Below are 54,913 nucleotides of genomic sequence, written 5' to 3'. Positions count from 1 at the left end.
GCCAGCGTGATCAGTGCTGTGGCGGCCTCGGTGGCCAGCCCGCGTCCGGCGTGCGACGGCGCGAAGCACCACCCGACCTCGGCGACCGCCGGCGGGCTCTGGTCGTCGGCCCGGGTGCGGAGCCGGAGCATCAGGTCGCCGACCAGGTCGCCGTCCTGCACGACGCCGAGGGCGAGTGCCTCGTCGGGCTCGGAGGGCGCCATTCGGCTCGCCATGTTGGCGACCCGGGTCACCAGCGCGGCCTCGTCGGCGGGCGGGAACGGCAGGTAGCGGCACACCTCGGGATCGGTGTAGTAGCGCAGCCCGTCGATGTCGGCGGGCGTGATGTAGCGCAGCTCGAGCCGCTCGGTCTTGATCGGGACCGGCGGCGGGTCGAGACGGGGCGCGGACGACTCGGTCACCGGGTGATCACCACGGCGAGCCGGGTCTCGTCCCCCGTGGCGGAGTGCCACACCACGATGCCCTTGTCCGTCGTCCGCGGCGGCGACGGCAGGCTGATCGTGAAGGTCAGCCGGCGCCCTGGGCGGAGCAGCCCCGCCGACGGGCTCACCCGTACCGGGCTGTCGAAGCCCCGGAGGTGCGTCGTCAGCCAGAGCGGCCGGAGGCCGGTGTTGGTGATGGTCCGGCGTACGACGAGGCGGCCGGTCCGCATCAGTGCCTGGGGGAGGTCGAGGTCGCGCCGGCGACCGGTCAGCCAGCCGCGGTAGTGGCGGGTGTCGACGACGTACGCCATCGGTGGAACCCTGCTGATCCGCACCTGGCCGGTGCCGGACCGGAGGCCGGCGTGTCGGCTGATCGGCGTCGTCGAGGTCAGCAGGGCCGAGCGGACCTCGGCCGGCGTGGTGCCGGGCTGTCCGAGCAGGAGGGCGGCGACGCCGCTGACGTGGGCCGTCGCCGCCGACGTGCCGCTGACGACCTCCCACCCGCCGGTGGTGGCGGCGAGCACGCTCGTGCCGGGAGCGACGAGGTCGGGCTTGATCACCGACCAGGTGGGGTCGCCGCCGCTGCTGAACCGGGCGACCCGGGGCGGCGTCCGCTCGCGGCCGACCGTCACGAGCCGCACCTCGGGACGCCGGCGGTCCCGCGCCCACGCGCGCAGGGAGCGACCGTCGCGGGCAGCGATGTGCACCGTGGGTACGGCGTGGAGGTCGGCGTCGGTGGAGCCCGGGCCCCTGTTGGCCAGGACCATGCCGGCGCCGTCGGCGAGGCGGACGGTCATCGACTTCGCGACCCGCGGGACGGTGCCGCGCTCACACAGCACGACCGCGTCCCGGACCCGGCGGGCGTCGAGGCTGCCCGGAGCGCACACCCGGGCGTCGGCGCGCGGCACGCCCGCCGCGGCCGCGTCGGCGCCGAGGACCAGGCGGGCTGGCCCGACGGGCGCCGTTGCCGCCATCGCACCGTCCAGGCGCGGGCCGTCCCTGGTGACCACGGCGCCGACCCGCTGCGCGGACGTGCTGGCGCCGACCGTGACCACCCACGGGGCGGGGTGAGCGGCGTAAGCGTCGGAGCCGCTGTTGCCTGCGGCCGCGGTCACGACGGCACCGGCCTCGGTGGCGCCGAGGAGGGCGCGGTCTACGGTGTCGATCGTGCCGGAGGGCCCGCCGACCCCGAGGTTCAGGACGTCGACGCGGTCGGCAGCGGCGCGGTCGATCGCGGCCACCAGGTCCGCGGTCGCACACCCGTCGTCGTCCGGGTCGGGCGCCGACCAGCATGCCTTGTAGACCGCGATCCGGGCCCGCGGCGCGATGCCGGAGAACCGGCCGAGCCGGTGCTGGCCGGACCGCACGGCGACGTCGGCGGTGCCGGCGGCGATGGACGCCGACTCCGTGCCGTGGCCGTGGTCGTCGCGGGGGGAGAGCGACGAGGAGGACTGCAGCGCGTCGACGCCGAAGCCCTCGACGTAGAACTGCGCGCCGACGATCTTGGCGGAGCAGTCAGTGTCGTCCCAGGTGTCGTCGTCGGCGTCGGCACAGCTGCCGGCGTAGCGCCGGGGGACCGGCCCGAGGGCGGACACCTGGGAGAAGGCCGGGCTCGCCGGGTCGACGCCGGTGTCGACGAAGCCGATCACCACGCCGGCACCGCCCGCCGTACGACGGCGAGAAGCCGGCCCGTGCGCGGACTGGAGGTCCGGCGCCACGGACGCCTCGGACAGGCCGGCCAGCGGGCGGAGCGCGTTCTCCTCGACCAGCGCGACCCGGTCGTCGGCGGCCAGGGCGTCGTGCTGCTCCTCGGTGAGCTCGACGGCGAACCCGTTGAGCGCGGCGGTCCACTGGTAGACGGGGTCGCCGGCACCGATGTCGTCGAGCACGGCAGCCTGGACGTCGAGCATGCGGGCGGCCACCACGGGCTCCGGCGCCTGCCCCCGGTGGCCGGCGGTGCCCGGTCCGCGCAGCGTGACCAGGTGGAGGGTGGTCGCGTCATTGCCGTCGTCGCCGTGGACCGGGGCGGCGGCAAGGGTCGTGACGACGATCGCTGCGGCCAGAGCAGTGGGGAGGGCGCGGCCGCGCTGCAGACGTCGCCGACGTGCGTAGGCGCGCATCCGTCCCCTTCCTGTCCCGAGCCGGTACCTCAGTGCTCCCGGACCGTGCATTCTGTCCCAGCCGTACCAGGGGTAGGCAAGCCCTCAACCCCCAGGGTGTGGAAACCGACGCTCTCGGGAAAGCCGTTCGTGGTCCGTCGTACCCATGTCCTACGCTTTCTCGTCGCGCTCCGGATCGGCCGGAGCGCACTCGTAGAGAAGGGTCGAGACCGTGCCGACTGGCAAGGTGAAGTGGTACGACGCGGAGAAGGGCTTCGGCTTCCTCTCCCAGCCGGACGGGCCGGATGTCTACGTCCGCTCCGACGCGCTGCCCGACGGTGTCACGACCCTGAAGTCCGGGACGCGCGTGGAGTTCGGCATCGCCCAGGGCCGCCGTGGCGACCAGGCGCTGCAGGTGAAGGTGCTGGACGCGCCCGCGTCCGTCGCCCGCAACCAGTCGCAGGCGAAGCGGAAGAAGCCGGAGGAGATGGTCCCGATCGTCGAGGACCTGATTCGGCTCCTCGACGGCGTCGGCGAGGCCTACCGGCACGGCCGTCACCCGGACCGCCGCACGGCGCAGCCCGTCGCCAAGCTCCTGCGCGCCCTCGCCGACGAGCTGGAGGCCTGAGAGGCCTGATCGGTCTGACAGGTCCGGGGCGCCTCAGGCGTGGTGGCTGCCGGCTGTCGGAGGAGGCGGGGCGGCCACCGCGGCAGCCGGCTTCCGGGGCCGGTTGCCGAGCACATAGAGCGCCCAGGCGCCGAGGATGACCGCTGCGGCGCCGAGGCCGAGCTGCGGGATCCACGGCATCGCGATGCCGACGAACCCGCCGATCACCCAGGCGAGCTGCAGGGTGGTGTCGCCGCGTGCGAACGCGCTCGAGTGGGCGCGCGACGGCACCCCGGTCTGGATCGTGGAGTCGAGCGAGACCTTCGCGAGGTACTGCGTCAGCCCGGCCGTCAGCCCGAGGGTGACCAGCGCGATCAGGCTGTAGAAGGTGGCGGCGAGCGCCACGATCACGATGTCGGCGATGAGTGCGGCGACCACGGTGATCGCGGGGTTGATCTTCTTCGCCAGCGAGGCGAGCACGATGCCCAGCGTGTTCCCGAGGCCGGCGCCGCCGATGACGAGGCCGATGAGCAGCGTGGTCCGGTCCTCCCACCCGTCGATCGGCTCGGCGCGCAGCAGGAACGTCATGTACATCGTGAGGAAGCCCGACAGCCAGCGCGGCCCGCAGTTGACGCGCAGCGCGAAGGCCACCTTGGGCGGCATCCCGGTCCTGCGGCGACCGCCGGTCGTCGTCTCCTCGACCTCCTGCTCGCCCTCGGTCGCGTCGACCTTGCCCGGCAGCAGGATCGCGACGACCGTGCCGAGCACGAACACCAGGAAGGCGTAGCGCAGCGCCCAGTCGGCGCCGAAGTACGCCGCGGCGCCCGCCAGCGGCGCCGAGACGCTCGCGCCCACGACGCCGGCGAGGGAGACCCGGCCGTTCGCCTTCACCAGCGTGATCTCGGGCGGGAGCAGTCGCGGCACGGCGGCGGCGCGGGTCACGCCGTACGCCTTGGACGAGACGAGGACCCCCAACGCCGCCGGGTAGAGCCACACGGACTCGTCCGCCACCGCGTCGGCGAGGACCCAGCAGAGGAACCCGCGGATCGCGAACGTGGCGCCGATCGCCCAGCGGCGGCCGTGGCTGAACCGGTCGAGGAACGGGCCGATCAGCGGCGCGACGATCGCGAACGGGAGCATCGTGAGCCCGAGGAAGAGCGCGACCTGGCCCCGCGCCTCGCTGGTGGCGCCGGCGAAGAAGATCGTGCCGGCGAGGGCAATCGCGACCGCGGTGTCGCCGGCTGCGTTGCAGGTGTGCAGCTCGATCAGCCGGTTCAGGCCGGACCGGTCGGCCCCCTGCGCGCCGGCGGCCCGCCGGGCCTGCCGGAAGGTCGCGCGACCGAACCGGCCGGTGCCCCTGGCGAAGCCGCGCAGCCCGCGGGCGGTCGCCTTCGCGCCGGTGCCGACGCTCTGCCCGACCGTGCGGGTCGGCTCCGGGTCGGCTGGTGCCATCGCCGGCGGCGCCTCGCCGGACGGCGGCGGAGGAGGAGGGTACGACGCCCCGCCGCCCCCGCTCGGAGGCGGCGGAGGAGGCGGCTGCGACGTCACGGGCCTATCTTGCCTGCTCGGCAACCATCGTCAGCCCCGACGTGACGACACCGTGCCCGATGCGCGACACTGCACCCGTGAACACCATCGAGCGCAGGTCGACCGACGCCGTGACGGCTGCCGCCGTCGACGACGCTCGCGCCGCGCTGCTCGAGGACGTCGACGCTGCCGACGTCGGCGACTACCTCGGCCACCAGATCGAGGGCCAGCGCGTCGTCACCCACCTCTTCAGCTGCACCCGCCGTGGCTACGTCGGCTGGCAGTGGGCCGTCACCATGACCCGCGCCTCGCGCCAGAAGCGCGTCACCGTCGCCGAGGTCGTGCTGCTGCCCGGTCCGGACGCGATCGTCGCGCCCGCCTGGGTGCCCTACCGCGAGCGGATCGAGCCCGGCGACCTCTCGCCCGGGGACCTGCTGCCCATCGAGGACGACGACCCGCGCCTCGTGCCGACGTACTCCTTCGGTGACGACCCGCTCGACGCCGACGAGAAGGCCCAGGTCCGCCAGGTCGCGAAGGACCTCGGCCTCGGCCGGGTGCGCACGCTGTCGCCCGAGGGCCGCGACCTCGCCGCCGAGCGGTGGTACGCCGGGGACGGCGGCCCCGACTCCCCGCTGGCCAAGTCCGCGCCCGAGACCTGCACGACCTGCGGTTTCCTGGTCCGGCTCGCCGGTCCCCTGTCCGAGCTCTTCGGCGTCTGCGCCAACAAGGACGCCAACGACGACGGCCGGGTGGTCTCCTTCGACCACGGCTGCGGCGCCCACTCCGAGGTGCGGCTCAGCAAGCGGCACGCCCCGGTCCCCCCGGCGCCGCCGGTGGTCGACACGATGACGACGGACGACCTAGAACCCTTCTGAAGTCTTTGGCGCGAGCGTGTCGCAGATCGTGCGGCACGCTGCCGCGCTCAGGCCGCGCGCAGGATCCACACGGCGTAGAGGTCGTCCGCCGGGCGGAGGTCGTAGCCGCCGAACCGGTGGTCGACCCGCAGCCCGGCTGCCTCGACCTCCCCAGCGAACTGGTCAGGCGTGACGGACCGCGCGGTGTGCGGCCCGTCCTCCAGGTGGAAGCCGACCAGCGCCCGGCCGTCCGGTGCCAGCAGCTCGCGGAACCGGCGGAGCACGGCGACCTCGGTGCCCTCGGCGACGAAGGTGATCACGTTTCCGACGCAGACGACCAGGTCGAACTCGGTCGGACCGCCGGCCGCGGTGAGCACCTCCGGCGTCAGGCCGAGGATGTCGTGGGGGAGCACGGTCACGTCCGGGTAGGTGCGGCGCGACTGCGCCACCAGCCGCAGGTCCGGCTCGGCCGCGACGACGCGGTGGCCGCGGCCCTGCAGGTAGGCGGCGACCCGTCCCATCCCGGAGCCGGCGTCGAGGATCCGCGCCTGCCGCGGCACCAGCGCGTCGGCCAGGCGTGCCTCGCCGTCGATGTCCGCACCGGCCTCGACCAGCTCCGCGAACCGGCGACCGTAGCCGGTGTTCTTCTCGCCGCCGCGCTCCCAGCGCGAGAGAGGCGCGTCAGTCATCCGTTGCGGCGCGCTCGGTGCGGTAGCTGCGCCGGCGCTTGCAGTACTCCATGCCGAGGAGGCCGAGTCCGACGCCGGTCAGGCACATCCAGAGCAGCCAGGTGCGGCCGGTCTCCTCGAGTCGGCCGTAGAACGGGAGCAGCCCGAGGAACCCGAGCATGAACAGCGCCGTGCCGACCTGGACGGTCCGCACCCCGTCGACGTCGAGCGGCTCGACCGGCGCGATCAGGTAGGTGCGCTTGCCGATCTCGTGCTTCGTCGGCTGCTCGTCCCTGAGTTCCACGTGACCACGGTACCGCCGGCCGGTGGCTGCGCCTACGCCCCGGGAATACTTAGCAAGGGTAATGACTTATGCTCACGACATGCCCACCCCTGAGAAGGCAGTACGCACCGATGCCGGGCTCGCCAGCGAGCTGCGGCTCTCGGTGATGCGGCTGCGTCGCCGGCTCGCCGCCGAGCGGCATCCCGACAACCCGCTGAGCATGGGCCAGCTGGCCCTCCTGGGCGCGCTCTACCGCAACGGCGACCAGTCCGTCGGGGAGCTCGCGGCGCGCGAGCGGGTGCAGCCGCCGAGCATGACCCGCACGATCAACTGCCTGGCCGACGGCGGGTACGTCGAGCGGCGCTCGCACCCGTCCGACGGCCGTCAGGTCGTGGTCGCGCTGACCGACGAGGGGCGGGCAGTGCTGCTCGCCGACCGGGCGCGGCGCGACGAGTGGCTGTCTCGGCGGCTGGCCGGCCTCAGCGCGGAGGAGCGCGACGTGCTCCGCCGGGCGACGCCGATCCTCCAGCGCCTGGCCGAGGCCGACTGACCCGCCCACCACCGAGACCCGACGAGGAGGACCCCACGAGTCCCACGTTCCGATCCCTGTCCCACCAGAACTACCGCCGGTACTTCGTCGGCAGCATCGTGTCGAACGTCGGCACCTGGATGCAGCGCGTCGCGCAGGACTGGCTGGTGCTGACCATCCCGGGCAACGGCGGCGCCGCCCTCGGCATCACCACCGGGCTGCAGTTCCTGCCGATCCTGCTGCTGTCGCCGTACGCCGGCGTCATCGCCGACCGCTTCCCGAAGCGCCGGCTGCTCCAGGTCACCCAGGCCACGATGGCCCTCGCGTCACTGCTGCTCGGTGTCATCGCGGTCCTCGGCGTCGCCGAGACGTGGCACGTCTACGTCATCGCCTTCGCGTTCGGCATCGGCGCCGCGTTCGACGCGCCCGCGCGGCAGGCCTTCGTCTCCGAGATGGTCGGCCGCGACGACGTGACCAACGCGGTCGGTCTGAACTCCGCGGCGTTCAACACCGCCCGCATCGTCGGGCCGGCCCTGGCCGGCGTCCTCATCGGCCTCCTCGGCGGAGGCATGGAGGCGACCGGCTGGGTCATCCTCGTCAACGCGGTGTCCTACCTCGCGGTGATCTGGCAGCTCCAGCGGATGGACGTCGACGCCCTGCAGTCGCCGGCGCCGACGGCGCGACGGCCCGGCATGCTGCTCGAGGGCGTGCGGTACCTCCGCGGCCAGCCCAAGATGCTGATGATCCTGGTGCTGGTGTTCTTCGCCGGCACCTTCGGGATGAACTTCCAGATGACGTCGGCACTGATGGCGACCGAGGTCTACGGCAAGGGCGCCAGCGAGTTCGGCCTCCTCGGCTCCGCCCTCGCGGTCGGCTCCCTGACCGGCGCCCTGCTCGCGGCGGGGCGCTCCCGGGTCCGGCTGCGGCTGCTGGTCCTGGCGGCGACGGGCTTCGGCGTCGCGGAGATCGTGGCCGGCACGCTGCCGTCGTACCTCGCCTTCGCCTTGTTCTCCCCGCTCATCGGCTTCGCGACCATCACTCTGCTCAACTCCGCCAACGCAACCCTGCAGATCGAGTCCGACCCCGAGCTCCGCGGCCGGGTGATGGCGATCTACATGACGATCGTGATGGGCGGAACCCCGATCGGGGCGCCCGTGATCGGCTGGATCGGTGAGACGTACGGCGCCCGCTGGACGCTCATCGTCGGCGGAGCCCTGGTGCTCGTCGGCGTCGCGCTCGCCCTCCTGGTGCACCGGACCGCCGTGGTCGATCGCGACCGGCGGCCCGAAACCTCGCCGCTCGCGGTCCCTGCCGGGGGCGCCCGTCTCTGACATGCTGCCCTCATGAGCAGCACGGCGACCTCGGGCACCTCCGCAATCGACCGCTTCTTCCACATCTCCGAGCGCGGCTCGACGCTCGCTCGTGAGGTTCGCGGCGGCCTCGTCACCTTCCTGACGATGGCCTACATCATCGTGCTCAACCCGATCATCCTGCTCGGCGGCAGGGACATCGACGGCGCGCTGCTCGCCGGCGGCGACGGAGCGCAGATCGCAGCCGCCACTGCGCTGGTCGCCGGCGTGCTGACGATCCTGATGGGGGTCGTCGCCAACTTCCCGATGGCGCTGGCGACTGGCCTCGGCCTCAACGCGTTCGTGACCTACTCGGTCGCGAGCCAGATGACCTGGGCCGACGCGATGGGCCTGGTGGTGATCGAGGGCCTCATCATCCTCGCGCTGGTGCTCACCGGCTTCCGCAAGGCCGTCTTCAACGCCGTGCCGCCGCAGCTGAAGGTCGCGATCGCCGTCGGCATCGGCCTCTTCCTCACCATCATCGGGCTCGTCGACGCCGGCTTCGTGCGGAGCACTTCCATCGCGGTGCCGCCGATCCAGATCGGCATCGGCAACCAGCTGCAGGGCTGGCCGGTCGCCGTGTTCTGCTTCGGTCTCGCGCTGCTGGTCGCGCTGTACGCCCGCCGGGTGCCCGGCGCGATCCTCATCTCGATCCTGGTGACGACGGCGGTCGCGATCGTCGTCGAGGCCGTCGCCGACATCGGCCCGACGTTCGTCGATCCCCAGACGACCAACCCGACCGGGTGGAACCTCAACGTCCCCGCCCTCCCGGAGGAGGTCGTCGCGGTCCCGGACCTCGGGCTGCTCGGGGAGTTCAGCCTGCTCGGCTCGTGGGAGCACGCGGGCGTGGTCACGGTGTGCCTGCTGATCTTCACGCTGCTCATCTCGGACTTCTTCGACACGATGGGCACGATGACCGCCATCGGCGAGGAGGCCGGCCTCCTGGACGAGGACGGCGTGCCGCCCCACACCCAGCGCATCCTGCTGGTCGACTCGATCGGCGCGGCCGCGGGTGGCGCGGCTGGCGTCTCCTCCAACACGTCCTACATCGAGTCCGCCTCGGGCGTCGCCGAGGGCGCGCGCACCGGGCTGGCGAGCGTGGTCACCGGGCTGCTCTTCCTGGCGGCGACGTTCGTGGCGCCGGTCGTCACGGTGATCCCGAACGAGGCCGCCGTGCCCGCCCTGGTGCTGGTCGGGTTCCTGATGATGCAGCAGGTCAACGGGATCGACTGGGGGGACCTCGAGATCGCGCTCCCCGCCTTCCTGACGATCGTGCTGATGCCGTTCACGTACTCGATCTCGGTCGGCATCGGCGCCGGTTTCGTCAGCTACGCCTTCCTCAAGCTGGTGCGCGGGAAGGTCGCCGAGGTGCACCCGCTGCTGTGGGTCGTCGCGGGACTGTTCCTCGTGTACTTCGCGATCCACCCGCTGACCGACTGGCTCACCTGAGCCGCCTGTTGCGCAGTTTTGCGTCCGTATGGGGCGGCCGGTAACCTCGTTCCTTGTGTCTGGGTCACCCAGGCATGTCGCGCGCGCCCTCGGTCCTCGTTCTGGCGGGAGGCGCATCCCACGGCACACAGCTTCACCGCATCATCCCGTGCCCGACAAGGTGTCGGGCCGTGAAAGCAGACAGGAAAGGGAACCACCAGGTGCCCACCATCAACCAGTTGGTCCGCAAGGGCCGCCAGGACAAGGTGTCGAAGAACAAGACGCCTGCCCTGAAGGGTTCGCCCCAGCGACGCGGTGTGTGCACCCGCGTCTACACCACCACCCCCAAGAAGCCGAACTCCGCCCTCCGCAAGGTCGCTCGTGTGCGCCTGAGCAGTGGCGTCGAGGTCACCGCCTACATCCCGGGTGAGGGTCACAACCTGCAGGAGCACTCGATCGTGCTCGTCCGCGGTGGTCGTGTGAAGGACCTCCCCGGTGTTCGTTACAAGGTCATCCGGGGTGCGCTCGACACCCAGGCCGTGAAGAACCGTAAGCAGGCTCGCAGCCGCTACGGTGCCAAGAAGGAGAAGAGCTGACATGCCGCGCAAGGGCCCCGCGCCGAAGCGCCCGATCGACGTCGACCCGGTCTACGGTTCGCAGCTGGTGAGCCAGCTCGTGTCCAAGGTCCTCATCGACGGCAAGAAGCAGGTCGCGCAGCGCATCGTCTACTCCGCTCTCGAGGGCACCCGCGAGAAGACCGGCACCGACCCGGTCATCACGCTCAAGCGTGCGCTCGACAACGTGCGTCCCGCCATCGAGGTCAAGTCCCGCCGCGTCGGTGGTGCGACCTACCAGGTCCCGATCGAGGTCAAGGGCACGCGTGGCACCACGCTCGCGCTGCGCTGGCTCGTGGGCTACGCGCAGGAGCGCCGCGAGAAGACCATGAGCGAGCGCCTGATGAACGAGATCCTCGACGCCTCCAACGGCCTCGGTGCCGCTGTGAAGAAGCGCGAGGACACCCACAAGATGGCCGAGTCCAACAAGGCCTTCGCCCACTACCGCTGGTGACGTGGTCGGGACGGGCGCCCGCCCTGCGGAGCCCCGTCCCGGCACCACCTGCCCACTACTTCTAAGGAACGCTGACTCACAGTGGCAGTCGACATCACGACGGACCTGAACGTCGTCCGCAACATCGGCATCATGGCGCACATCGACGCCGGCAAGACCACCACCACCGAGCGCATCCTCTTCTACACCGGCATCACCTACAAGATCGGTGAGGTCCACGAGGGTGCCGCGACGATGGACTGGATGGAGCAGGAGCAGGAGCGCGGCATCACCATCACGTCCGCCGCGACGACCTGCTGGTGGAAGAACCACCAGATCAACATCATCGACACCCCCGGCCACGTGGACTTCACGGCCGAGGTGGAGCGCTCGCTGCGTGTGCTCGACGGTGCGGTCGCGGTGTTCGACGGTGTCGCCGGTGTGGAGCCGCAGACGATGACCGTGTGGCGGCAGGCCAACAAGTACTCCGTGCCCCGCATGTGCTTCGTCAACAAGCTCGACCGGACGGGCGCCGACTTCTTCCGCTGCGTCGACATGATGGTCGAGCGCCTCAACTCCACCACCCTGGTGCTGCAGCTGCCGATCGGTGCCGAGTCCGACTTCATCGGCGTCGTCGACCTGGTCGAGATGAAGGCCAAGGTCTGGCGCGGCGAGACCAAGATGGGCGAGGACTACGCCGTCGAGGACATCCCGGCCGACATGCAGGAGCTGGCCGAGGAGTACCGCGAGAAGCTCGTCGAGACCCTCGCCGAGGCCGACGACGACATCATGGAGACCTACCTCGACGACGGCGACGTCTTCGACGTACCCACCCTCAAGGCCGCGATCCGTCGCGCGACCCTGGCCGACAAGCTCAACCCGGTCCTGTGCGGCACCGCGTTCAAGAACAAGGGCGTCCAGCCCCTGCTCGACGCGGTCGTCGACTACCTGCCGTCGCCGCTCGACATCGAGGCGATCATCGGCCACAAGCCGGGCGACGAGGAGACCGCGATCGAGCGGAAGCCCTCGGACTCCGAGCCCTTCGCCGGTCTCGCCTACAAGATCGCGTCCGACCCGCACCTCGGCAAGCTGATCTACGTCCGGGTCTACTCCGGCAAGCTCGAGGCCGGCTCGACCGTGGTCAACTCGGTCAACGGCCGCAAGGAGCGGATCGGCAAGGTCTACCAGATGCACGCCAACAAGCGTGAGGAGATCGCGTCGGTCGGCGCCGGCCAGATCGTGGCTGTGATGGGTCTCAAGGACACCCGCACCGGCCACACCCTGAGCGACCCGAACAACCAGGTCGTGCTCGAGTCGATGACGTTCCCGGCCCCGGTGATCGAGGTCGCGATCGAGCCCAAGACCAAGAGCGACCAGGAGAAGCTCGGTACGGCGATCCAGCGCCTCTCCGAGGAGGACCCGACCTTCGTCGTCAAGACCGACGAGGAGACGGGCCAGACCATCATCGCCGGCATGGGCGAGCTCCACCTGGAGATCCTGGTCGACCGGATGAAGCGTGAGTTCAAGGTCGAGGCGACCGTCGGCAAGCCGCAGGTCGCCTACCGCGAGACCATCCGCGGCGAGGTCAAGAACCACTCCTACACCCACAAGAAGCAGACGGGTGGCTCGGGTCAGTTCGCGAAGGTCGTCATCTCACTGGAGCCGAACAAGGACCCCGAGACCGGTCTCGGCGCGGGCTACGAGTTCGCCAACAACGTGACCGGTGGCCGCGTGCCGAAGGAGTACATCCCCTCGGTCGACCACGGCGGCCAGGAGGCCATGGAGTTCGGCGTGCTCGCCGGCTACCCCATGGTCGACGTGAGGTTCACCCTGGAGGACGGCGCCTACCACGACGTCGACTCCTCGGAGCTTGCGTTCAAGATCGCTGGTCTGCAGGCGTTCAAGGAGGCTGCCCGCATGGCCAAGCCGGTCCTGCTGGAGCCGATGTTCGCCGTCGAGGTCACCACGCCCGAGAGCTTCCTCGGCACGGTGATCGGTGACATCAACAGCCGTCGCGGTCAGATCCGCGCGCAGGAGGAGCGTCACGGCGACATCGTCGTGAACGCCCTCGTGCCGCTGTCCGAGATGTTCGGGTACGTTGGCGACCTGAGGTCCAAGACCTCCGGCCAGGCTTCGTACTCGATGGAGTTCGACTCGTACGCCGAGGTTCCCACGAACATCGCCGACGAGATCATCAAGAAGGCGCGCGGCGAGTAATCGGCTGATTACGGACCCAGGCCTCGGCACCACCCCTTTAGTACGAGTCAAGTAACACACAAATCAGGAGGAGCCCCCAGTGGCTAAGGCGAAGTTCGAGCGGACCAAGCCGCACGTGAACATCGGCACGATCGGTCACATCGACCACGGGAAGACGACGCTGACCGCGGCGATCTCGAAGGTGCTGCACGACAAGTACCCCGACCTCAACGAGGCCTCGCCGTTCGACCAGATCGACAAGGCTCCCGAGGAGCGGCAGCGCGGCATCACGATCTCGATCGCGCACATCGAGTACCAGACCGAGGCGCGCCACTACGCGCACGTCGACTGCCCGGGTCACGCGGACTACATCAAGAACATGATCACCGGTGCCGCCCAGATGGACGGCGCGATCCTCGTGGTCGCCGCGACCGACGGTCCGATGCCGCAGACCCGTGAGCACGTGCTGCTCGCCCGCCAGGTCGGCGTCCCCGCCCTGGTGGTCGCGCTCAACAAGTGCGACATGGTCGACGACGAGGAGCTCATCGAGCTCGTCGAGATGGAGGTGCGCGAGCTCCTCTCCGAGTACGAGTTCCCGGGCGACGACGTGCCGGTCGTGCGCGTTGCTGCCTTCCCGGCGCTGAACGGCGACGAGAAGTGGGGCGAGTCGGTTGCCGAGCTCATGGCGGCCGTCGACGAGTACATCCCGACCCCGGCTCGTGAGACCGAGAAGCCGTTCCTCATGCCGGTCGAGGACGTCTTCACCATCACCGGTCGCGGCACCGTGATCACGGGCCGCATCGAGCGCGGCATCGTGAAGGTCAACGAGGAGGTCGAGATCATCGGCATCCGCGAGGGCTCGCAGAAGACCACCGTCACCGGTGTCGAGATGTTCCGCAAGCTCCTCGACGAGGGCCAGGCCGGTGAGAACGTCGGTCTGCTCCTCCGTGGCACCAAGCGCGAGGACGTCGAGCGCGGCATGGTCGTGATCAAGCCGGGCACGACCACCCCGCACACCAACTTCGAGGCGTCGGTCTACATCCTCTCGAAGGAGGAGGGCGGCCGTCACACGCCGTTCTTCAACAACTACCGTCCGCAGTTCTACTTCCGGACCACGGACGTGACCGGCGTCGTGACCCTGCCCGAGGGCACCGAGATGGTCATGCCGGGTGACAACACCGAGATGTCGGTCGAGCTCATCCAGCCCATCGCGATGGACGAGGGCCTGCGGTTCGCCATCCGTGAGGGTGGCCGCACCGTCGGTGCTGGTCGCGTCACCAAGATCACCAAGTGATCTCGACAGGTTCGATCCACCGGATCTGACCTGAGAGTCGCTCGACGGCCCCGGACCGCAAGGTCCGGGGCCGTCGTGTTTCCCCGACCGCACCGGATGGGAGGATCCACCCATGACCGAACAGCCGCCGGGCTCGGGCCAGCAGCCGCCGCAGAACCCCTACGACTCCTCGCCGTACCAGGCCTACGGGACGACCGGAGCCTCCGGGCTCCCGCACTGGGCGCCGGACCACCCGCAGGCGAGCACGGTGCTGATCCTCGGCATCCTCGGCATGGCCGTGTGCCAGGTCATCGCGCCGTTCGCCTGGGTGATGGGCTCGCGGGTGAAGAAGGAGATCGAGGCGCCCGGCAGCCAGTACGGCGGCCGCAGCCAGGTGCAGGTGGGCTACGTCCTCGGCATCGTGGGCTCCTGCCTCCTCGGGCTCTACGTCCTGGGCGCGCTGGCGTACGTCGCGATCATCGCGGTCGCCGTGAGCACCGGCGCGTGACCGACGAGCGGCCCGGACTGCCGCCCGCGCGGCCGCACCACAAGCTGACCGACGACGGTCGGCGGATGCGCGAGGTGCTCACCTACAGCCGTCGCGGCAGCCGGTTCACCCCGCAGCAGGCGGCGGCGTGGGAGGCCCACCACGAGCGGTGGGTGATCCCTGACGAGGCGGTCGACGCGCCGGACTTCTCGTTCGACGCGTGGTTCGGCCGCGGCCCCGAGGACCGCGACGGCCTCATCGTCGAGATCGGCTCGGGCGTCGGCGAGGCGACCGCCGTGCTCGCCGCGAGGCGGCCGTCGTACGACGTGCTGGCCTTCGAGGTCTGGAAGCCGGGCGTGGCCTCGACCCTCGCCCGGCTGGCCGAGGCCGGCGTGGACAACGTCCGCCTGTGCAGCGTCGACGCGGTCTGGTCCGTCGAGCACCTGCTGGCTCCCGGCAGCATCGCGGAGCTGTGGACGTTCTTCCCGGACCCGTGGCACAAGAAGAAGCACCACAAGCGACGTCTGGTGACGCCGTCGTTCGCGGCGCTGGTCGCGAGCCGGCTCCGGCCCGGCGGCGTGTGGCGGCTGGCGACCGACTGGGAGGGCTACGCCCAGCAGATGCTCGAGGTGCTGTCCGGCGAGCCGGCGCTCGAGGGTGGCGTGGTCGAGCGGTGGGAGGAACGACCGGTCACCAAGTTCGAGCGGAAGGGCGCGAGCGTCGGCCGGGCGATCACGGACCTGCGCTACCGGCGCCGGTGAGGATCTCGATCTCCTCGTCGACGTACGGGTCCTCCGCGCCGACCGCCTCGAGCTCGGCCTTCAGCGCACGCTGGAGGGCGAGCGCCTCCTCGTGGCGGTCGAGGTTCCGCAGCGCCCACGCCACCATCCACCGGGCGACCCGGGTGCGGGCGGGGTCGCCGATCCGTTCCCGCGCGGCGACGGCGTCCTCGAACGCGACGAGCGCGCGACCGAACTTGCCGGCGTCGGCGTAGATCATCCCGAGGTTGTTGAGCAGCGAGGCGTCCCAGTCGCGGGCCCGCGGGTCGTGGGACGCACTGGCGACGGCGATCGCGCGCTCGGTGATCGCGACCTGCTCGGACGGGTCGCTGACGAGCGCGACCATGTGCAGCGCGTCCACGTGGAGCTCGTCGAGCGCGGACGTGGTCGCCCGCTTGACCGCCCGCGCGAACAGCTTGCGCGCGGCCGCCGGCTCGCCGGCGGACCGGAGGAGGCGACCCCGCTCCAGCAGCACGCGGCAGGCGACCTCGGGGGAGTCGGTGTCCTCCAGCCGGTCGAGCACGAGGTGTCCCTCGGCGTACCTCCCCTGGAGGGCGAGTGCGCGTGCCGCCTGGGTGAGCCAGACCGCGCGCTCGTCGCCCTCCGCGGCTGCCGCGGCGTCGCGGAACCGTCGCTCGGAGGCCGCCGGGTCGTCGAAGTCCCACAGGTCGCTGGGATGCACCACCACAGTCTGTAGCGAGCCGCGGACGTGGCCGGAGAATTTACGGTCACAAGACGTTCACGATCTGGATAGGGCGTGTCGCCCCGGGGAGACGTCGCGGCGGCGTACTTTCACAACCACTGGCGGGTGGGGAAGCCCGCCATATCGGGAGGCCCGTTCGTGACCAACGACTGCATCACCTGCCGCGGGTGCCAGGGGGAACCCTGCCGCGGAGACCAGGTGGGTGGACGCCGGCACTCCGGCGGTCGGGCTGACGCGTTTGCTCGGGCAACAAGATCCCGGTCCATCTGCGAGGATTAGGGCCGGGCGGGAGTGCGCGCGCGGTCTGGTGAGGTGCGAAGTGCCCAACTCCAAGACCCGCGCCGTCAGTTCTGACGCCCCGAAGGCAAACCTGTCCGTCGCCCCCGTCGAGGGCCGCCGGACCTACGTCCTCGACACCAGCGTGCTGCTCGCCGACCCCGGCGCGCTGCGGCGCTTCGCCGAGCACGAGGTGGTCCTGCCGGTGGTGGTGATCACCGAGCTGGAGGGCAAGCGGCACCACCCCGAGCTGGGGTACTTCGCGCGCAGCGCGCTGCGCATGCTCGACGAGATGCGCATCAGCCACGGCCGCCTGGACACGCCGGTGCCCGTGGGGGACGAGGGTGGCAGCCTCCGGGTCGAGCTCAACCACACCGATGTCGCGTCGTTGCCGTCGGGCTTCCGGCCCACTGGCGGGAGCTGGGACAACGACTCCAGAATTCTCGCGGTGGCCCGCAACCTCGCCGACGAGGGCCACGACGTCACGCTGGTGTCCAAGGACCTGCCGCTGCGGATCAAGGCGTCCGCCGTCGGGCTCGTCGCCGAGGAGTACCGCGGCGAGGCCGTCAACGACTCCGACACCGGCTACTCCGGGCTTGCGGAGCTCGACGTGGCGGCCGAGGAGCTCGACGAGCTGTACGACGACGGCACCCTCGAGCTCGAGGCTGCGCGGGACCTGCCGTGCCACCAGGGCCTGGTGCTGCTGTCCGACCGCGGTACGGCGCTGGGCCGGGTCGGCCCCGACAAGCAGATCCACCTCGTGCGGGGCGACCGCGAGGCGTTCGGCATCCACGGCCGGTCCGCGGAGCAGCGGATCGCCCTGGAGATGCTGCTCGACCCCGATGTCGGCATCGTCTCCCTGGGTGGACGGGCGGGCACCGGCAAGTCCGCCCTGGCCCTGTGCGCCGGCCTCGAGGCGGTGATGGAGCGCCGCCAGCACAAGAAGGTCGTCGTGTTCCGGCCGCTGTTCGCCGTGGGCGGCCAGGAGCTCGGCTACCTCCCCGGCTCGGAGTCGGAGAAGATGTCGCCCTGGGCGCAGGCCGTGTTCGACACGCTCGGGGCGCTCACGTCCAGCGACGTGATCGAGGAGGTCCTCGACCGCGGCATGCTCGAGGTGCTCCCGCTGACCCACATCCGTGGCCGGTCGCTGCACGACTCGTTCGTCATCGTCGACGAGGCGCAGTCGCTGGAGCGCAACGTGCTGCTGACCGTGCTGTCGCGGATCGGCGCCAACTCGAAGGTCGTGCTCACCCACGACGTCGCCCAGCGCGACAACCTGAGGGTGGGCCGCCACGACGGCGTCGTCGCCGTCGTCGAGAAGCTCAAGGGCCACCCGCTCTTCGCCCACGTCACCCTCACCCGGTCCGAGCGCTCGCCGATCGCCGCGCTGGTGACCGAGATGCTGGAGAACGTCGTCGTCTGACTCAAGCGATCCTCGTAGCGTCATACGGCTCGCACCTCCGGCGGTGCGAGCCGTATGACGTTCCGGTTGACATCGATCGCGAATCAGGCGGCGCGCCGCCGTCCTTGTGCGAGCGCGTCGGAGATCTGCTGGAAGAACTCGTCGGGTTGGAGACGGAGCCCGAGCAGGGAAGTCGCAGGACGACGTCGCCGTCGAGCACGAGAGCGTTCTGTCGGAGCGCGTCTCCGATCACGTTCTCCGCCCAGGTGTGGTGGATCCCGTCGATCTCCACCACGACGCCGTGGTCCGGCCAGGAGAGGTCGAGGAAGTATCGGCCGCGCCGATCCCGGCGCAAGACCTGTCGGGCCGGAGGTGGCAGGCCGCGGCGCCGCAGCTCCCGGCCGACGTCGATCTCGCTGAGCGTCCGGGCGCCGCCGAGGAGATCGTTGACGACGGCATGGAGCAGGAGCCGCCGTTTGGCCCGAAGGATCCGGAGCAGCTCCTCGCCCAGCTGCGCGGGGGTGGCGAGGCCCTGCTGGACCACGATCGTGAGGACGTACGTCGCCTGCTTGTCGGTCCTCGCCCACAACGCCGCTCGGACGGCGGCGACGGGCGGCCTGGTCCGCGGGATGCCGGCCGGAGCAACGTCGTCGGCCCGCCACCGACGGGTCTGGCGGATGTTGTAGCGCGGGGTACGGCGGACCCGTGCGCCTCGAGGGACCGAGACCCGGATCTGGTCGTCGGTGAATCGCTCCAGCCCGGACGCGAGCAGTGCCGACGACCCGTCGAGCATCGCCCGGGGACCGCCGTGGAGGACCGCGGCCCACCGGTGCCCATCGACCGACAGGGGACCGCTGTGCAGTGCCACCACCTGTCCGGTGACCTTGCGCCAGCGTCGCGCCCGCAGATGACCGGTGATCTCCCAGCGAGCTATTCCAGCGTCGATGAGCTGGGCCCGGGACATCACCCCGCTCTGCCGACTGGCCTGTGCGAACACCCGTTGCCAACGCTCGTGGGCGAAGAGCGAGATCGGTCCGTTGTTGGGCATGGGGGGAGTCTCCGGATGATCGGCCACCGCGGGAGCCGCGCAGGCCGCGCCTGTGGAGGGTCCCCGTCACGACCGGCCTGTGGATGCTCGGCGGGTTGTGGGAGTGGCATCGTCTCGGCGCAACGTCTGGGGAAGTTGTGACGGGTGTGATGAACGAGGTGGGTTGTCTTCCACGACCTGTGCGGTTCGGTTTGCTCCTACCGGTGAAGTCAGGCAGTGTGTCCGGGGTTGCCATCGGCCGGGGACAATGATGTCGGCCGTTCTCGGGGGTGACTGAGACCTGTCGTCGACCACGGATTGCTGCTCTTGTCGAATCACGCGAAGCCTGCGCCCAAGCACCGCGGAACCCCCAAGCATGCACATCTGAAGGAAGCGCCGAAGCGGGCTGCCCGCAACACGGTGATCCTCTCGGGAGTCGCCCTCGCCGTCACCGGCATCACCATCGGTGGTGGCCTGCTCGGCCAGAGCGAGGCCAAGGACCCGGGCATCACCGCCGACCTCGACACCGCCCTCGGCGACCTCCAGGCCGGCGCGCCGGCGGCGGACACCGGTGAGCGCCTGCCGGTCGTCTCGCGCAACGACCGCCGCGGTGCCGCCGACCCGACCAAGGAGGCCGGCCTGGTCTCGACCGAGGCCGCCGCCGTCACCGAGTCCGAGCAGCTGTCGGAGTCCGACCCCCGTGACATCGCGCGGGCGCTGATGGGCGACTTCGGCTTCAGCCAGGACCAGTTCAGCTGCCTCGACTCGCTCTGGGTCCGCGAGTCCAACTGGAACGTCTTCGCCGACAACCCGACCTCGTCGGCCTACGGCATCCCGCAGGCCCTCCCCGGCGAGAAGATGGCCTCGGCCGGCAGCGACTGGGCGACCAACCCGGTCACCCAGATCAAGTGGGGCCTGGGCTACATCCGGGACCGCTACGGCAGCCCCTGCTCCGCCTGGGGCCACTCCGAGGCCGTCGGCTGGTACTGAGCCCGACGCCGCGGTCCCGCGTCATGGGGGGCAGGTGCGGCATGATGGCGACATCTCGGGCCTGCGCACCCGCGCGCCCCTTGGGCTAAGGAGCCTCGATGGACGTCATCTGGTTTGTCATCGTCACCCTCGTCGGCGGCACGATCATCGGCCTGCTCGGCAAGCTGGTCGCGCCGGGCGACCGCGACAGGATCCCGTTCTGGCTGACGGTCGTCTGCGGCATCATCGGCATGCTCGTCGGCAGCTACCTCTACTGGGTCCTCTTCGGCAGCAACAACCCCAGGTTCGACGGGCACAAGGCCACCCCGGACAACTCGACCAACGGCATCGACTGGATCCGCCACCTCTGGCAGGTCGCCGTCGCCGCGGTCGCAGTGATGGTCGCGGCGACTGTCACCGGTCGCAGCAGGCGGACCTGACGGCGTGAGCTCCGGCGTCACGGACTTCCGGGACGACCGCGTCGGTACGGCGCTGGCGGGCACCAACCCGACGGTGCTGCGGCGCATGCGAGCCGGCTTCGCCGTGATCGGCGACGTCCAGCACCTGCCGGGCTACTGCGTGCTCATCACCGACACCCCGGGCGCCGACCAGCTGATCGACCTCCCACCCGAGCGGCAGCTCCTCTTCCTCGAGGACATGGCGATCCTCGGCCGGACCGTGGCGGCGGTGTGCGCACGCCGCGACCCGCAGTTCCGGCGGGTCAACCTGGAGATCCAGGGCAACACCGACGCGTTCCTCCACGCCCACGTCACGCCGCGCTACGAGTGGGAGCCGCCGGAGATCGTCGGCTGGCCGCCGGCGCTGCACCACTGGACCAGGCTGATGGCCGACCCGAGCACGCGTCAGCTGGGGCCGGAGCACGACGAGCTCCGACAGGAGCTCGCCGAGGAGCTCGACCGCCAGCTCGGCCAGGCCCTGCTGCGCTGACCCGGCTGGTCAGGGATGGGTCATCCCGTCCACGTCGAGCGCCGCGTCGAGCTGGTCGAGGGTGAGGTCGCCGCGGTCGACGTACCCCATCGCCAGCACGGTCTCCCGGATGGTCGCGCCGTCGGCCAGCGCCTGCTTGGCGATCTTGGCCGCGGCCTCGTAGCCGAGGTAGCGGTTCAGCGGGGTGACGACCGACGGTGACGACTCGGCGTAGCGCCGCATCCGGTCGGCGTCGGGCGTGATGCCGTCGATGCAGCGTGTCGCCAGCGTGCGCGACGCGGCGGCGAGCAACCGGATCGACTCCAGGACGTTGCGGGCGAGGACGGGCATCGCCACGTTGAGCTCGAAGCTGCCGCTGGCGCCGGAGGCCGTCACCGCGGCGTCGTTGCCGATCACCTGCATGCAGACCATCAGTGTGGCCTCGGGCAGCACCGGGTTGACCTTGCCCGGCATGATCGACGACCCCGGCTGCAGGTCGGGGAGGTGGATCTCGGCGAGGCCCGTGGTCGGCCCCGAGCCCATCCAGCGCAGGTCGTTGCAGATCTTGGTCAGCCCGACCGCGAACGTCCGCAGGACACCGCTGAGCTCGACCAGGGAGTCACGGGTGCCCTGCGCCTCGAAGTGGTTGCGCGCCTCGGCGAACGGCTGGCCGGTCTGCTCCGCGAGCGCCTCGATCGCCGCCACTGCGAACCCAACCGGTGTGTTGATGCCGGTGCCGACGGCGGTCCCGCCGAGGGGGAGCTCCCGCACCCGGGGGAGCACGGCGTCGAGCCGCTCGACGGCGTACCGGACCGTGGCGGCGTAGCCGCCGAACTCCTGGCCCAGCGTCACCGGCGTCGCGTCCATCAGGTGCGTGCGCCCGGACTTCACGAGCTCGGCGAACTCCACGGCCTTGGCCTCGAGCGACCCCGCCAGGACGTCGAGCGCGGGCTGGAGGTCCTGGACGACGGCCAGCGTGGCGGCGACGTGGATCGCGGTCGGGAAGGTGTCGTTGCTCGACTGGCTGGCGTTGACGTGGTCGTTGGGATGGACGTCGACGCCGGCCGCGGCGCAGAGCGACGCGATCACCTCGTTGGCGTTCATGTTGGAGCTCGTGCCCGACCCGGTCTGGAAGACGTCGATCGGGAACTGGTCGTCGTGCCGCCCCGCGGCGACCTCGCGGGCAGCCGCGACGATCGCGTCGGCGGTCTCGCGCGGGAGCACGTCGAGGCGGCCGTTGGCGGTGGCCGCAGCCGCCTTCACCTCGCCGAGCGCGTGCACGAGGGCCGGCTCGATGGGGGTGCCGCTGATGGGGAAGTTCTCCACCGCCCGCTGGGTCTGCGCCTTCCAGAGGGCATCGCGGGGGACCCGGACCTCACCCATGGAGTCGTGCTCGATGCGGAACTCTGCGGAATCGCTCACGCCTCCGACGCTACCGGCATCCCCGTGACCTCGTCGGTCAGCCGGTCGAACCGCAGTCCGCCAGGCTGCACGACCAGCCGTCGGAGGTGCGGATCGTCAAGTCGGGGATGAATGCCTGGCCGGTCAGGTCGCTGATCCGGAACGAGCCGGTGTCCCTGTCGATGCGGGGGGACGGCGGCGGCTCGTAGTCCGCGGGGAGCGGCCGGGTCAGGTAGAAGATCGTGCGGCCGTCCACCACCCTTCGTGCCGTCGACCGCGCCGGACTCCTCGTCGGGGGTCGACCAGCTGATCTCGGCGGGCGTGCCGTCGACGTACCCGACGACGACGTAGCGACCGCCGCTGCCGAGCGGAGCGTTGATGAAGCCGGGTGTCGTGGCTGAGGAGGTACGCCGCGCGGCGCAGCCGGGGCCATGCTGCTGCGACGAACGTCTCGAACTCGTGGTCCCGCTGGCTCCGCCGCACGCCGTCGCCCTTCGATCGTCCGCTGTCTCACCCTTCCCTACGCAGCGGACCCGCTCGCGGTTGAGTCGGAAGGCCGGTCAGTTCTCGCTCGGACAGGGGGCGTCGCCGACTCCGTAGACGATGACCATGTCCTCGTCGATCTCCACCCTGCCGTACTCGCCGTGAGACTCGTTGCCCTTGTCCTGCCAGCCGATGTAGAACTCGAGGCCGGTCTCGGGCTCGAGCCCGGCGTCGTAGGACGTGTCGAGGAAGGGGCAGCTGGTCCCGTCGCGGTCGACCTCGACGTACTCACCGTCGCGTTCCGCCAGGAGCACCACCGAGGCGTCGGTGCCGTCACGCACGAGCTGGAGGCGGACCGTCTTCCCGGCCTCCTCCATGTCGAGCTGCGCCAGCACCTCCTCGTTGCGGGAGGGCGACGTGTTGTCCTCGGCCGTCGGCTCCGGGTCGTCGCTGTCGCGCAGGAACAGCAGGGCCAGCGCCGTCGCGGCGACGACGGCGAGCACGACGACGGCGCCGATGAGGAGCGGGTGCGTCCCGCGCCGACCCGCGGGCGCGGGAGGTGCCGCCGGTTCCGGGGGCTCGGTGCTCACCACCTGGGTCGGTCCCGAGACCGGCTGGGTCGGTCCGGGCTCTGCGACGGGTTCGGCGACAGGGCCGGTGGGCGCGGGCCGCGCCGGCGCGTCCAGGGAGTCCGGCACCGACGGGCGGGTCAGGACCATGGCGTCGGGGACCGCGCCGAGGGCGTGCGCGAGCACGGAGAGCGCCCAGCGGGCGCCGTCGGACTCGCTCGTGCCGCGGTCGCGCGCCAGCAGGTCTCCCTGCGCCGCGATGGAGGTCGCCGGGTCGGCGCCCAGGGCGAGCTGCTCGAGCAGGCGCTGGAGCGCGCCGGTCGCGATCGCGCCGACGAGCAGGCTCACCTCGCCCGTCGACGCGGAGCCCTCGGGGACGAAGTCGTCGAAGGCCGCGCGGAAGGTCGCCGGGTCCTCGAAGACGTGCGACCCGACCTCGGCGCGGAGCTCGGCCAGCTCCTCGTGCAGTGCCACGCCGGACAGCATGGCACCACCCGCTCAGCGGCGGGCGGAGTACAGGAAGTAGTCGCCCGCCCGGCCGTGACCGGGCACGGCGTACCGGTTCTCCTCGGCGTTGCCGAAGACCTCGCGCAGCGCAGCCTCGAGATCGGGGGCGGGCGACGCCGACCAGACGACGAGCATGCCGTCGTCGGCGAGCGCGGCGCGGGCGTCCGCCAGGCCGGACCCCGCGTAGAGCGCAGCGTTGGCGTCGTGGACGAGGTAGCCGGGCCCGTTGTCGACGTCCAGCAGCACCAGGTCGTACGACGACGCCGCGACCGACCGCAGCACGTCGGCGACGTCGTCGACCACCACCTCCACCCGGGGATCCGCGAGCATCGCCGGGCCGTGCGGCACGGTGCCGTTGCGCAGCCAGCCGACGAGGGCGGGCTCGATCTCGACCACCGTGCACCGGGTCACCCGGTCGTCGGCGAGCGCCGCAGCGAGGGTGAACCCCAGGCCCAGGCCGCCGACCAGCACGCGCAGCGGACGCGCCCCTGCGTGACGGAGCGCCTCCGTGGCCAGCGCGCGCTCGGAGGTGTGCTCGAGCGTGTCCATGACGAACACACCGTTCGCGCGGAGCTCGAGGTGCCCGTCCGGCCGCTGGCGCAGCACGATCTCACCGCGCGCGGAACCCGCGCGGCCGAGCTGCGTCATCCGGTGCTCCCCGGTTCGGTCAGAGGTGGAGGGCGCGGACCGGCGTGTGGGTGTGGTCCTCGATCTCGCCCGCGGCCATCGACAGCAGCTGGTGGGCGAGGTCGGAGAGCGCGCGGGCCGATGCGAGCTCGTCGCCGATGTGGGGCACGGCCTCGTCCCGCGGGTGCCGACGGCTCACGCCACGCCCGTGGATCTCGGTCTTGTTGTCCGCGGTGAGGATGGCGTCTGCGTACGTGTCGTCGCCGTCCTCGTCGATGTTCACCTGGACGGTCCAGGTCTTCGTCGTCATGACGATCACCCTTCCGGTGCCGTGGGGTAGTTCTCCAGTCTGCTCCCGCACGGCGCCGGCCGGAAGGCCAGGATCAGTCGAAGATCTCGCTGAGCCAGCTCTCCTTGCGCTTCTTCTTGTAGTGGCCCTGCTGGGGCGGGTACGGCTGCTGGTGGCGGCGGTCGTCGTACTCCTGGTACTGCGGGACGGGCGGCGCCTGGGTCGGCTGGGGCATCGACGCGGCGCGGTCGATGATCTTGTCCAGCTCGCCGCGGTCCAGCCACACGCCGCGGCACTGCGGGCAGTAGTCGATCTCGATCCCGTTGCGCTCGCTCATCACCAGCGTGGTCTCGTCGACAGGGCAGCGCATCAGTTCTCCTTGGGCGTCGGGGGTTGCTCCCTGTCCAACGTAGCCGGGCGGGTGGCGGTTCCCGAGCTACTCGGCGGAGCGCACCCGGATGCCGCTCACCGGGACGGTCACCGCGCCGGACGGGTCGGTGAAGAAGTCGTTGCCCTTGTCGTCGACGACGATGAAGGCGGGGAAGTCCTCGACCTCGATCTTCCAGACCGCCTCCATGCCGAGCTCGGGGTACTCCAGCACCTCGACCGACTTGATGCAGTCCTGGGCGAGCCGGGCTGCGGGACCGCCGATCGAGCCGAGGTAGAAGCCGCCGTACTCCTGGCACGCCTCGGTCACCTGCTTGCTCCGGTTGCCCTTGGCGAGCATGACCATCGAGCCTCCGGCGGCTTGGAAGGACTTCACGTAGGAGTCCATCCGGCCGGCCGTCGTCGGGCCGAAGGAGCCGGACGCGAGGCCCTCGGGGGTCTTGGCCGGTCCGGCGTAGTAGACCGGATGGTCCTTGAGGTACTGCGGCATCTCCTCGCCGGCGTCGAGCCGCTCCTGGATCTTCGCGTGCGCGATGTCGCGGGCCACGACGAGCGGGCCGGTCAGCGACAGCCGGGTCTTCACGGGAAGAGTCGTGAGAATGCGCAGAATTTCAGGCATCGGCTGGGTGAGGTCGATCTTCACGACCTCGCCGCCCTGGATGAGGTGCTGCTCCTCGGTGTCGGGGAGGTACTGCGCCGGGTCGGTCTCGAGCTGCTCGAGGAACACGCCCTCGGCGGTGATCTTGCCGAGCGCCTGCCGGTCGGCCGAGCAGGAGACGGCGATCGCCACCGGGCACGAGGCGCCGTGGCGGGGGAGGCGGACGACGCGGACGTCGTGGCAGAAGTACTTGCCGCCGAACTGCGCCCCGATCCCGAACGACTGGGTCAGCTTGAAGACCTCCTCCTCGAGCTCCAGGTCGCGGAATCCGTGGGCACTCATCGAGCCCGAGGTCGGCAGGTTGTCGAGGTAGTGCGCGGAGGCGTACTTCGCGGTCTTGAGCGCGAACTCCGCGCTGGTGCCGCCGATGACGACGGCCAGGTGGTACGGCGGGCACGCGGCCGTGCCGAGCGAGCGGATCTTCTCGTCCAGGAAGCTGAGCATCCGCTTCGGGTTGAGGATCGCCTTCGTCTCCTGGAACAGGAACGACTTGTTGGCCGAGCCGCCGCCCTTGGCCATGAAGAGGAACTTGTACTCCGGGTTCCCCCCGGTGGTCGAGCCTGTCGAGATCCGGGGCGTCGAGTAGAGCTCGATCTGCGCCGGCAGGTTGGTGCCGGTGTTCTTCTCCTCGTACGTCGTCAGCGGGGCGAGCTGGCTGTAGCGGAGGTTGAGGCTCGTGTAGGCGTCGTACACGCCCTTGGAGATCGCCTCCGCGTCGTCCGCGCCGGTCAGCACGCCCTCGGACTTCTTGCCCATCACGATCGCGGTGCCGGTGTCCTGGCACATCGGCAGCACGCCGCCGGCGGAGATGTTGACGTTCTTGAGCAGGTCGAGCGCGACGAAGCGGTCGTTCCCCGAGGCCTCGGGGTCGTCGATGATCTTGCGCAGCTGGCGGAGGTGGGCGGGCCGCAGGTAGTGGCTGATGTCGTGCATCGCCTCGGCCGTCAGCCGCTGGATGGCCGCCGGGTCGACCTTGAGGAACGTCTGCCCGTCGGCCTCGAAGGTCGAGACCCCCTCGGTGGTGAGGAGGCGGTAAGGAGTGTCGTCCTTCCCGGTCGGGAGGAGGTCGGAGTACCGGAACTCAGCGTCAGCCACGAGCAGGCAGGATACGCGGCCGGCGACCCCGGCATATCCGGCGCCCGGGTTTGGTTGACGTGTCATGCATGTGTACGACGCCGTGGTGATCGGGGCGGGCCAGGCCGGCCTCTCGGCGTCGTACCACCTGGGCCGGCTCGGGATCGACCACGTGGTCCTCGACGGTGACGACGCAGCCGGGGGAGCGTGGCAACACCGCTGGGACTCGCTGACGATGGACGACGTGCACGGCGTCGCCGACCTGCCGGGCTCGCCGGCGCCTGGCCGTGGCCACGACCGCGCCAACGAGGTCATCCCGGGCTGGTTCGGCGAGTACGAGCGGACGCACGCGCTGCCGGTCGCGCGACCGGTGCGGGTCGACCGGGTCGAGAGCCTCGGCGACCTGCTGGTCGTGCGGGCCGGCGACCGCAGCTGGCTCACCCGGACCCTCGTCAACGCGACCGGCACCTGGAGCCAGCCGTTCGTCCCGTACTACCCGGGGGCCGCGACGTTCCGCGGCGAGCAGCTGCACACGGTCGACTACCCCGGCCCCGAGCACTTCGACGGCAGGCGGGTGCTGGTCGTCGGGGGAGGGGCGTCGGCGGTCCAGTTCCTCGGCGAGCTCGCTCCCCGCACCGACGTCGTCTGGGTGACCCGCCGCGTGCCGGTGTGGCGGCCCGGCGGTACGGACTGGGACGAGCAGGCAGGTCGTGACGCGATCGCCCTCGTCGAGCAGCGGGTCCGGGCGGGGCTGCCTCCGGCCAGCGTCGTCAGCGTCACCGGGCTCGGGCTGCGCCCGCAGGAGCAGGAGGCCGCGCGCCTCGGCGTGTACGACGCCCGCCGGCCGATGTTCGACCGGATCGAGCCCGACGGGGTGCGCTGGGCCGACCCTTCGACAGGCTCAGGGCAAGCCTTCGAGCCGGTGGACGTCATCCTCTGGGCGACCGGCTTCCGGCCTGCGGTCAGCCACCTGGCGCCGCTGGGCCTGCGGAGCCCGCACGGCGGGATCGCGCTGCGCTCCGTCGGCAAGGACGTCCAGACGGCGGTGACCGCCGCCGCGGACCCGCGGGTGCAGCTGGTCGGCTACGGCCCGTCGGCCAGCACGATCGGCGGCAACCGGGCCGGTCGAGCGGCCGCGGTCGCCGTACGCCGCTATCTGGGGGAGAGCCGCACCCTCGCGGGATGAGGTGCGATGCGGACGGTTCGCCTATTCCGCGGACACGTCGCGGACGCACAGGTAGCGTCCGGATCCTCATGGCCAGGAAGTCCGACGCGTTCGTCCCCTACGCCACTCCGGAGGAGCTGGCGAAGGGCAAGCGGCGTGCAGCCCGCTACCTGGTGATCGCGGCGGCCGCCCTCGTGCTGGCCGTGGTCGCCGACCGTGTCGTCGCCGACGAGCACCTGCGGCAGGTGTACCTCCTCGCCGGCCTGCTGCACCTGGTCGCCGCTGTCGGTCCGATCCTGCGGATCACGCGCACCGGCGAGCTCGAACCCGTCGAGTAGGTCCCGTCGCCCTCAGCGCACCGGTCGGCGCACGGACTCGCTCGCGCTCGGCCCGGGCTCCCAGCGGGCGATCCACGGACCGGTGCCCTCGGACTGGTCGAGCACGCCCTCCTCGAGCCAGGCGAAGTCACCGTCGAGCACGCGCCGCGCGATCCCGACGTCGAGGTCGTCGGTGTTGTCCCACAGCCGGTCGAAGAGCGCCTCGACACGCAGCCGCGCGTGCTCGCAGCAGACGTCGGCCAGGGCGTACGCCGTCTCGCCCTGCTCCGGCCGGTCGTTGCGGATCATCTCGGCCCGGGTGCAGGCGGCGGCCATCGCGAACAGCTCGGCGCCGATGTCGACGATGCGGGCCAGGAAGACCTGCTTGTGCTCGAGCTTCGCCTGCCAGCGCGCCATCGCGTAGAACGTCTGCCGGGCGAGCTTGCGCGAGGACCGCTCGACGAACCGCAGGTGGGGGGCCAGCGGACCGAACTCGGCGTACGACGTGGGCATGGTGCCCTTGCCGGCCGCGAGCTGAGGCAGCCAGGTGGCGTAGAAGCGGCTGGCCTTCACTGCGGCCTTCGCCTTGCGCTGCACGTCGGCATCGGCGACCGCGAGGTCGCCGGCCGCGGTGAGGTGGGCGTCGACCGCCTCGCGCGCGATCAGCAGGTGCATGATCTCGGTGGAGCCCTCGAAGATCCGGTTGATGCGCAGGTCCCGCAGGATCTGCTCGGCGGGCACCGCCCGCTCGCCGCGGGCGGCCAGGGAGTCCGCGGTCTCGTAGCCGCGGCCGCCCCGGATCTGCACCAGCTCGTCGGCGATCTTCCACGCCATCTCGCTCGCCCAGAGCTTGGCCAGCGCCGCCTCGATGCGGATGTCCTTGGAGCCGGCGTCGGCCAGCTCGGTCGACAGCTCGAGCACGGCCTCGAGGCCGAACGTCGTCGCCGCGATGAACGAGATCTTCTCCGCCACCGCTGCGTGCCGACCGACCGGGCGCCCCCACTGCACCCGCTCGGCCGACCATTCGCGCGCGATCTTCAACGACCACTTGCCGGCTGCCGCGCACACCGCAGGCAGGGACAGCCGCCCGGTGTTGAGGGTCGTCAGCGCGATCTTGAGACCCTGGCCCTCGCGGCCCAGCCGGTTCTCGACCGGCACCCGCACCTGGTGGAACCGGGTGAGGCCGTTCTCCAGGCCCTTGAGGCCCATGAAGCTGTTGCGGCGCTCGACCGTGATGCCGGGGGAGTCGGCCTCGACGACGAACGCGGTGATGCCACCGCGCCCGCCGGCATGCTCGGGCACGGTCGCCATCACGACCACCAGCTCGGCGACCACGCCGTTCGTGGTCCAGAGCTTCACCCCGTCGAGGACGTACTCACTGCCGTCGTCGGTCAGCACCGCGGTGCTGGCCATCCGGGCGGGATCGGATCCCACGTCGGGCTCGGTGAGGAGGAAGGCGGTGATCGCGCCCTGCGCGCACCTCGGCAGGAACCTCTCCTTCTGGTCGTCGGTGCCGAACACCTTGACCGGCTCCGGTACGCCGATCGACTGGTGCGCCGACAGCAGGGCGCCCAGGCTCGGGTGCACCGAGCCGACGAGCATGAGCGCCTTGGCATAGGCGGTCACGGACAGCCCGAGGCCGCCGTACTCCTTCGGGATCTTCATCCCGAACGCACCGATGTCGGCGAGCGCCGCGATGTAGTCGTCGGGGACCCGGTCCTCCCGCTCGATCCGGGCACCCTCGAGCGACTCGCAGACCGTGCGCAGCTCGGCCAGGAACGCCTCGCCGCTCTGCACGTCCTCGGCGGACCCGCGTGGATGCGGGTGGATCAGGTCGAGGTCGAAGCGGCCGAGGTAGAGGCCCTTCGCGAAGCTGGGGCGCTCCCAGCGCTGGTCGCGGGCGGCCTCGGCGAGCTCGCGGGCCTCGCGCTCGGTCACCTCCGCGCGACCGGATCCCTCGTCGGACTTCGTGGTCGGAGACTGGTCTGTGGTCATGGGCCGTCGTCCTCCTCGGGAGCGCCTCCAGTCTTACCCCTCCTGCGCCGCCGAGGGAAGGTCCGCTAGCGTGGCCTCATCCACCACGGGAGTCCGCGGCAGCGGACTGAGAGGGAGCTGTAGCCGCTCCGACCGTCGAACCTGATCCGGGTCATGCCGGCGAAGGAAGCGAAGGAGCAGCCCCATGGGCCGTGTTGTGAGTGGCGGGATCCGAGTCCCGCGCCTGACCTGCCTGGTCTCCGACCGGGACGACCTGACCCTGCTGACCGCGATGGCCGACGTCGGCGTCGACGGCTTCCAGGTGCGCGCGAAGAAGCTGTCCGGCCGGCTGCTGACCGCGCTGGCCGAGCGCGTCGTCGCGGCCGTCCGTCCTGCCGGCGCGACGGTGGTCGTCAACGACCGGCTCGACGTCGCCCTCGCTGCCGGCGCCGACGGCGTGCACCTCGGCGCGTCCGACCTCGCCGTGGCGGCCGCGCGCCGGATCGCGCCGGGCCTGGTGATCGGCAGCACCTGCCGGTCGCGGGCGGACGTCGTGGCCGCTGCCCGGGACGGCGCCGACTACGCCGGCATCGGGCCGGTGTTCGCCACCGCCAGCAAGGACGGGCTGCCGGACCCGCTCGGGCCCGACGCGATCGCTCCCGCCGTGGGTGTCCTCCCGCTCGTGGCGATCGGCGGCATCGACGCCGGCCGGGTGGGCGAGGTCCTCGCCGCCGGCGCCCACGGCGTCGCGGTGATCGGCGGCATCTGGCGACATCCGGACCCGGTGGCAGCAGCGGAGGAGATCGTCAGCCAGATCGGTGGTTGAGGTGCGAGGAGCGCTAGCGACGAGCCTCGAAACCCAAGGGATGCGGATCAAGGTCCTGGGCGCCGGCATCATCGGGCTCTCCGTCGCGGACGAGCTGCTCCGGCGCGGCCACACGGTCACGGTGGTGGACCCGGCGCCGGGCACGGGAGCGTCGTACGCCGCCGCCGGCATGCTGAGCCCGTCCGCCGAGCTGTGGCACGGCGAGGAGGAGCTGCTGCGGCTCGGCCGGGAGTCGCTGGCGCTGTGGCCGGAGTACGCCGGAAGGCTCGGTGTGCCGCTGAGCTCGCTCGGCACCGTGCTGGTCGGCCACGACGCCGGCGACCTGCAGCAGGTGGAGCGCCAGCTCGCGCTGCTCGGGGCGAACAGCGCGCCTGCCGAGCAGCTGGACGCCGCGGCGGTGGCCGGGCTGGAGCCGGCGCTCGGCCGGGTCCGGGGAGGTGCGCTGCTCACCGACCCCAGCGTCGACCCGCGCGCGGTGGTGGGTGCGCTGACCGCCCGGGTGCCGGTCGCGGCGGTCGACCCGGGGGGCAGCCACGACGCGACGGTCGTCGCGACCGGCAGCCGGCTGCCGGCGCCGTACCAACAGCTGGTGCGGGGCGTGCGCGGGGAGATCCTGCGGCTGCGGTCCGACGACGCGCCCCACCGGACGGTGCGCGGGTGGGTGCAGGGCGAGCCGGTCTACCTGGTCCCGCGGGCGTCGGGGGAGGTGGTCGTCGGCGCGACCACCGAGGAGCACGACGACCCGCCGGTCGTGACCGCCGGCGGTGTCCTGCGGATGCTCGCCGCCGTCCGGGCGCTGTGGCCCGCGCTCGAGCGGGCCGAGCTCGTCGAGGCGACCGCCCGCGACCGGCCGGGCACGCCGGACAACCTGCCCCTCGTCGGCCCGGTCGCGGACGGGGTCGTCCTCGCGGCCGGCCACTACCGACACGGCGTCCTGCTCGCGCCGCTCACGGCGCGGCTCGTCGCCGACCATCTCGAGACCGGTGCGGTCGACGAGGCCGTCGACCCGCGCCGACTGACCCCAGGAGGAGAACGATGAGGATCACCGTCAACGGCCAGGAGACCGCGCTCGACGGCAGGACCGTCGCCGACCTGCTCGCCGCCCGGCTCGACGACCCGCGACCGCACGGCATCGCGGTCGCGGTCAACGACGAGGTCGTGCCCCGCGACGACTGGCCACGCCGGCCTCTCGCCGGCGGCGACGTGGTCGAGATCGTGACGGCGGTGCAAGGCGGATGAGCGCTCTCACGATCGCGGGCCGCGCCCTGTCCTCGCGGCTCTTCCTCGGCACCGGCGGCCTCCCGAGCCTCGTCCTCCTGGAGCCCGTGGTCGCTGCGGCAGAGCCTGGCCTGGTCACGGTGTCGGTACGACGCACCTCCTCGACCCGCGACGGCGGCCTCCTCGACGTGCTCCGCCGCAGCGGGGTGCCGCTGCTGCCCAACACCGCCGGCTGCCTGTCGCCGCGCGAGGCGGTGATGACCGCCGAGCTGGCGCGCGAGGCGCTCGGGACGGACTGGGTGAAGCTGGAGGTGATCGGCGACGAGGCGTCGCTGCTCCCGGACGCGATCGGCCTGGTCGACGCGGCGGACCAGCTGGTCCGCCGCGGGTTCACGGTGCTGCCCTACACCACCGACGACCCGGTCCTCGCGCGTCGGCTCGTCGACGTCGGCTGCGCCGCGGTCATGCCGCTCGGCTCGCCGATCGGGTCCGGTCTCGGTGTCCTCAACCCGCATGCGATCGAGGCGGTGCGGGCGGCGGTCGACGTCCCGGTCGTCCTCGACGCGGGCGTCGGCACCGCCAGCGACGCGGCGCTCGCCCTGGAGCTCGGCTGCGACGCCGTCCTCGCGGCGACGGCCGTCACCCGGGCCGACGACCCGGTGACGATGGCGGGCGCGCTCCGGCTCGCCGTCGAGGCCGGGTACGCCGCCCGGCGGGCCGGCCGGATCCCGCGCCGGACCACTGCCCGCGCCTCCAGCCCGATGACGGGACGGATCGCGTGAGCCGGACTGCCGCGCTGCCGCGGTTGCTGTTGCTGACCGACCGGTCCCAGCTGCGGCTGGGGCGGGCGCTCGTGCGGACGGTCGAGGAGTGTGTCCGGGCGGGGCTGCGGGCGGTCGTCGTCCGTGAGCACGACCTGGTCCCGGCGTCGCGGGCCGCGCTGGTCGCCGACCTGGCGGCGATCGACGGGCTGACCGTGATCTCCTCGCGGGTCCCCGACCCGGCGGCCCACGGCCTCCACCTGGCGGCGGACCAGCCGGTCTGCGACGGGTGGTTCGGACGGTCGTGCCACTCCGTGGCGGACGTACGACGCGCAGCGGCCACTGGTGCGGCATGGGCGACCCTGTCGCCGTACGCCCCGACGCCGAGCAAGCCGGGCTACGGCCCGCCCCTGCCGCCGGGGGCGTACGACGACCTGCCCCTCCCGACCTACGCGCTCGGCGGCATCACCCCGGGCCGCGCAGCGGCCGCGCGCGAGGCGGGCGCCCACGGCGTGGCTGTCATGGGTGCGGTGATGCGCGCCGAGGAGCCCGCCGCGGTCGTGGCCGACCTGGTGGAGGTGCTCGGATGACACCGCCGGTCGTCCTCGCCATCGCGGCCACCGACCCGGGAGGCGGAGCGGGCTTGGCCGCCGACCTGGCCACGTTCGCGGCCCTCGGCGTGCACGGCGCGTGTGTGGTCACGGCGGTGACCGTGCAGGACACCCTCGGCGTGCACGCGGTGCACCCGCTGCCGGCCGAGCTCGTCGCGGCGCAGATCGCGGCCGTGCTCGACGACCTGCCGGTCGCCGTCGTGAAGACGGGCATGCTCGCCTCTGCCGAGATCGTCGAGGTCGTCGTTGCCAGCGTGGCCTCACGGTCACTGTCGCAAGGACGACCCCGGCTGGTGGTCGACCCGGTCCTGCGCGCCAGCACGGGCACGGAGCTGGCGGACGAGGAGGTCCGGCGGGCCTATCGCGACCTGCTCATCCCGGTCGCGACGGTCGTCACGCCCAACGAGGACGAGTTCGCCGCACTCGGCCGGCCCGACCAGCCCGGCGTCGTCGTCACCCGGGGTGGCGACATCGAGACCACGAACGACCACGGCACCGGCTGCACGTACGCCAGCGCCCTTGCCGCGTACCTCGCGCACGGCACCGACATCCCGACCGCAGCCGCCCGCGCCGCGGCGTACGTCACCCGACAGCTGAACCTCAGCAGGCCCTGGGACCTCGGCCGCGGCCGCGGCCCCGTCGCCCACATCTCCACCAGTCCCATCACCGAAGGAGTCACCCCATGACCGTCCACCCCGCCCACACCCGCATCGAGGTCGGCGACCTGCGCGTGCCGTACATCCGGGTCCAGCTCACCAACGGCGAGACGTTCGACCGCTACTGCACCGAGGGCCCGGGCAGCGACCCGCAGGTCGGGCTGCCCCCGCTGCGCGCGGACTGGATCGAGGCCCGCGGCGACACCGAGACCTACCCCGGCCGCGAGACCCAGCTGGTCGACAACGGCCGCGCCGCGCTCCGGAGCGGCGCCGCGCGCGGTGCCTGGCAGGGCGAGAAGCGCGGGCCCCTCAGGTCGACCGGGAAGCCGGTCACCCAGATGGCCTACGCGCGGCGCGGGATCGTCACGCCCGAGATGGAGTACGTCGCCCTCCGCGAGTCCTGCGACGTCGAGCTGGTCCGCAGCGAGGTGGCCGCCGGCCGCGCGATCATCCCGGCCAACGTGAACCACCCCGAGTCCGAGCCGATGATCATCGGCAAGCGGTTCCTGGTGAAGATCAACGCCAACATCGGCAACTCCGCCGTCACCAGCAGCATCGAGGAGGAGGTCGACAAGCTCACCCACGCCATCACCTGGGGCGCTGACACGGTCATGGACCTCAGCACCGGCGACGACATCCACACCACCCGCGAGTGGATCATCCGCAACAGCCCGGTGCCGATCGGCACCGTCCCGATCTACCAGGCGCTGGAGAAGGTCAACGGCGAGGCGGACAAGCTCACCTGGGAGATCTTCCGCGACACCGTGATCGAGCAGTGCGAGCAGGGCGTGGACTACATGACGATCCACGCCGGCGTGCTCCTGCGCTACGTGCCGCTGACCGCCCGCCGGGTCACCGGCATCGTCTCCCGCGGCGGCTCGATCATGGCCGGCTGGTGCCTGGCGCACCACGAGGAGAACTTCCTCTACACGCACTTCGACGAGCTCTGCGAGATCTTCGCGCAGTACGACGTCAGCTTCTCCCTCGGCGACGGCCTCCGTCCGGGGTCGACCGCCGACGCCAACGACGACGCGCAGCTGGCCGAGCTGCGCACGCTCGCCGAGCTCACCGAGCGCGCCTGGAAGTACGACGTGCAGGTGATGGTGGAGGGCCCCGGCCACGTGCCGCTCCACCTCGTCGAGGAGAACGTCCGGCTCCAGCAGGACTGGTGCCACGGGGCGCCGTTCTACACGCTCGGCCCGCTGGCGACCGACGTCGCTCCGGGCTACGACCACATCACCTCGGCGATCGGGGCCGCCACGATCGCGATGCACGGCACTGCGATGCTCTGCTACGTCACGCCCAAGGAGCACCTCGGCCTGCCCAACCGCGACGACGTGAAGACCGGCGTCATCACGTACAAGCTCGCCGCACACGCGGCCGACGTCGCCAAGGGCCACCCGGGCGCCCGCGACTGGGACGACGAGCTCTCGAAGGCCCGGTTCGAGTTCCGGTGGCGCGACCAGTTCGCGCTGTCGCTCGACCCGGTCACCGCCGAGGAGTTCCACGACGAAACGCTGCCGGCCGAGAACGCGAAGACCGCCCACTTCTGCTCCATGTGCGGTCCCAAGTTCTGCTCGATGCGGATCAGCCAGGACGTGCGCGAGCGCTTCGCCGAGAAGTCGGCGGAGTTCCTCGAGCTCGGCGGCACCGTGTACGTCGAGGAGGGTGTCCCCGACCGCGTCTAGGGTCGGGGGCGTGGAGTTCCACTTCTCGGCGCCCGTGATCGAGTGGCGCGGCCCCGCGCCGTTCTTCTACGCCGACATCCCGGTCGAGGAGAGCGACGACGTCAAGGACGCGGCGAAAGGCCTGGAGTACTGGGGCCAGGTCCCCGTCGTCGTCCGCATCGGCGACACCGACTTCACGACCGCGCTGTTCCCCAAGGACGGCCGCTACCTGCTGCCTCTGCGCGACGCCGTACGCCGGGCCGAGGGCATCGAGCTCGGCATGACCCTCGACGTCGGGATGAGCCTCAACCGGGACCGGACCCGTCCCGACGTGACGCGGCGCAACCTCGGGTGAGGCTCAGCCCTGCTCCTCGAACAGCGTCAGGTGCACCTCGGCGGGTGCGTCGAACCTGGCGTTGACCGAGTTCCACGGCGTGGGCGTGGGAGGCGCGACGGGGTCGGCTCCGCCGGCGAGCGCGGCCTCCGTCGCGGCCGCGCAGTCGTCGACCTCGAGCGCGACGCGGAAGTGGGGCGCGACCCGGCGGCCGACCTCCACCTCGTCGATGTAGTCGACCTGGGCGTCGTTGGCGAGCTCGAGGGTCGCCCGGCCGGCGTCGAGGATCGTGACCTCGGCACCACCGGGACCGGAGTACGCCTCCGCGGCGGGCATGCCGAGCGTGTCGCGGAAGAACGCGAGCGCACCCTCGTAGTCGGTGGCGTGGACGACGAGGCGGAGCTGTCGGACGGTCATGGCCTGAACCCTACGATCGAGACGTGCGCGAAGACCTCTGGCAGATCGACAAGCTCGACCTCGACGGCTACCTCGCGCGGGTCGGCCTCCCCGCGCGGGACCCGGGCCGCGAGGCGCTCGACGAGCTCCACACCGCCCACGTGCGGACCTTCACGTTCGACAACATCGACGTGCTGCTCGACCAGCACCCCGGTGTCGGGCTCGACGCGCTGAACGAGAAGTTCGTCGGGCGGGGCCGGGGCGGCTACTGCTTCGAGCACTCGACCGTCTTCGCGGCCGTGCTCGAGCGGCTCGGCTACGACGTACGCCGGCGCCTCGGGCGCGTCGGCGACCCGGCGGTCGGACCCGTGCAGGGTCGCACGCACATGACCGTCGAGGTCCTGCTGGACGGAGAGCGGCTGCTGTGCGACCCCGGGTTCGGGATGAGCCTGCTCTGGCCGGTGCCGCTGGTCGACGGCGCCGAGAGCGACCAGAACGGGTGGGCCTACCGGGTCAGCCGCACCGCCGACGGCGGCTGGGGAGTGCACCGGTTGCGCGAGCAGGGCTGGGAGCACGCCCACACCGTCGACGAGCTCACCGTGCTCCCCGTCGACGTGGTGATGGGCCACCACTACACGAGCACGTTCCCGACGTCCCACTTCCGCAGCGGGCTGATGATCACGCTGCACGAGGACGGCCGGCACGTCACGGTCACCGACAAGGCGCTGACCGTACGACGCCCCGGCGAGCCCACCGAGCACCGTGAGCTCGCCGACGGCGAAGTCGTCGAGTGGCTCGACGCCCTGAACGTGCCGCTCCTCCCGGCCGAGAAGGAGCGGTTGTCCGCCTGGGCGCGCGAGTCGCGCCGGTCCGCCGCCGCCGGTTGAGAGCGTCTCGACGTCCGCCCACGGTCACGACTTGGTCACGGCACGCCTCGCGGCGCGGCGAAGCTGTTGGACAAGGGGGCCAGTGGGTAGTAGGAAGGCTCCACTACTCATCGTGATCTGCGTCACGGCACGTGGCGGTCACACTTCGGGGGGAGAGTGGCCATTCGTGCCGCGAGGGAGGAGCTCCATCTCATGGCACGCCGAGGACGGTCCGCGGTACTCGCGGGCATCACCAGCACGTTCCTGCTGACCGCCTGTCTTGCGGGCGAGGACGACACCGGGGCAGGAGAGACCGAGGACGGGGACGGCAGCGTCGAGATCGTCGGCGCGATCCCGGACGAAGAGGCCGTCGGGCTGGTGAAGGAGCTCGAGGCCTTCACCGAGGACACGGGGATCGAGGTCACCTACACCGCGTCCACCGACTTCACCACCGAGATCCGCACCCAGGTCCAGAGCGGCGACCCGCCCGACATCGCCCTGTTCCCGCAGCCGGGACTGGTCACCGATCTCGCCGACACCGGCGACGCGCTCCCGTTGAACGACCTGATCGACACCGGCGCCGTCGAGGACCACATCATCCCCGGGTTCCTCGACTCGGTGACGGTGGACGACAACGTCTACGCCGTACCCGTGCGGATGGCGGCCAAGAGCCTGGTCTGGTATCCCGTGCCGGAGTTCGAGGAGGCGGGCTACCAGGTCCCTGAGACCTGGGCGGACCTCGAGGCCCTGCAGGAGCAGATGCGGTCCGACGGGGAGACCCCGTGGTGCCTCGGCGCCGAGTCGGGTGCCGACACGGGCTGGGTCTACACCGACTGGGTCGAGGACATCCTGCTGCGCACCGCCGGCCCGGACGTCTACGACGACTGGACCAGTCACGAGATCCCGTTCGACGACGACGCGGTCGTCGAGGCGATCGAGCAGTTCGGAGAGATCATCCAGACCGAGGGCAACGTCAGCGGCGGTCCCGACGGCTCCCTCAGCACGCCGTTCGGTGAGTCCGTCCTCCCGCTGGTGGAAGACCCGCCGGGTTGCTTCATGCACCGCCAGGCGAACTTCATCACGACGTTCATGCCCGAGGACGTGCAGGCCGACCTGCCCGCCAACGTCGGCGTCTTCGTCCTGCCTGGTGACGTCGAGGGCGGCTTCGAGGGCACTCCTCTCCTCGGCGGCGGCGACCTCGCCGCGGCGTTCGTGAACGACAGCGACGTGGTGGAGGTCATGGACTTCCTGGCCTCGTCCGACTTCGGTGCCGAGTGGGCCGCCGAGGGCGGCTGGCTGTCGCCGTCGGCGGAGTTCGACACGTCGAACTACGGCACGGAGATCGACCAGCAGATCGCAGAGTTGGCGTCGGGGGCGGACGTCTTCCGGTTCGACGGCTCCGACCTGATGCCGGCGGCAGTCGGTTCGGGCACGTTCTGGGACGAGATGGTTGCCTTCGTCGGTGGCGAGAAGGAAGCCAGCGAGGCCGCGACGTCGATCGAGGAGAGCTGGCGGGAGTAGTCGAGGAGAAGTGGCGGGAGTAGGAGGCTCCTGATGATCAAGCTCATCAACGCCGCACTGGCCATCGTGGCCGGCGTGGGCGGGATGCTGGCGCTGTTCTGGATCCTCAACGCCATTGTCGAGCGACTGCCGGGCCGGTGGGAGGAGCGGCTCAAGCCGTACGTCTTCATCGGCCCGGCCGTCGCGCTCGTCGGCCTGTTCCTCGTCTATCCGGCGGTCCAGACGGTGATCTACAGCTTCGCCGACAAGAACAGCCAGAAGTGGGTGGGGTTCGAGAACTACAAGGCCCTGTGGAACGACGACAACTTCCGCTCGGCCCTGTTGAACAACCTGCTGTGGATCCTCGTGGTCCCTGCGGTCAGCGTCGTGATCGGTCTTCTGATCGCGGTTCTCGCCGACCGGTTGAGGCCAACGAGCGAGAAGGTCGCCAAGTCGGTGATCTTCATGCCGATGGCGATCAGCTTCGTCGGCGCGAGCACGATCTGGCGGTTCGTCTACGACACCCGGTTCGCCGAGGGAGACGAGCAGATAGGCCTCTTGTCGGCGATCACGACAGGTCTCGGCTTCGACCCGGTGTCCTGGCTCCGCCTCGACGCCTGGAACGTCAACGACTTCCTGCTCATGGCGATCATGATCTGGCTCCAGGCCGGGTTCGCGATGGTGCTCCTGTCGGCGGCGGTCAAGGGCGTCCCGGAGGACACGCTAGAGGCGGCCCGCATCGACGGGGCGAACGAGCTGCAGATCTTCTTCCGGGTCGTCGTGCCTCAGATCTGGCCGACCGTCATCGTCGTCTTCACCACCGTCCTGATCCTGGTGATGAAGGTCTTCGACATCGTCTACGTCATGACCGGCGGCAACGCCGACACCGACGTCGTGGCCAACATCTTCGTCGAGGAGCTGATCGAGTTCGGCGACGACGGCCGCGCCGCCGCGGTGGTCGTGGTCCTGATGATCGCAGTGATCCCGGTGATGATCTACCAGGTCCGCCGGTTCCGGATGCAGGAGGCTGGACGATGACCCAGGCAGCACCGACCGTCGACGTCGACCCGATGGGCGGGGAGGGACAGAAGCCGCCACGTGCGCAGCGGTTCACCCTCGGCAGCGTGGTCGTCCGGGCAACCGTCGCGTTGCTCTGCCTGCTCTGGCTGGTCCCCACGATCGGGCTCCTCGTGTCGTCGTTCCGGAGCGAGGAGGCGGTCAAGGAGGACGGCTGGTGGACCGTGTTCGCCTCGCCTCTGGAGTTCTCGCAGTGGACGCTGGACAGCTATGACTCGGTCATCTTCGACCAGGGGATGGGCAGCGCGTTTCTCAACAGCATCGTGGTGACGGTGCCGGCCACGATCATCCCGATCATGATCGCGGCATTCGCGGCGTACGCCTTCACCTTCATGCGGTTCCCGGGCAGGGACCTGCTGTTCATCCTGGTGGTGGGCCTGCTCGTGGTGCCGCTGCAGGTCGCCTTCGTCCCGCTGCTGCGGCTGTTCAGCCAGTACGAGCTCAATGGCACGTTCCTGGCCGTGTGGCTGGCGCATGCCGGCTTCGGCATGCCGCTGGCCATCTACATCCTGCGCAACTACATGGCCTCGCTGCCGCACGAGATCATCGAGTCGGCGGCGGTCGACGGTGCCAGCCACTTCCGGACGTTCTGGTCGCTCGTGGTGCCGATGTCGGTGCCGGCCCTCGCGGCCTACGCGATCTTCCAGTTCCTCTGGGTGTGGAACGACCTGCTCGTCGCGCTCCTCTTCCTCGGCGCGGGAGAGAACGAGGTGGTCACCATCAACCTGCGCGACCTGATCGGTGACCTCGGCCAGGAGTGGCACCTGCTCACGGCGGGCGCCTTCATCTCGATGGTGCTGCCGCTGGCCGTGTTCTTCGCGCTGCAGCGCTACTTCGTTCGTGGACTGACCGCTGGTTCGGTCAAGGGCTAGGAGGAAACCGATGGCAACCGTGCGGTTCGAGAAGGCACAGCGCTGGTACCCAGGAGCGGATACTCCTGCCGTACCCGGCATCGACCTCGAGATCGAGGACGGCGAGTTCATGGTGCTCGTCGGCCCGTCCGGGTGCGGAAAGTCGACGACGCTGCGGATGCTGGCGGGGCTGGAGGAGGTCAACTCCGGCAACGTCTACATCGGGGACCGCGACGTCACCAAGCTGTCGCCGAAGGACCGCGACATCGCGATGGTGTTCCAGAACTACGCGCTCTACCCCCACATGACGGTGGCCGACAACATGGCGTTCGCGCTCAAGATGGCCAAGGTCCCTTCGGAGGAACGCAAGGTGCGGGTCCGCGAGGCAGCCGGCATCCTCGGGCTGACCGACTACCTCGACCGCAAGCCCAAGGCGTTGTCCGGTGGCCAGCGGCAGCGGGTGGCGATGGGCCGCGCGATCGTCCGGCAGCCGCAGGTGTTCCTGATGGACGAGCCGCTGTCGAACCTCGACGCCAAGATGCGGGTGGCGACGCGCACCGACATCGCCAAGCTCCAGGCCGACCTGGGCATCACCACCGTCTACGTCACCCACGACCAGATCGAGGCGATGACGATGGGCGACCGGGTCGCGGTCATGAACTTCGGTGAGCTGCAGCAGGTCGACACGCCGCTGTCGCTCTACGACCGGCCGAACAACCGGTTCGTGGCCGGGTTCATCGGCTCCCCGGCGATGAACTTCCTGGAAGGGGAGATGACCGACGGCGGGCTCCGGATCGGCGACTACGACCTCCCGGTGCCACGCGACGTGCTGCAGAAGGCGACGGACGGCGTGGTCGTGGGCGTCCGCCCCGAGCACTTCGAGATCGCCTCCGACAACAACGGCATCCCGATCGAGGTCACTCTCGTCGAGGAGCTCGGTGCCGACGCCTACATCTACGGCACCACCGACGTCCAGGGCACGCCGGGCCACCTGGTCGTGCGGGGTCTCGCGCGTCGCGATGTGGCCAAGGGGTCGACCGTGTATGTCAGCGCCGACGCCGAGCGCATCCACGTGTTCGACAAGGCGACGGAGAAGCGGCTGAACTGACGGGTCCGGACTGGTCAGTCAGCCGTCGCCCGATCCGCCGTGCGTCGTACGGCGGAGGCGATGGTGTCGTAGAGCGGCTTCGGGAAGTCGTGGCCCATGGCATCGATGAGCAGCAGCTCGCTGCCCGGGACTGCCATGGCGGTGGACCGACCGCCCGAGACGTGCACCATCCGGTCGGCGAGGCCGTGGATGACGAGGACCGGCATCTTCAGCTTGCGCAGCTGGGCGGTGCGGTCGGGCTGGGTGAGCACGGCGATCATCTGGCGCATCACGCCGACGCGGCTCACGCCCCGGTCGAACGTCTCGTGACCCCGTCGCTCGAGCTCCTCCTGGTCGAAGGGGAAGCCGGGGGAGCTGATCAGTCGCCAGACCTTCAGGCTGGCCGCGAGGTAGGCCTCGCGGTCCGGTCCGCGGCGGCCGATCAGCGTCGGCAGCAGGATCGGGCTCTGCCACCCGACCGTCCGCCGGCCGGTCGTCGACATGATGCTGGTCAGCGAGCGCACCCGGTCGGGACGGTCGATCGCCATCGTCTGGGCGATCATGCCGCCCATCGACGCGCCGACGACGTGCGCGGACTCGAGCCCGAGGTGGTCGAGCAGGCCGAAGGCGTCCTCGGCGAGGTCGGCGATGGAGTACGGCGCCTCGACGGGCCGGCCGAGGAACGCTCGGACCAGGATCGCCTGGCTAACGCGGCCTGGGTCGCGGGAGGAGCGGCCGGTGTCGCGGTTGTCGTAGCGGATGACGAAGAAGCCACGCTGGGCGAGCAGGACGCACAGCTCGGTGTCCCACCAGTTCATCGGACCGCCGAGGCCCATCACCAGCAGCAACGGGTCGGCGGTCGGCTCGCCGAACGTCTGGTAGCACAGCTCGACGCCGCTGGGGAGCGACGCGAACGACTCTTCGGAGACCGAGACGTTGCTCTGGTCAGCTGACGCGCTCATGAACAACAGTTTGCCGAATGGTCCCCAGTTGACGATTCAACGAAGCTAGGTTGGGGTACATGACCAGCGTGCTCGCGCCGTACCTGTTGCCCGACGGTTTCGGTCGTCCGGCGCTCGCGGCGTTGCTGCGCGAGGGCAGCGTCGTCACCGAGGCGGGCCGGCTCGCGGTCCAGAAGGGCTCCGCTCGGCGTACTCGCCGACGGACGCCGTACGCCGCCCGCGGCGTGATCCGCGCGGCCGAGCCGGTGCTGCTCGTCCCCGGCTTCCTCGCCGGCGACTGGACGCTGCTGGAGATGGCGGCAGGTCTGCGCCAGCGGGGCTTCCGCACCTATCGGTCGCACATCCGCGCCAACGTCAGCTGCACGCTCAAGGCGGCGGCGCTGGTCGAGTCGCAGCTCGAGCGGATCGCCGACCGGCGCGGCTCGCGGGTCCAGATCGTCGGGCACAGCCTCGGCGGCATGATCGCTCGCGGCATCGCCGTACGCCGCCCCGACCTGGTCTCCGGCATCGTCACCATGGGCAGCCCGATGCTGGCGCCCGCCGCCCACCACCGGCTGCTGACCGGGAGCGTCACCGTGCTGAACCGGCTGTCGGCAGTCGGTCTCGCCGGCTTCATGTCGGCGGAGTGCGTGTCCGGCCCGTGCGCCGAGACCAGCTTCCACGAGGTCCGTGAGCCGCTCCCGGAGGGCGTCGCGATGACCAACATCTACTCGCGTCGTGACGGCATCGTCGACTGGAAGGCGTGCATCGACCCGCAGGGTGTCGCCATCCAGGTCCGCGCGTCCCACATCGGCATGGCCCTCGACCCGAGAGTCGTCCTCGTCGTCGGCGACGCGCTGGCGCGCCACACCGCCGGCGTGGCCACGCTGAGCGCGGTCGAATCCGCCTAGTCGAAGTCGATCGAGCTGAACTGGCGCAGCTTCTGCAGCTGGTGCTCGGAAGTGATGGTGCGGATCGTGCCGCTCCGGGATCGCATGACCAGCGACTCGGTGGTGCACCCGCCGGCGCGGTAGCGGACGCCGCGGAGCAGCTCGCCGTCGGTGATGCCGGTGGCGACGAAGAACGTGTCGTCGCCGGTGACCAGCGTGTCCGTGGTGAGCACGTGGTCGGTGTCGAGGTTGTGGCCGGCGTCGATGGCGCGCTGGCGCTCGTCGTCGTCGGTGGGCCAGAGGCGGCCCTGGATGGTGCCGCCCATCGCCTTGATCGCACAGGCCGTGATGATCCCCTCGGGGGTGCCGCCCACGCCGAGCAGGAGGTCGACGCCGGAGTTCGGGCGGGCAGCCGAGATCGCACCGGCCACGTCGCCGTCGGTGATGAACTTGATCCGCGCACCGGTGGCCCGGATCTCGTCGACCAGCTGGGCGTGGCGCGGACGGTCGAGCAGCACGACGGTCACGTCGGAGGGCTGCGCGCCCTTGGCCTTCGCGACCTGGTTGATGTTCTCGGCGACCGGGTAGCGGATGTCGACGACGTCGGCGGCCTCGGGACCGGTGACCAGCTTCTCCATGTAGAAGACCGCGGACGGGTCGTACATCGAGCCGCGCGGCGCGACGGCGAGCACGGCGATCGCGTTGCTCATGCCCTTCGCGGTCAGGGTCGTGCCGTCGATCGGGTCAACCGCGACGTCGCACTCCGGACCCGAGCCGTCGCCGACCCGCTCGCCGTTGTAGAGCATCGGGGCGTCGTCCTTCTCGCCCTCGCCGATCACGACCACGCCGTCCATGCCGATCGTGGAGATCATCACCCGCATGGCGTTGACGGCGACGGCGTCCGCACCGTTCTTGTCGCCGCGGCCCACCCAGCGACCGGCGGCCATCGCGGCCGCCTCGGTGACCCGCACCAGCTCGAGGGCGAGGTTGCGGTCGGGGGCCGGCGTCGGCACGGGGAAGGAGCTCTCCATGGACGAACCCTATCGTCCGCAGGGCCGTGGTCCGTCAGTCGGAAGCCGCGTCGGCGCGAGCGTCGTACGTCGTCACGGCCGTCTCCTTGACCGACAGCCAGACCTCCTGTCCCGGGACGAGCGCCAGCTCGCGGGAGGCGGCCGGGGTGACGTCGGCGATCAGGTCGCGCTCGCCGGTGACCTGGAGCCGGATCGCGTCACCGTGCGGAGCGGCGCCGCGGACGACGCCGTGCCAGCGGTTGCGGGCCGAGTCGGCCGGGGCGTGCCGGGAGACCGTCACCGCGGCCGGCGAGAACGCCCGCAGCCGGTCGCCGTCCCGGAGGACGTTGAGGCCGACCAGGCGGGCGACGTGCTCGGTCAGCGGCTGTGCGGCCACCTCCGCGGGGGTGCCGACCTGTGCCACCCGCCCGCTGTCGAGCACGACGACCGTCGTGGCGAGCGTCAGCGCGTCGAGGGCGTCGTGGGTGACGAGCAGGGTGATGCCCCGGAAGTCGGCGAGGTGCTTGCCGAGCTCGATCCGCAGCGTCGCCGCCACGCCGACGTCGAGCCCGGTGAACGGCTCGTCGAGCAGCAGCAGGTCCGGATCGGTCACCAGGGCCCGCGCGATCGCGACCCGCTGGGCCTGGCCGCCGCTGAGCTGGGCCGGCTTTCGGTCGGCGAGCTCGGCCACGCCGAGTCGCTCGAGCCAGGTTCGCGCGGCCGCGCGCGCGGAATGCTTCGGCTCCCCCCGCGAGCGGGGCCCGAAGGCGACGTTGTCGAGCGCGGAGAGGTGGGGGAACAGGCGCTGGTCCTGGAAGACCACGCCGACCTCGCGCTCCTGGGGCGCGAGCGCGAGGAGGTCCCGGCCGCCGAGCAGCGCGCTCCCCTCGGCGTGCTGGAGCCCCGCGAGTGCGTGGACGAACGAGCTCTTGCCCGCGCCGTTCGGGCCGACGAGGGCGATGACGTCGCCCGGCTCGGCGTCGACCTCGACGTCGAGTCGGCCGGGGATGGCGAGGCGGGCTGCGAGGGTCATGCCGTCACCAGCCAGCGGTCGCGCAAGGCCACCAGCACCCCCACCGAGACCAGCAGCATGATCAGGCTCAGCGCCAGCGCGGCGTCGGCGTCGGACTGCCGCGCGACGTAGATCAGCGTCGGCATCGTCTGGGTGGTCCCGGGGTAGTTGCCGTTGAACGTGATCGTGGCGCCGAACTCGCCCAGCGACCGGGCCCACGCCAGCACCATGGCGGCCGCGATGCCGGGGAGCGCGAGCGGGACGGTGACCCTGCGGAACGTCGTCCAGCGGCTGGCGCCCAGGGTGGCGGCGGCGCCGTCGTACCCACTCCCCGTCGAGCGCAGCGCCCCCTCGATGCTGATCACCAGGAAGGGGAGCGCCACGAAGACGTGCGCCAGCACCACGCCCGAGGTGGTGTAGGGGAACGCGAAGCCGGTCAGGTCGAGCAGCGGCTCGCCGATGAGCCCCGAGCGGCCGAACGCCGACCGGAGTGCGATGCCGGCGACCACCGGCGGCAGGACCATGGGCACGATCACCAGCGCCCGCACGAGCCGACTTCCCGGGAAGTCCACCCGGGCCAGCAGCCAGGCGAGGGGGAGCCCGATCACCAGCGAGACGAGCATCGCCGCGGTCGACGTCGAGACCGACAGCCACAGCGCGTCGCGCGCGGCCTCGGACGCCAGGGCGTCGGCGAGCCCGCGGGGGTCCGTGGCCGCGACCATGGCGGCCAGCGGGACCAGCAGCACGCCGGCCCCGAGCACTGCCGGGACCACGAGGATCCACGGCGCGCGGCCCAGCGGGTCGCGGCCGGTCACGGCGGCCCGAACCCCGCCTCGGCCAGCGCCGCCTCGCCCTCGTCGCCGGTGACCAGGTCGACCCACTCCTGGGCGAGGTCGCCGTCCTCCGCCTGGTCCAGCGCGCCGATGGAGTACGACGTGAGCTGCTCCTCCGCGCCGTCGATCGGGATCGAGGCGACGTCCGCACCTGCGGCGACGGCGTCGGTCGCGTAGACGAGCCCCGCCTCCGCCTCCCCGGAGACCACCTTGTCCAGCGTCGCGCGGGCGTCCTCCTCGAGGCTCGCCGGCTCGGCGTCGACCCCGGCGGCGGCGAGGACGTCGAGCGCCACCCGCCCGCACGGCACGTCGTCGGCGCAGCGCACCCAGGTCGCGCCGTCGAGGTCCGCAAGGGTCGCGATCCCGGCCGGGTTGCCGGGCGGGGTCACGATGACCAGCATGTTGGTGGCGAAGACCTGGGGGTCGGCGACCACTCCGGCGTCCTCGGCGAGCGCCATCGCGGCCCGGTCAGCCGTCGCCAGCACGTCGCCGGGCGCGCCGTCGGCCGCCTGCTCGGCAAGGTCCGTGCTGGACCCGAACGAGAGCTCCACCTCGACGCCGTCGTGGTCCGCCTCGAACTGGTCGGCGAGGTCGGTGAAGACGTCGGTCAGCGACGCCGCGGCGAGCACCTGGAGGGAGTCGGCGTCGTCCGTGCCGCACGCCGCCAACGTGCTGAGCACCAGCACGGTCGCGACGACCGGCGTCCCGCGCCTCACGGCCGCTCCACGACGACGCTGGTCGACTTCACCGAGGCGATGGCCCGGACGCCGGGCTCGAGTCCGAGCTCCGTGGCGGCCTCCGCGCTCATCAGCGACACCACCCGGTAGGGGCCGCACACCATCTCGATCTGAGCCATCACGCTGTCCTTCACGACCCGGGTGACGATCCCGGTCATCCGGTTGCGCGCGCTGACCGAGCCGGCGCGGGTGCGCTCCCGCTCGGCGTCGTCCACCAAGGACGCGGCGTGCGCGGCGAGGTCGGCGCCGGGGATCACCGCCCGGCCGTCGCGGGTGGTGCTGGGCACGCGACCGGCGTCGACCCAGCGTCGTACGGTGTCGTCGCTGACGCCGAGCAGGTCGGCCGCCTCCGCGATTCGATAGTCCGTCACCCGTTCAGCATTCCGCACCTGCGGACGAAATACCAGGTAAATGCACGCATCTGCGGAGGTCGAGGATCCGCGGGTCCGCCCCGCTGGGCTCCCCGGCGGAGTCGGCTGTGAAGATAGGCCCGCTATGAGTACGTCGGACACGGGCCGCCCGGGCAGGTACGAGCGCTCCGTCGGGGGCCTGGTCGCCGCGCTGCTGGTGACCGTGGTGGCGGTCGGCGGGCTGCTGTGGGTCCTCGGGCTGTTCCGGGCGGACGTGGAGATCGACCCGGAGGAGATCGACTACCTCAACACCGTCGCCGAGGCGCAGGACGCCGGGCTGGAGCCCGTCTACCCCACCTCGCTGCCCGAGGGCTGGATCGCGACGGCCTACGACGTGATGGCCGGCGAGAAGCCCACCTTCGAGATCCGGATGCTCACCGACGACGACGAGTTCGTCGCGATCCGCCAGGAGTCGGCACCGGCGTCCGAGCTCGTGCGGCAGCACGTCGACGAGGAGGCCTCGCCCATCGACGTGTACACGGCGAGCGGCTCGGTCGCCGAGGCGTGGGAGGGGTTCGAGGACGAGGGAGGCGACACGGCGTACGCCGCCGAGGTCGGTCGCCAGACCGTGCTGGTCTACGGGTCCGCCTCGCCCGAGGAGCTGCAGGACCTGATCGGCCGGCTCACGGCCGAGCCGGTCGCGGACTGACTACTCGGCCTCGTCGTCGCCGATGACCGCGTCCAGCCGGGCCCGGGCACCGTCGAGCCACTCCTGGCAGATGGTCGCCAGCAGCTCGCCGCGCTCCCAGAGCGTCAGCGACTCCTCGAGGGTCGTGCCGCCGGCCTCGAGGCGGCGGACCACCTCGACCAGCTCCTCCCGCGCCTCCTCGTAGGACGGGCGCTCGTCGGGCTCAGTCGTCATCGGTCTCCTCGAGCAGCTCGGTGCGGTCGGTGGTCACGTGGATCCTGCCGTCGGCCACCCGGACGCTCATCGCCGCCCCCGCGGTGACGCCCGCCGCGGAGGTCACGACGTGGCCGGCGTCGTCCTGGAGCACGGCGTAGCCCCGCTGCAGGGTGGCCAGCGGCGACAGCGCCCGTGCGCGCGCACGGTGGTGGGCGATGTCGTCGGCGGCCCGGTCGAGCCGGTGACCCAGGGTGCGCCGCATCCTCGCGCACAGTCCGGTGAGCTCGTCGTGGCGGCGGTCCAGGAGCGTGCGCGGGTCGGCCAGCACCGGCCGGGACCGCAGCGAGTCGAGGACGGCCTGCTCGCGAGCGACCTGGGCGACCAGTGCGCGCCGAAGCCGGTCGCGGGCATGGCTCACGCCGGTGGCCTCGGCCGCGACGTCGGGCACGATCAGCTTGGCCGCGTCGGTGGGCGTCGACGCCCGGACGTCGGCGACCAGGTCGAGCAGCGGCTGGTCGGGCTCGTGGCCGATCGCGGAGACGACCGGGGTCCGTGCCTTGGCGACCGCCCGGATGAGGCCCTCGTCGGAGAACGGCAGCAGGTCCTCGACCGAGCCGCCGCCCCGGGCGATCACGATGACGTCGACCCTGTCCGCACCGTCCCGGCTGTCCAATCTTTCCAGGGCCTCGATCACCTCGAGTGCCGACCGCGGCCCCTGCATCGCCGCGTAGACGGTCTCGAAGACCACGCCCGGCCAGCGACGGGTGGCGTTCTCGACGACGTCCTTCTCCGCAGCCGACCGGGGCGCGGTGACCAGGCCGATCCGTCCCGGGAGGAACGGCAGCCGGCGCTTCCGCTCCTGCGCGAACAGGCCCTCCGCCGCCAGCAGCTGGCGGCGCTGCTCGAGCCTGGCCAGCAGCTCACCGAGGCCCACCATCCGGATGTCGCGGGCGTAGAGGGAGAACGTCCCGCGGTTGGCGTAGTAGGACGGCTTCGCCTGGATGACGACGCTCGCGCCCTCGACCAGCGGCGGCTGCAGCCCGTCGAACAGCACCCGCGAGCACGTGACCGGGACCGAGATGTCGGCCACCGAGTCGCGGAGGGTCAGGAACACCGTGCCGACTCCGGGCCGACGGTTCACCTGCGCCACCTGGCCCTCGACCCACACGACGCCGAGCCGGTCGATCCAGCCGGCGACCGCGTTGGCGATCGTCCGGACCGGGGCCGGCTTCTCGAGGGAGGTCTCCAGAGCCACACGGTGACCCTATTTGATCCGGCCGACACAGCAGGGCCCGACCGGTCGGGATTTCACCCTGGAGATCTCCTCGGGGCCGCCCGGCCGGGTCACGCCCGGCAGCATGGCGGGCCGCCGGTCGCCGTAGGGTGGCCGCCGTGCGGCTTCGGATCGATCTCGCGTACGACGGCACCGCCTTCCACGGGTGGGCCGCACAGCCGGCGCTCCGGACCGTGCAGGGCGAGCTGACGGCGGCTCTCGCGACGGTGCTCCGCCGGCCCGCCGGGGAGCTGCAGGTGGTCTGCGCCGGGCGGACCGACGCAGGGGTCCACGCCCGCGGCCAGGTCGCCCACGTCGACCTGGCCGACGACCCCGGCGACCTCGAGCAGCTCGCGCGGAGGGTCAACGGGGTGCTGCCGGCCGACGCCCGGGTCCACCGGATCGCCGTAGCACCGCCGGGCTTCGACGCCCGGTTCGGCGCACTGTGGCGGCGCTACGCCTACCGGATCGCCGACGACCCGGCCGCCGTCGACCCGCTGCACCGCCACCACGTGCTCGCGTGGCCGCGGCGGCTCGACCTCGATGCCATGAACCAGGCGGCCGCGACGCTGGTCGGGCTCCACGACTTCGCGTCGTTCTGCAAGCAGCGGCCCGGCGCCACCACGATCCGCACCCTGCTCGGGCTCTCCTGGTCGCGCGACGACGCCGGGGTGGCGGTGGGCAGGGTGAAGGCGGACGCGTTCTGCCACTCGATGGTGCGCGCCCTCGTCGGCTGCCTGGTGGCCGTCGGGGAGGGCCGCAGGCCCCCGGAGTGGGCGCAGGAGATCCTCATGGCGCGGCGGAGGGACTCGGCGGTGGCCGTGCTCCACGCGCACGGCCTCACCCTCGAGGAGGTCGCCTACCCACCGGACCACGAGCTGGCCGCCCGCGCCGAGCTGACGGCCGCGCGACGCGAGGCGACGGACCCATGAGCGACGACCACTACTTCACCGCCGACCCGGCGGCACCGTTCCAGCGTGCGCCCGTCCGGGCGGACGTCTGGGGGCACCACCTCGAGCTCACCAGCGGCTCCGGCGTCTTCGCGCAGGGCCGGCTCGACATCGGCACCTCGGTGCTCTTCCGCGAGACCGAGCCGCCCGCAGGCGGGCGGATCCTGGACCTCGGCTGCGGGTACGGCGTCATCGGGCTGGCCGTCTGCGCAGCCACGCCGGACGTCCGGGTGACCGCCGTCGACGTCAACCGCCGGGCGGTCCTCCTCGCCAACGAGAACGCCGAGGCGCTGGGCGTTGCCGACCGCTTCACCGCGCTCACGCCGGAGGAGGTGCCGGCAGGGGAGACGTACGACGAGATCTGGTCGAACCCGCCGATCCGGATCGGCAAGGCCGCGCTCCACGAGCTCCTGCTGACCTGGCTGCCCCGCCTCGCGCCCGGTGGCCGCGCGGTGATGGTCGTCGGCAAGAACCTCGGCGCCGACTCCCTCCAGCGGTGGCTGGGGGAGCAGGGCTACCCGACCACCCGGCTGGCGAGCGCGAAGGGGTTCCGCGTGCTGGAGACCCGACTAGGTTGACGGCATGCAGACCGAGATCACGGTGCGCGGGTCGTACTCCGCCTTCCTCCCGCCCGAGCGCGGAACGGTCCGCGCGTCCCTCGGGTTCGAGGGCCCGCAGATGCAGCCGGTCTACGACCGGGTGGTCCGCGACCTGGAGGCCGTGAAGGCGTCGGTCGAGCCGCTCCACGACGCCGAGAGCGGCGCGGTCACCTGGTGGGCGACCCGCCACGTCCGCACCTGGACGCACCGCCCGTGGCACAAGGAGGGCAAGCAGCTGCCGCTCGTGCACCACGCCAGCGTGGGGCTCGAGGTGAAGTTCCGCGACTTCGGGGCACTGACCCGATGGGTCGGCGCGCACGTCGAGCACACCGACGGGTTCAGCCTCGAGGGCGTGGAGTGGGCGCTGACCGAGGCGCGAAAGCAGGAGCTTGCGCGCGAGGTCCGGGCGCGCGCCGTACGCGACGCCTCAGCACGGGCGCAGGAGTACGCCGACGCCCTCGACCTCGGGGCCGTCCGGCCGGTCGCGCTGGCGGACGCCGGGATGCTCGGCAACGGCCTGCACCCGAGCGGCGGCGCCGAGGTCGCCTACCTGCGCGGCCAGTCGGTCGGCGACGCCGACGCAGGTGGCGCGCTCGCGCTCGCGCCCGAGGACATCGAGGTCTCGGCGACCGTCGACGCCCGGTTCGTCGCGGGCTGACGAGCTGTCCGAAAACCCGTCGCACCGCGCCGCGCGCTGACGGACAATCGACGCTTGTGGGTCATGTAGAGGTCACCGGCGTCCGGTACGAGCTGCCCGATGGTCGGGTGCTGCTCGACGACGTCTCGTTCCGCGTGGGCGACGGCGCGAAGGTCGCGCTGGTCGGTGCCAACGGGGCCGGCAAGACCACGCTGCTGCGGATCATCACCGGCGAGCTCGCGCCGCGCGCGGGGACGGTCGTCCGCTCCGGCGGGCTGGGCATCATGCGCCAGATGGTCGACCGCGGCCTCGGCGACGACCCGACCGTGGCCGACCTGCTGCTCTCGCTGGCCCCGCCGCGGATCCGCGCGGCGGCTGCGCTGGTCGAGAAGACCGAGCTCGCCCTGATGGAGGACGACAGCGAGACGGCCCAGCTGGCCTACGCCGAGGCGCTCGCGGAGTACGCCGACGCCGGCGGCTACGACGTCGAGGTCACCTGGGACGTGTGCACTCATCGGGCGCTCGCGGTGCACTACGACAAGGCGAAGTACCGCACGCTGCGCACGCTCTCCGGCGGTGAGCAGAAGCGGATCGTGCTGGAGTACCTCCTCGCCGGTCCGGACGAGGTGCTGCTCCTCGACGAGCCCGACAACTTCCTCGACGTCCCCGGCAAGGTCTGGCTCGAGCAGCGGATCGCCGAGTCACCCAAGACGATCCTGTTCATCAGCCACGACCGCGAGCTGCTCGCCAACACCGCCACCCGGGTGGTGACCGTCGAGCTCGGGGCGGGCGGCGGGGGCAACGTCGTGTGGACGCACCCGGGCGGCTTCGCGTCGTACCACGACGCCCGGAGGGACCGGTTCCTGCGCTTCGAGGAGCTCCGCAAGCGGTGGGACGAGGAGCACGCCAAGCTCCGCACCCAGATGCTGATGTACAAGCAGAAAGCGGCCTACAACTCCGACATGGCCAGCCGCTACCAGGCGGCGCAGACCCGGCTCCGGAAGTTCGAGGAGGCGGGCCCGCCGACCGAGCAGCCGCGTGAGCAGCAGGTGAAGATGCGGCTCACCGGCGGGCGCACCGGCAAGCGCGCGGTGGTCTGCGAGTCGCTCGAGCTGACCGGGCTGATGAAGCCGTTCGACCTCGAGGTCTGGTACGGCGAGCGCGTGGCCGTCCTCGGCTCCAATGGGTCCGGCAAGTCGCACTTCCTCCGGCTGCTCGCGGCCGGCGGGAGCGACCCCGACGTCGAGCACCGGCCCGTCGGCGACGTCGTCGTACAGCCGGTGCGGCACGCGGGTGTCGCCAAGCTCGGGGCGCGGGTCCGGCCCGGCTGGTTCGTCCAGACGCACGAGCACCCGGAGCTGACCGGCCGCACCCTGCTGGAGGTCCTGCACCGCGGCGACGGCAGGCCCACCGGGCGGCAGGGCATGGGCCGCGAGCAGGCGAGCCGGGTGCTCGACCGCTACGAGCTCAGCATCGCGGCCGAGCAGCGGTTCGAGTCGCTCAGCGGAGGCCAGCAGGCGCGGTTCCAGATCCTGCTGCTGGAGCTGTCCGGCGCGACGCTGCTGCTGCTCGACGAGCCGACCGACAACCTCGACGTCGCCTCGGCCGAGGCGCTCGAGGACGGTCTCGGCGCGTTCGACGGCACGGTCCTCGCAGTGACCCACGATCGGTGGTTCGCTCGGGGCTTCGACAGGTTCCTGGTCTTCGGCGCCGACGGCGGCGTCTACGAGTCCGACGATCCCGTGTGGGACGAGGGAAGGGTGGCACGAGTCCGATGACGCTGCAGATCGAGGTGGTCGACCCGTTCGACGACGACGTGCTCCGGGCGTGGCTGGACGTCGTCAACATCGCTGACGAGTTCGAGCGCGGCGAGGCTGCGACCGCGTGGACGTTCCCGGAGATCCGGGTCCTCGCCCGCGAGCCGCGCAAGCACATCAAGGAGGTCCGGGTCACCGGCTCCGTCGACGGTGTCGTCGTCGCGTCCGGCCAGGTCCGGCTGCCGCAGCTCGACAACCTGTCGGCGGCCGACATCGAGGTGAGCGTGCTGCCGGAGCACCGGCGCCGCGGCTACGGCTCGGAGCTCCTGCAGTTCTGCGAGCAGGTCGCCAAGGAGCACGGGCGCACCCGGTTCGACGCGATGACCGCGTGGAAGTACGACGGCCCGCCCGACGGCACCGGCACCTCAGGCGTGGAGTTCGGCAAGGTGCACGGCTACGTGTTCGGCCTCGGTGACGTGCAGCGCGAGGTCACCCTGCCGGTCGACGACGCGCTCCTCGACGAGCTCGCGGCGGAGGCGGCGGCGTACTCCGGCGGCTACGAGCTCCGCACCTGGAGCGGCCCGTTCCCCGACGACGACCTGCTCCCCAGCTATCTCGAGCTCTCCTCGAAGCTGATCACGGAGGCGCCGACCGGTGACATGGACTACGAGGAGGAGGCCGTGGACATCGAGTCCCACCGGGTCCAGGAGGCCATCATGGTCAAGCAGGGACGGACGATGTTCACCACCGTCGCGCTCGACGGCGACGGCGAGGTGGCGGCCTTCACCGACCTGATGGCGCCGTCCCACGACACGACCCGCGTCTACCAGTGGGGCACCCTGGCCAGCCGCGCCCACCGGGGCCACC

General features: G+C 71.5%; 61 protein-coding genes and 1 riboswitch (2 of these 62 only partly in view). Of the genes, 37 read left to right on the top strand and 24 right to left on the bottom strand.

Annotated elements, in window-relative coordinates:
* A protein-coding gene (locus F0U47_RS07800) for a GNAT family N-acetyltransferase (protein WP_149749741.1) crosses the window boundary here: on the bottom strand, positions 1–401 show its 5' portion. The gene continues 190 nt to the left of window position 1, outside the view; only the first 401 of its 591 coding nucleotides appear in the window; the start codon lies at positions 399–401; its stop codon lies beyond the left edge, outside the window.
* Positions 398–2,542, bottom strand: a complete 2,145-nt coding sequence (locus tag F0U47_RS07795) for a S8 family serine peptidase (RefSeq protein WP_188111217.1) — start codon at positions 2,540–2,542, stop codon at positions 398–400. The genes F0U47_RS07800 and F0U47_RS07795 overlap by 4 nt, the downstream gene beginning before the upstream one ends.
* 211 nt (positions 2,543–2,753) lie before the next feature.
* Between F0U47_RS07795 and F0U47_RS07790 the strand changes: the two genes are divergently transcribed.
* Positions 2,754–3,149, top strand: coding sequence for a cold-shock protein (locus F0U47_RS07790; protein ID WP_149749739.1), 396 nt, complete (start codon positions 2,754–2,756; stop codon positions 3,147–3,149).
* Positions 3,150–3,182: 33 nt separating this feature from the next.
* Here F0U47_RS07790 and F0U47_RS07785 read toward each other — a convergent pair whose 3' ends face one another.
* Entirely contained in the window at positions 3,183–4,580 is a 1,398-nt protein-coding gene (locus tag F0U47_RS07785) for an MFS transporter (protein ID WP_149749738.1), read from the bottom strand.
* Positions 4,581–4,753: 173 nt separating this feature from the next.
* On the opposite strand from F0U47_RS07785, the gene F0U47_RS07780 reads away from it, so the two are divergent.
* Entirely contained in the window at positions 4,754–5,530 is a 777-nt protein-coding gene (locus F0U47_RS07780) for a DUF3027 domain-containing protein (RefSeq protein ID WP_246159516.1), read from the top strand.
* 47 nt (positions 5,531–5,577) lie between these two features.
* On the opposite strand, the gene F0U47_RS07775 is transcribed toward F0U47_RS07780, so the two are convergent.
* Entirely contained in the window at positions 5,578–6,198 is a 621-nt protein-coding gene (locus F0U47_RS07775) for a class I SAM-dependent methyltransferase (protein ID WP_149749736.1), read from the bottom strand.
* Positions 6,191–6,481, bottom strand: coding sequence for a DUF2530 domain-containing protein (locus F0U47_RS21790; RefSeq protein ID WP_246159515.1), 291 nt, complete (start codon positions 6,479–6,481; stop codon positions 6,191–6,193). Before F0U47_RS21790 ends, F0U47_RS07775 begins: the two co-directional genes overlap by 8 nt.
* Positions 6,482–6,560: 79 nt before the next feature.
* On the opposite strand from F0U47_RS21790, the gene F0U47_RS07765 reads away from it, so the two are divergent.
* The 9 genes from F0U47_RS07765 to trmB all read left to right on the top strand — a co-directional run bounded on the left by F0U47_RS07765 (position 6,561) and on the right by trmB (position 15,530).
* Positions 6,561–7,010, top strand: coding sequence for a MarR family winged helix-turn-helix transcriptional regulator (locus F0U47_RS07765; RefSeq protein WP_246159514.1), 450 nt, complete (start codon positions 6,561–6,563; stop codon positions 7,008–7,010).
* On the top strand, positions 7,007–8,320 hold the full coding sequence (locus tag F0U47_RS07760) for an MFS transporter (protein WP_149750532.1): 1,314 nt from the start codon (positions 7,007–7,009) through the stop codon (positions 8,318–8,320). The genes F0U47_RS07765 and F0U47_RS07760 overlap by 4 nt, the downstream gene beginning before the upstream one ends.
* A gap of 12 nt (positions 8,321–8,332) precedes the next feature.
* Positions 8,333–9,787, top strand: a complete 1,455-nt coding sequence (locus F0U47_RS07755) for an NCS2 family permease (protein WP_149749734.1) — start codon at positions 8,333–8,335, stop codon at positions 9,785–9,787.
* A gap of 200 nt (positions 9,788–9,987) precedes the next feature.
* Positions 9,988–10,362 (top strand): 30S ribosomal protein S12, encoded by a 375-nt coding sequence (gene rpsL, locus F0U47_RS07750; protein WP_109692297.1) that lies wholly within the window; start codon positions 9,988–9,990, stop codon positions 10,360–10,362.
* Position 10,363: 1 nt separating this feature from the next.
* The gene (rpsG, locus tag F0U47_RS07745) at positions 10,364–10,834 is read left to right on the top strand and encodes a 30S ribosomal protein S7 (protein ID WP_149749733.1); all 471 of its coding nucleotides are present in this window, start codon (positions 10,364–10,366) and stop codon (positions 10,832–10,834) included.
* Positions 10,835–10,915: 81 nt separating this feature from the next.
* A complete protein-coding gene (gene fusA, locus F0U47_RS07740) occupies positions 10,916–13,030 on the top strand; it encodes an elongation factor G (protein WP_149749732.1) in 2,115 nt (704 codons plus the stop codon).
* Positions 13,031–13,109: 79 nt separating this feature from the next.
* A complete protein-coding gene (gene tuf / locus F0U47_RS07735; RefSeq protein WP_149749731.1) occupies positions 13,110–14,303 on the top strand; it encodes an elongation factor Tu in 1,194 nt (397 codons plus the stop codon).
* A gap of 112 nt (positions 14,304–14,415) precedes the next feature.
* Entirely contained in the window at positions 14,416–14,790 is a 375-nt protein-coding gene (locus F0U47_RS07730; RefSeq protein WP_188111216.1) for a DUF4190 domain-containing protein, read from the top strand.
* Entirely contained in the window at positions 14,787–15,530 is a 744-nt protein-coding gene (gene trmB, locus F0U47_RS07725; protein WP_149749730.1) for a tRNA (guanosine(46)-N7)-methyltransferase TrmB, read from the top strand. Before F0U47_RS07730 ends, trmB begins: the two co-directional genes overlap by 4 nt.
* Here trmB and F0U47_RS07720 read toward each other — a convergent pair.
* On the bottom strand, positions 15,502–16,230 hold the full coding sequence (locus F0U47_RS07720; RefSeq protein WP_149749729.1) for a tetratricopeptide repeat protein: 729 nt from the start codon (positions 16,228–16,230) through the stop codon (positions 15,502–15,504). The genes trmB and F0U47_RS07720 overlap by 29 nt on opposite strands.
* Positions 16,231–16,621: 391 nt before the next feature.
* On the opposite strand from F0U47_RS07720, the gene phoH2 reads away from it, so the two are divergent.
* Positions 16,622–17,950 carry an RNA 5'-3' helicase PhoH2 gene (gene phoH2 / locus F0U47_RS07715; RefSeq protein ID WP_149750531.1) on the top strand — a complete coding sequence of 443 codons (1,329 nt, stop codon included), beginning with the start codon at positions 16,622–16,624 and terminating at the stop codon, positions 17,948–17,950.
* Between the two features lies 1 nt (position 17,951).
* Here the strand turns inward: phoH2 and F0U47_RS07710 are convergent, their stop codons facing one another.
* Entirely contained in the window at positions 17,952–18,977 is a 1,026-nt protein-coding gene (locus tag F0U47_RS07710) for a putative endonuclease domain-containing protein (protein ID WP_149749728.1), read from the bottom strand.
* A 306-nt stretch (positions 18,978–19,283) separates the two neighbouring features.
* On the opposite strand from F0U47_RS07710, the gene F0U47_RS07705 reads away from it, so the two are divergent.
* The 3 genes from F0U47_RS07705 (at position 19,284) to F0U47_RS07695 (ending at position 20,873) form a co-directional block, all read left to right on the top strand.
* On the top strand, positions 19,284–19,946 hold the full coding sequence (locus F0U47_RS07705; protein WP_149749727.1) for an aggregation-promoting factor C-terminal-like domain-containing protein: 663 nt from the start codon (positions 19,284–19,286) through the stop codon (positions 19,944–19,946).
* 98 nt (positions 19,947–20,044) lie between these two features.
* Positions 20,045–20,365 (top strand): hypothetical protein, encoded by a 321-nt coding sequence (locus F0U47_RS07700; RefSeq protein WP_149749726.1) that lies wholly within the window; start codon positions 20,045–20,047, stop codon positions 20,363–20,365.
* 4 nt (positions 20,366–20,369) lie between these two features.
* On the top strand, positions 20,370–20,873 hold the full coding sequence (locus tag F0U47_RS07695; protein WP_149749725.1) for an HIT family protein: 504 nt from the start codon (positions 20,370–20,372) through the stop codon (positions 20,871–20,873).
* Between the two features lie 9 nt (positions 20,874–20,882).
* On the opposite strand, the gene F0U47_RS07690 is transcribed toward F0U47_RS07695, so the two are convergent.
* The 7 genes from F0U47_RS07690 to F0U47_RS07660 all read right to left on the bottom strand — a co-directional run bounded on the left by F0U47_RS07690 (position 20,883) and on the right by F0U47_RS07660 (position 26,868).
* Entirely contained in the window at positions 20,883–22,274 is a 1,392-nt protein-coding gene (locus F0U47_RS07690; protein ID WP_188111215.1) for a class II fumarate hydratase, read from the bottom strand.
* A gap of 37 nt (positions 22,275–22,311) precedes the next feature.
* On the bottom strand, positions 22,312–22,509 hold the full coding sequence (locus tag F0U47_RS07685; protein WP_149749724.1) for a hypothetical protein: 198 nt from the start codon (positions 22,507–22,509) through the stop codon (positions 22,312–22,314).
* Between the two features lie 304 nt (positions 22,510–22,813).
* Positions 22,814–23,779, bottom strand: coding sequence for a hypothetical protein (locus F0U47_RS07680; RefSeq protein WP_149749723.1), 966 nt, complete (start codon positions 23,777–23,779; stop codon positions 22,814–22,816).
* 24 nt (positions 23,780–23,803) lie between these two features.
* Positions 23,804–24,460 (bottom strand): spermidine synthase family protein, encoded by a 657-nt coding sequence (locus tag F0U47_RS07675; RefSeq protein ID WP_149749722.1) that lies wholly within the window; start codon positions 24,458–24,460, stop codon positions 23,804–23,806.
* A 19-nt stretch (positions 24,461–24,479) separates the two neighbouring features.
* Complete coding sequence (locus F0U47_RS07670) at positions 24,480–24,749, bottom strand: DUF1876 domain-containing protein (protein ID WP_149749721.1); 270 nt, start codon at positions 24,747–24,749, stop codon at positions 24,480–24,482.
* A gap of 73 nt (positions 24,750–24,822) precedes the next feature.
* Positions 24,823–25,098, bottom strand: a complete 276-nt coding sequence (locus tag F0U47_RS07665; protein ID WP_149749720.1) for a TFIIB-type zinc ribbon-containing protein — start codon at positions 25,096–25,098, stop codon at positions 24,823–24,825.
* A gap of 66 nt (positions 25,099–25,164) precedes the next feature.
* The gene (locus F0U47_RS07660) at positions 25,165–26,868 is read right to left on the bottom strand and encodes a fumarate hydratase (RefSeq protein WP_246159512.1); all 1,704 of its coding nucleotides are present in this window, start codon (positions 26,866–26,868) and stop codon (positions 25,165–25,167) included.
* Positions 26,869–26,932: 64 nt separating this feature from the next.
* Between F0U47_RS07660 and F0U47_RS07655 the strand changes: the two genes are divergently transcribed.
* Together F0U47_RS07655 and F0U47_RS07650 are read left to right on the top strand one after the other, a co-directional pair.
* Entirely contained in the window at positions 26,933–28,033 is a 1,101-nt protein-coding gene (locus tag F0U47_RS07655; RefSeq protein ID WP_149749718.1) for an NAD(P)-binding domain-containing protein, read from the top strand.
* Between the two features lie 68 nt (positions 28,034–28,101).
* Positions 28,102–28,350: a hypothetical protein gene (locus tag F0U47_RS07650; RefSeq protein ID WP_149749717.1), complete on the top strand. Its 249-nt coding sequence runs from the start codon at positions 28,102–28,104 to the stop codon at positions 28,348–28,350.
* Between the two features lie 12 nt (positions 28,351–28,362).
* On the opposite strand, the gene F0U47_RS07645 is transcribed toward F0U47_RS07650, so the two are convergent.
* Positions 28,363–30,324, bottom strand: coding sequence for an acyl-CoA dehydrogenase family protein (locus F0U47_RS07645; protein WP_149749716.1), 1,962 nt, complete (start codon positions 30,322–30,324; stop codon positions 28,363–28,365).
* Positions 30,325–30,399: 75 nt separating this feature from the next.
* Positions 30,400–30,511: riboswitch (TPP riboswitch) on the top strand.
* On the opposite strand from F0U47_RS07645, the gene thiE reads away from it, so the two are divergent.
* The 8 genes from thiE (at position 30,509) to F0U47_RS07605 (ending at position 36,397) form a co-directional block, all read left to right on the top strand.
* A complete protein-coding gene (gene thiE, locus F0U47_RS07640; RefSeq protein ID WP_149749715.1) occupies positions 30,509–31,129 on the top strand; it encodes a thiamine phosphate synthase in 621 nt (206 codons plus the stop codon). It overlaps the preceding riboswitch by 3 nt.
* Positions 31,130–31,169: 40 nt before the next feature.
* A complete protein-coding gene (locus tag F0U47_RS07635; protein WP_149749714.1) occupies positions 31,170–32,168 on the top strand; it encodes an FAD-dependent oxidoreductase in 999 nt (332 codons plus the stop codon).
* Complete coding sequence (gene thiS / locus F0U47_RS07630) at positions 32,165–32,368, top strand: sulfur carrier protein ThiS (protein ID WP_149749713.1); 204 nt, start codon at positions 32,165–32,167, stop codon at positions 32,366–32,368. The genes F0U47_RS07635 and thiS overlap by 4 nt, the downstream gene beginning before the upstream one ends.
* Positions 32,365–33,129 (top strand): thiazole synthase, encoded by a 765-nt coding sequence (locus F0U47_RS07625; protein ID WP_149749712.1) that lies wholly within the window; start codon positions 32,365–32,367, stop codon positions 33,127–33,129. The genes thiS and F0U47_RS07625 overlap by 4 nt, the downstream gene beginning before the upstream one ends.
* Entirely contained in the window at positions 33,126–33,698 is a 573-nt protein-coding gene (locus tag F0U47_RS07620) for a thiamine phosphate synthase (protein WP_223162692.1), read from the top strand. Before F0U47_RS07625 ends, F0U47_RS07620 begins: the two co-directional genes overlap by 4 nt.
* On the top strand, positions 33,695–34,405 hold the full coding sequence (gene thiD, locus F0U47_RS07615; RefSeq protein WP_149749711.1) for a bifunctional hydroxymethylpyrimidine kinase/phosphomethylpyrimidine kinase: 711 nt from the start codon (positions 33,695–33,697) through the stop codon (positions 34,403–34,405). The genes F0U47_RS07620 and thiD overlap by 4 nt, the downstream gene beginning before the upstream one ends.
* The gene (gene thiC, locus F0U47_RS07610) at positions 34,402–36,063 is read left to right on the top strand and encodes a phosphomethylpyrimidine synthase ThiC (protein WP_149749710.1); all 1,662 of its coding nucleotides are present in this window, start codon (positions 34,402–34,404) and stop codon (positions 36,061–36,063) included. Before thiD ends, thiC begins: the two co-directional genes overlap by 4 nt.
* Positions 36,064–36,073: 10 nt before the next feature.
* Entirely contained in the window at positions 36,074–36,397 is a 324-nt protein-coding gene (locus F0U47_RS07605; protein ID WP_149749709.1) for a DUF1905 domain-containing protein, read from the top strand.
* Between the two features lie 3 nt (positions 36,398–36,400).
* Here the strand turns inward: F0U47_RS07605 and F0U47_RS07600 are convergent, their stop codons facing one another.
* A complete protein-coding gene (locus tag F0U47_RS07600; RefSeq protein WP_149749708.1) occupies positions 36,401–36,793 on the bottom strand; it encodes a VOC family protein in 393 nt (130 codons plus the stop codon).
* 23 nt (positions 36,794–36,816) lie between these two features.
* On the opposite strand from F0U47_RS07600, the gene F0U47_RS07595 reads away from it, so the two are divergent.
* The 5 genes from F0U47_RS07595 (at position 36,817) to F0U47_RS07575 (ending at position 42,174) form a co-directional block, all read left to right on the top strand.
* Positions 36,817–37,659, top strand: coding sequence for an arylamine N-acetyltransferase family protein (locus F0U47_RS07595; RefSeq protein ID WP_223162691.1), 843 nt, complete (start codon positions 36,817–36,819; stop codon positions 37,657–37,659).
* Positions 37,660–37,851: 192 nt separating this feature from the next.
* Entirely contained in the window at positions 37,852–39,159 is a 1,308-nt protein-coding gene (locus tag F0U47_RS07590; RefSeq protein ID WP_149749707.1) for an ABC transporter substrate-binding protein, read from the top strand.
* A gap of 33 nt (positions 39,160–39,192) precedes the next feature.
* Positions 39,193–40,176 (top strand): carbohydrate ABC transporter permease, encoded by a 984-nt coding sequence (locus F0U47_RS07585; protein WP_149749706.1) that lies wholly within the window; start codon positions 39,193–39,195, stop codon positions 40,174–40,176.
* Entirely contained in the window at positions 40,173–41,087 is a 915-nt protein-coding gene (locus tag F0U47_RS07580) for a carbohydrate ABC transporter permease (RefSeq protein ID WP_246159511.1), read from the top strand. Before F0U47_RS07585 ends, F0U47_RS07580 begins: the two co-directional genes overlap by 4 nt.
* A gap of 10 nt (positions 41,088–41,097) precedes the next feature.
* Positions 41,098–42,174 (top strand): ABC transporter ATP-binding protein, encoded by a 1,077-nt coding sequence (locus F0U47_RS07575; RefSeq protein ID WP_149749705.1) that lies wholly within the window; start codon positions 41,098–41,100, stop codon positions 42,172–42,174.
* 14 nt (positions 42,175–42,188) lie between these two features.
* Here the strand turns inward: F0U47_RS07575 and F0U47_RS07570 are convergent, their stop codons facing one another.
* Positions 42,189–43,115: an alpha/beta fold hydrolase gene (locus tag F0U47_RS07570; RefSeq protein ID WP_149749704.1), complete on the bottom strand. Its 927-nt coding sequence runs from the start codon at positions 43,113–43,115 to the stop codon at positions 42,189–42,191.
* 59 nt (positions 43,116–43,174) lie between these two features.
* Here F0U47_RS07570 and F0U47_RS07565 point away from each other — a divergent pair, with 59 nt between their 5' ends.
* Complete coding sequence (locus F0U47_RS07565; protein ID WP_149749703.1) at positions 43,175–44,005, top strand: esterase/lipase family protein; 831 nt, start codon at positions 43,175–43,177, stop codon at positions 44,003–44,005.
* Here F0U47_RS07565 and glpX read toward each other — a convergent pair.
* Genes glpX through F0U47_RS07540 form a run of 5 tightly spaced genes read right to left on the bottom strand, consistent with a single transcriptional unit; the run spans position 44,002 to position 47,947 of the window.
* On the bottom strand, positions 44,002–45,015 hold the full coding sequence (gene glpX, locus F0U47_RS07560; protein WP_149749702.1) for a class II fructose-bisphosphatase: 1,014 nt from the start codon (positions 45,013–45,015) through the stop codon (positions 44,002–44,004). The two genes, F0U47_RS07565 and glpX, sit on opposite strands and share 4 nt — an antisense overlap.
* Positions 45,016–45,049: 34 nt before the next feature.
* The gene (locus F0U47_RS07555; RefSeq protein ID WP_149749701.1) at positions 45,050–46,027 is read right to left on the bottom strand and encodes an ABC transporter ATP-binding protein; all 978 of its coding nucleotides are present in this window, start codon (positions 46,025–46,027) and stop codon (positions 45,050–45,052) included.
* Positions 46,024–46,821 carry an ABC transporter permease gene (locus F0U47_RS07550; RefSeq protein ID WP_246159510.1) on the bottom strand — a complete coding sequence of 266 codons (798 nt, stop codon included), beginning with the start codon at positions 46,819–46,821 and terminating at the stop codon, positions 46,024–46,026. Before F0U47_RS07550 ends, F0U47_RS07555 begins: the two co-directional genes overlap by 4 nt.
* Positions 46,818–47,555: a molybdate ABC transporter substrate-binding protein gene (gene modA / locus F0U47_RS07545; protein WP_149749700.1), complete on the bottom strand. Its 738-nt coding sequence runs from the start codon at positions 47,553–47,555 to the stop codon at positions 46,818–46,820. Before modA ends, F0U47_RS07550 begins: the two co-directional genes overlap by 4 nt.
* Positions 47,552–47,947: a TOBE domain-containing protein gene (locus F0U47_RS07540; RefSeq protein WP_149749699.1), complete on the bottom strand. Its 396-nt coding sequence runs from the start codon at positions 47,945–47,947 to the stop codon at positions 47,552–47,554. The genes modA and F0U47_RS07540 overlap by 4 nt, the downstream gene beginning before the upstream one ends.
* A gap of 124 nt (positions 47,948–48,071) precedes the next feature.
* On the opposite strand from F0U47_RS07540, the gene F0U47_RS07535 reads away from it, so the two are divergent.
* Positions 48,072–48,635 (top strand): DUF4245 family protein, encoded by a 564-nt coding sequence (locus F0U47_RS07535; RefSeq protein WP_188111214.1) that lies wholly within the window; start codon positions 48,072–48,074, stop codon positions 48,633–48,635.
* On the opposite strand, the gene F0U47_RS07530 is transcribed toward F0U47_RS07535, so the two are convergent.
* Both F0U47_RS07530 and xseA read right to left on the bottom strand, forming a co-directional pair.
* The gene (locus F0U47_RS07530; RefSeq protein ID WP_149749697.1) at positions 48,636–48,848 is read right to left on the bottom strand and encodes an exodeoxyribonuclease VII small subunit; all 213 of its coding nucleotides are present in this window, start codon (positions 48,846–48,848) and stop codon (positions 48,636–48,638) included.
* The gene (gene xseA, locus F0U47_RS07525) at positions 48,838–50,085 is read right to left on the bottom strand and encodes an exodeoxyribonuclease VII large subunit (protein WP_149749696.1); all 1,248 of its coding nucleotides are present in this window, start codon (positions 50,083–50,085) and stop codon (positions 48,838–48,840) included. Before xseA ends, F0U47_RS07530 begins: the two co-directional genes overlap by 11 nt.
* Positions 50,086–50,222: 137 nt before the next feature.
* Here xseA and truA point away from each other — a divergent pair, with 137 nt between their 5' ends.
* The 5 genes in view from truA to F0U47_RS07500 are tightly spaced (at most 56 nt apart) and all read left to right on the top strand, a layout consistent with a single transcriptional unit that may run on beyond the window.
* Entirely contained in the window at positions 50,223–51,035 is an 813-nt protein-coding gene (truA, locus tag F0U47_RS07520; RefSeq protein WP_149749695.1) for a tRNA pseudouridine(38-40) synthase TruA, read from the top strand.
* On the top strand, positions 51,032–51,631 hold the full coding sequence (locus F0U47_RS07515; RefSeq protein WP_149749694.1) for a class I SAM-dependent methyltransferase: 600 nt from the start codon (positions 51,032–51,034) through the stop codon (positions 51,629–51,631). The genes truA and F0U47_RS07515 overlap by 4 nt, the downstream gene beginning before the upstream one ends.
* 4 nt (positions 51,632–51,635) lie before the next feature.
* The gene (locus F0U47_RS07510; RefSeq protein WP_149749693.1) at positions 51,636–52,310 is read left to right on the top strand and encodes an SIMPL domain-containing protein; all 675 of its coding nucleotides are present in this window, start codon (positions 51,636–51,638) and stop codon (positions 52,308–52,310) included.
* A gap of 56 nt (positions 52,311–52,366) precedes the next feature.
* On the top strand, positions 52,367–54,067 hold the full coding sequence (locus F0U47_RS07505; protein WP_149749692.1) for an ABC-F family ATP-binding cassette domain-containing protein: 1,701 nt from the start codon (positions 52,367–52,369) through the stop codon (positions 54,065–54,067).
* A protein-coding gene (locus F0U47_RS07500; protein ID WP_149749691.1) for a GNAT family N-acetyltransferase crosses the window boundary here: on the top strand, positions 54,064–54,913 show its 5' portion. 176 nt of this gene lie beyond the right edge of the window; 850 of the gene's 1,026 nt are visible here — the first part of the coding sequence; the start codon lies at positions 54,064–54,066; its stop codon lies off the right edge, out of view. Before F0U47_RS07505 ends, F0U47_RS07500 begins: the two co-directional genes overlap by 4 nt.

Source organism: Nocardioides antri (assembly GCF_008373765.1).
Taxonomy (GTDB): domain Bacteria; phylum Actinomycetota; class Actinomycetes; order Propionibacteriales; family Nocardioidaceae; genus Nocardioides; species Nocardioides antri.
This window is presented reverse-complemented; position numbering and strand designations above follow the sequence as displayed.

Excerpts from the sequence above, each read along its gene's own strand:
- F0U47_RS07575 (WP_149749705.1), top strand. The coding sequence starts at position 41,098 with ATGGCAACCGTGCGGTTCGAGAAGGCACAGCGCTGGTACCCAGGAGCG.
- F0U47_RS07655 (WP_149749718.1), top strand. The coding sequence starts at position 26,933 with ATGCATGTGTACGACGCCGTGGTGATCGGGGCGGGCCAGGCCGGCCTC.
- F0U47_RS07670 (WP_149749721.1), bottom strand. The coding sequence starts at position 24,749 with ATGACGACGAAGACCTGGACCGTCCAGGTGAACATCGACGAGGACGGC.
- F0U47_RS07710 (WP_149749728.1), bottom strand. The coding sequence starts at position 18,977 with ATGCCCAACAACGGACCGATCTCGCTCTTCGCCCACGAGCGTTGGCAA.
- F0U47_RS07785 (WP_149749738.1), bottom strand. The coding sequence starts at position 4,580 with ATGGCACCAGCCGACCCGGAGCCGACCCGCACGGTCGGGCAGAGCGTC.
- F0U47_RS07645 (WP_149749716.1), bottom strand. The coding sequence starts at position 30,324 with ATGACCACAGACCAGTCTCCGACCACGAAGTCCGACGAGGGATCCGGT.
- F0U47_RS07510 (WP_149749693.1), top strand. The coding sequence starts at position 51,636 with ATGCAGACCGAGATCACGGTGCGCGGGTCGTACTCCGCCTTCCTCCCG.
- F0U47_RS07555 (WP_149749701.1), bottom strand. The coding sequence starts at position 46,027 with ATGACCCTCGCAGCCCGCCTCGCCATCCCCGGCCGACTCGACGTCGAG.
- thiC (WP_149749710.1), top strand. The coding sequence starts at position 34,402 with ATGACCGTCCACCCCGCCCACACCCGCATCGAGGTCGGCGACCTGCGC.
- rpsG (WP_149749733.1), top strand. The coding sequence starts at position 10,364 with ATGCCGCGCAAGGGCCCCGCGCCGAAGCGCCCGATCGACGTCGACCCG.
- F0U47_RS07590 (WP_149749707.1), top strand. The coding sequence starts at position 37,852 with ATGGCACGCCGAGGACGGTCCGCGGTACTCGCGGGCATCACCAGCACG.
- F0U47_RS07565 (WP_149749703.1), top strand. The coding sequence starts at position 43,175 with ATGACCAGCGTGCTCGCGCCGTACCTGTTGCCCGACGGTTTCGGTCGT.
- thiS (WP_149749713.1), top strand. The coding sequence starts at position 32,165 with ATGAGGATCACCGTCAACGGCCAGGAGACCGCGCTCGACGGCAGGACC.
- F0U47_RS07765 (WP_246159514.1), top strand. The coding sequence starts at position 6,561 with ATGCCCACCCCTGAGAAGGCAGTACGCACCGATGCCGGGCTCGCCAGC.
- F0U47_RS07665 (WP_149749720.1), bottom strand. The coding sequence starts at position 25,098 with ATGCGCTGCCCTGTCGACGAGACCACGCTGGTGATGAGCGAGCGCAAC.
- thiD (WP_149749711.1), top strand. The coding sequence starts at position 33,695 with ATGACACCGCCGGTCGTCCTCGCCATCGCGGCCACCGACCCGGGAGGC.
- F0U47_RS07625 (WP_149749712.1), top strand. The coding sequence starts at position 32,365 with ATGAGCGCTCTCACGATCGCGGGCCGCGCCCTGTCCTCGCGGCTCTTC.
- F0U47_RS07730 (WP_188111216.1), top strand. The coding sequence starts at position 14,416 with ATGACCGAACAGCCGCCGGGCTCGGGCCAGCAGCCGCCGCAGAACCCC.
- F0U47_RS07585 (WP_149749706.1), top strand. The coding sequence starts at position 39,193 with ATGATCAAGCTCATCAACGCCGCACTGGCCATCGTGGCCGGCGTGGGC.
- F0U47_RS07650 (WP_149749717.1), top strand. The coding sequence starts at position 28,102 with ATGGCCAGGAAGTCCGACGCGTTCGTCCCCTACGCCACTCCGGAGGAG.
- F0U47_RS07570 (WP_149749704.1), bottom strand. The coding sequence starts at position 43,115 with ATGAGCGCGTCAGCTGACCAGAGCAACGTCTCGGTCTCCGAAGAGTCG.
- F0U47_RS07795 (WP_188111217.1), bottom strand. The coding sequence starts at position 2,542 with ATGCGCGCCTACGCACGTCGGCGACGTCTGCAGCGCGGCCGCGCCCTC.
- F0U47_RS07515 (WP_149749694.1), top strand. The coding sequence starts at position 51,032 with ATGAGCGACGACCACTACTTCACCGCCGACCCGGCGGCACCGTTCCAG.
- F0U47_RS07600 (WP_149749708.1), bottom strand. The coding sequence starts at position 36,793 with ATGACCGTCCGACAGCTCCGCCTCGTCGTCCACGCCACCGACTACGAG.
- F0U47_RS07580 (WP_246159511.1), top strand. The coding sequence starts at position 40,173 with ATGACCCAGGCAGCACCGACCGTCGACGTCGACCCGATGGGCGGGGAG.
- F0U47_RS07535 (WP_188111214.1), top strand. The coding sequence starts at position 48,072 with ATGAGTACGTCGGACACGGGCCGCCCGGGCAGGTACGAGCGCTCCGTC.
- glpX (WP_149749702.1), bottom strand. The coding sequence starts at position 45,015 with ATGGAGAGCTCCTTCCCCGTGCCGACGCCGGCCCCCGACCGCAACCTC.
- F0U47_RS07530 (WP_149749697.1), bottom strand. The coding sequence starts at position 48,848 with ATGACGACTGAGCCCGACGAGCGCCCGTCCTACGAGGAGGCGCGGGAG.
- F0U47_RS07675 (WP_149749722.1), bottom strand. The coding sequence starts at position 24,460 with ATGACGCAGCTCGGCCGCGCGGGTTCCGCGCGCGGTGAGATCGTGCTG.
- F0U47_RS07635 (WP_149749714.1), top strand. The coding sequence starts at position 31,170 with ATGCGGATCAAGGTCCTGGGCGCCGGCATCATCGGGCTCTCCGTCGCG.
- thiE (WP_149749715.1), top strand. The coding sequence starts at position 30,509 with ATGGGCCGTGTTGTGAGTGGCGGGATCCGAGTCCCGCGCCTGACCTGC.
- F0U47_RS07775 (WP_149749736.1), bottom strand. The coding sequence starts at position 6,198 with ATGACTGACGCGCCTCTCTCGCGCTGGGAGCGCGGCGGCGAGAAGAAC.
- F0U47_RS07755 (WP_149749734.1), top strand. The coding sequence starts at position 8,333 with ATGAGCAGCACGGCGACCTCGGGCACCTCCGCAATCGACCGCTTCTTC.
- F0U47_RS07700 (WP_149749726.1), top strand. The coding sequence starts at position 20,045 with ATGGACGTCATCTGGTTTGTCATCGTCACCCTCGTCGGCGGCACGATC.